Origin of the sequence: Ignatzschineria larvae DSM 13226 (assembly GCF_038500265.1) — a bacterium.
Classification (GTDB): domain Bacteria; phylum Pseudomonadota; class Gammaproteobacteria; order Cardiobacteriales; family Wohlfahrtiimonadaceae; genus Ignatzschineria; species Ignatzschineria larvae.
The window spans coordinates 2,281,200-2,338,870 of the sequence record NZ_CP150637.1 but is presented as its reverse complement, the minus strand read 5'-3'; the positions used below and the strand labels follow the sequence as shown (position 1 = coordinate 2,338,870).

General features: G+C 42.5%; 48 protein-coding genes, 1 tRNA gene and 3 riboswitches (2 of these 52 cut by a window edge). Of the genes, 22 read left to right on the top strand and 27 right to left on the bottom strand.

Annotated features, from left to right (window positions below):
• On the top strand, positions 1–110 hold the 3' portion of the coding sequence (locus tag WMO13_RS09665) for a DMT family transporter (RefSeq protein WP_051396335.1). It extends 247 nt beyond the left edge of the window; only the last 110 of its 357 coding nucleotides appear in the window; its start codon lies beyond the left edge, outside the window; it ends in the stop codon at positions 108–110.
• Positions 107–466 (top strand): DMT family transporter, encoded by a 360-nt coding sequence (locus tag WMO13_RS09660; RefSeq protein ID WP_051396334.1) that lies wholly within the window; start codon positions 107–109, stop codon positions 464–466. Before WMO13_RS09665 ends, WMO13_RS09660 begins: the two co-directional genes overlap by 4 nt.
• Positions 467–588: 122 nt before the next feature.
• Here the strand turns inward: WMO13_RS09660 and WMO13_RS09655 are convergent, their stop codons facing one another.
• The 8 genes from WMO13_RS09655 to WMO13_RS09620 all read right to left on the bottom strand — a co-directional run bounded on the left by WMO13_RS09655 (position 589) and on the right by WMO13_RS09620 (position 11,304).
• Positions 589–2,316, bottom strand: coding sequence for a thiamine pyrophosphate-dependent enzyme (locus WMO13_RS09655; protein ID WP_026879564.1), 1,728 nt, complete (start codon positions 2,314–2,316; stop codon positions 589–591).
• 346 nt (positions 2,317–2,662) lie between these two features.
• Complete coding sequence (locus tag WMO13_RS09650) at positions 2,663–4,390, bottom strand: thiamine pyrophosphate-dependent enzyme (protein WP_026879563.1); 1,728 nt, start codon at positions 4,388–4,390, stop codon at positions 2,663–2,665.
• Positions 4,391–4,820: 430 nt separating this feature from the next.
• Entirely contained in the window at positions 4,821–5,543 is a 723-nt protein-coding gene (gene queE / locus WMO13_RS09645; RefSeq protein ID WP_026879562.1) for a 7-carboxy-7-deazaguanine synthase QueE, read from the bottom strand.
• Entirely contained in the window at positions 5,540–5,965 is a 426-nt protein-coding gene (locus WMO13_RS09640; RefSeq protein WP_026879561.1) for a 6-pyruvoyl trahydropterin synthase family protein, read from the bottom strand. Before WMO13_RS09640 ends, queE begins: the two co-directional genes overlap by 4 nt.
• Before the next feature lies 1 nt (position 5,966).
• The gene (gene queC / locus WMO13_RS09635) at positions 5,967–6,620 is read right to left on the bottom strand and encodes a 7-cyano-7-deazaguanine synthase QueC (RefSeq protein WP_026879560.1); all 654 of its coding nucleotides are present in this window, start codon (positions 6,618–6,620) and stop codon (positions 5,967–5,969) included.
• A gap of 4 nt (positions 6,621–6,624) precedes the next feature.
• A riboswitch (PreQ1 riboswitch) is annotated at positions 6,625–6,669 on the bottom strand.
• Positions 6,670–6,875: 206 nt separating this feature from the next.
• Positions 6,876–8,366 (bottom strand): AbgT family transporter, encoded by a 1,491-nt coding sequence (locus tag WMO13_RS09630; protein WP_026879559.1) that lies wholly within the window; start codon positions 8,364–8,366, stop codon positions 6,876–6,878.
• Positions 8,367–8,715: 349 nt separating this feature from the next.
• Positions 8,716–9,900 carry an amidohydrolase gene (locus tag WMO13_RS09625; RefSeq protein WP_026879558.1) on the bottom strand — a complete coding sequence of 395 codons (1,185 nt, stop codon included), beginning with the start codon at positions 9,898–9,900 and terminating at the stop codon, positions 8,716–8,718.
• 138 nt (positions 9,901–10,038) lie between these two features.
• Positions 10,039–11,304 (bottom strand): M20 family metallo-hydrolase, encoded by a 1,266-nt coding sequence (locus tag WMO13_RS09620; RefSeq protein WP_026879557.1) that lies wholly within the window; start codon positions 11,302–11,304, stop codon positions 10,039–10,041.
• Between the two features lie 497 nt (positions 11,305–11,801).
• On the opposite strand from WMO13_RS09620, the gene clpB reads away from it, so the two are divergent.
• From clpB to WMO13_RS09605, 3 genes are all read left to right on the top strand, one after another.
• A complete protein-coding gene (gene clpB / locus WMO13_RS09615; RefSeq protein WP_034856209.1) occupies positions 11,802–14,417 on the top strand; it encodes an ATP-dependent chaperone ClpB in 2,616 nt (871 codons plus the stop codon).
• A gap of 261 nt (positions 14,418–14,678) precedes the next feature.
• Positions 14,679–15,137, top strand: a complete 459-nt coding sequence (locus WMO13_RS09610; RefSeq protein WP_051396333.1) for an OsmC family protein — start codon at positions 14,679–14,681, stop codon at positions 15,135–15,137.
• Positions 15,138–15,290: 153 nt separating this feature from the next.
• Positions 15,291–16,736, top strand: coding sequence for an alanine/glycine:cation symporter family protein (locus WMO13_RS09605; RefSeq protein WP_051396332.1), 1,446 nt, complete (start codon positions 15,291–15,293; stop codon positions 16,734–16,736).
• 228 nt (positions 16,737–16,964) lie between these two features.
• Here WMO13_RS09605 and WMO13_RS09600 read toward each other — a convergent pair whose 3' ends face one another.
• The 3 genes from WMO13_RS09600 to WMO13_RS09590 form a co-directional block, all read right to left on the bottom strand.
• A complete protein-coding gene (locus WMO13_RS09600; RefSeq protein WP_026879555.1) occupies positions 16,965–17,819 on the bottom strand; it encodes a CvfB family protein in 855 nt (284 codons plus the stop codon).
• Positions 17,820–17,929: 110 nt separating this feature from the next.
• Positions 17,930–18,586: an HAD family hydrolase gene (locus WMO13_RS09595; RefSeq protein ID WP_026879554.1), complete on the bottom strand. Its 657-nt coding sequence runs from the start codon at positions 18,584–18,586 to the stop codon at positions 17,930–17,932.
• Positions 18,587–18,691: 105 nt separating this feature from the next.
• Entirely contained in the window at positions 18,692–19,975 is a 1,284-nt protein-coding gene (locus WMO13_RS09590; RefSeq protein ID WP_026879553.1) for an NAD(P)/FAD-dependent oxidoreductase, read from the bottom strand.
• Positions 19,976–20,380: 405 nt separating this feature from the next.
• Between WMO13_RS09590 and WMO13_RS09585 the strand changes: the two genes are divergently transcribed.
• The 6 genes from WMO13_RS09585 (at position 20,381) to WMO13_RS09560 (ending at position 27,438) form a co-directional block, all read left to right on the top strand.
• Positions 20,381–21,163, top strand: a complete 783-nt coding sequence (locus tag WMO13_RS09585; RefSeq protein ID WP_034856206.1) for a TSUP family transporter — start codon at positions 20,381–20,383, stop codon at positions 21,161–21,163.
• Between the two features lie 365 nt (positions 21,164–21,528).
• Complete coding sequence (locus tag WMO13_RS09580) at positions 21,529–23,091, top strand: ABC transporter substrate-binding protein (RefSeq protein ID WP_416224375.1); 1,563 nt, start codon at positions 21,529–21,531, stop codon at positions 23,089–23,091.
• Positions 23,092–23,287: 196 nt separating this feature from the next.
• A complete protein-coding gene (dppB, locus tag WMO13_RS09575; RefSeq protein ID WP_026879550.1) occupies positions 23,288–24,304 on the top strand; it encodes a dipeptide ABC transporter permease DppB in 1,017 nt (338 codons plus the stop codon).
• A gap of 57 nt (positions 24,305–24,361) precedes the next feature.
• Positions 24,362–25,276, top strand: coding sequence for a dipeptide ABC transporter permease DppC (dppC, locus tag WMO13_RS09570; protein WP_026879549.1), 915 nt, complete (start codon positions 24,362–24,364; stop codon positions 25,274–25,276).
• Between the two features lie 10 nt (positions 25,277–25,286).
• Entirely contained in the window at positions 25,287–26,309 is a 1,023-nt protein-coding gene (gene dppD / locus WMO13_RS09565) for a dipeptide ABC transporter ATP-binding protein (RefSeq protein ID WP_026879548.1), read from the top strand.
• A gap of 28 nt (positions 26,310–26,337) precedes the next feature.
• Positions 26,338–27,438 (top strand): peptide ABC transporter ATP-binding protein, encoded by a 1,101-nt coding sequence (locus WMO13_RS09560; RefSeq protein ID WP_084331547.1) that lies wholly within the window; start codon positions 26,338–26,340, stop codon positions 27,436–27,438.
• 726 nt (positions 27,439–28,164) lie between these two features.
• Here the strand turns inward: WMO13_RS09560 and WMO13_RS09555 are convergent.
• From WMO13_RS09555 to WMO13_RS09540, 4 genes are all read right to left on the bottom strand, one after another.
• Positions 28,165–28,896 carry an amino acid ABC transporter ATP-binding protein gene (locus WMO13_RS09555; protein WP_026879546.1) on the bottom strand — a complete coding sequence of 244 codons (732 nt, stop codon included), beginning with the start codon at positions 28,894–28,896 and terminating at the stop codon, positions 28,165–28,167.
• A complete protein-coding gene (locus WMO13_RS09550; protein ID WP_051396330.1) occupies positions 28,893–29,585 on the bottom strand; it encodes an ABC transporter permease subunit in 693 nt (230 codons plus the stop codon). The genes WMO13_RS09555 and WMO13_RS09550 overlap by 4 nt, the downstream gene beginning before the upstream one ends.
• A gap of 1 nt (position 29,586) precedes the next feature.
• On the bottom strand, positions 29,587–30,315 hold the full coding sequence (locus WMO13_RS09545; protein ID WP_034856204.1) for an amino acid ABC transporter permease: 729 nt from the start codon (positions 30,313–30,315) through the stop codon (positions 29,587–29,589).
• Between the two features lie 299 nt (positions 30,316–30,614).
• Complete coding sequence (locus tag WMO13_RS09540; protein ID WP_026879543.1) at positions 30,615–31,508, bottom strand: glutamate/aspartate ABC transporter substrate-binding protein; 894 nt, start codon at positions 31,506–31,508, stop codon at positions 30,615–30,617.
• Between the two features lie 358 nt (positions 31,509–31,866).
• Here WMO13_RS09540 and rbsK point away from each other — a divergent pair, with 358 nt between their 5' ends.
• Positions 31,867–32,814 (top strand): ribokinase, encoded by a 948-nt coding sequence (gene rbsK / locus WMO13_RS09535; RefSeq protein ID WP_026879542.1) that lies wholly within the window; start codon positions 31,867–31,869, stop codon positions 32,812–32,814.
• 351 nt (positions 32,815–33,165) lie between these two features.
• Positions 33,166–33,284, top strand: a riboswitch (SAM riboswitch).
• 336 nt (positions 33,285–33,620) lie between these two features.
• The gene (metE, locus tag WMO13_RS09530) at positions 33,621–35,930 is read left to right on the top strand and encodes a 5-methyltetrahydropteroyltriglutamate--homocysteine S-methyltransferase (protein ID WP_026879540.1); all 2,310 of its coding nucleotides are present in this window, start codon (positions 33,621–33,623) and stop codon (positions 35,928–35,930) included.
• 194 nt (positions 35,931–36,124) lie between these two features.
• Here the strand turns inward: metE and nfo are convergent, their stop codons facing one another.
• From nfo to hemN, 4 genes are all read right to left on the bottom strand, one after another.
• Complete coding sequence (nfo, locus tag WMO13_RS09525; protein ID WP_026879539.1) at positions 36,125–36,973, bottom strand: deoxyribonuclease IV; 849 nt, start codon at positions 36,971–36,973, stop codon at positions 36,125–36,127.
• A 229-nt stretch (positions 36,974–37,202) separates the two neighbouring features.
• Positions 37,203–38,900 carry a cation acetate symporter gene (locus tag WMO13_RS09520; protein ID WP_026879538.1) on the bottom strand — a complete coding sequence of 566 codons (1,698 nt, stop codon included), beginning with the start codon at positions 38,898–38,900 and terminating at the stop codon, positions 37,203–37,205.
• A 79-nt stretch (positions 38,901–38,979) separates the two neighbouring features.
• Complete coding sequence (locus WMO13_RS09515; RefSeq protein WP_034856201.1) at positions 38,980–39,339, bottom strand: DUF485 domain-containing protein; 360 nt, start codon at positions 39,337–39,339, stop codon at positions 38,980–38,982.
• A 427-nt stretch (positions 39,340–39,766) separates the two neighbouring features.
• Positions 39,767–41,143 carry an oxygen-independent coproporphyrinogen III oxidase gene (gene hemN, locus WMO13_RS09510; protein WP_026879536.1) on the bottom strand — a complete coding sequence of 459 codons (1,377 nt, stop codon included), beginning with the start codon at positions 41,141–41,143 and terminating at the stop codon, positions 39,767–39,769.
• Positions 41,144–41,397: 254 nt separating this feature from the next.
• On the opposite strand from hemN, the gene pyk reads away from it, so the two are divergent.
• The 4 genes from pyk to WMO13_RS09490 all read left to right on the top strand — a co-directional run bounded on the left by pyk (position 41,398) and on the right by WMO13_RS09490 (position 44,676).
• Positions 41,398–42,828 (top strand): pyruvate kinase, encoded by a 1,431-nt coding sequence (gene pyk / locus WMO13_RS09505; protein ID WP_026879535.1) that lies wholly within the window; start codon positions 41,398–41,400, stop codon positions 42,826–42,828.
• Positions 42,829–42,915: 87 nt separating this feature from the next.
• Positions 42,916–43,005: transfer RNA gene (locus WMO13_RS09500), tRNA-Ser, on the top strand.
• Positions 43,006–43,174: 169 nt separating this feature from the next.
• Positions 43,175–44,089: a protein-methionine-sulfoxide reductase catalytic subunit MsrP gene (msrP, locus tag WMO13_RS09495; RefSeq protein WP_026879534.1), complete on the top strand. Its 915-nt coding sequence runs from the start codon at positions 43,175–43,177 to the stop codon at positions 44,087–44,089.
• Positions 44,089–44,676 carry a sulfite oxidase heme-binding subunit YedZ gene (locus WMO13_RS09490; RefSeq protein WP_026879533.1) on the top strand — a complete coding sequence of 196 codons (588 nt, stop codon included), beginning with the start codon at positions 44,089–44,091 and terminating at the stop codon, positions 44,674–44,676. The genes msrP and WMO13_RS09490 overlap by 1 nt, the downstream gene beginning before the upstream one ends.
• Positions 44,677–44,890: 214 nt before the next feature.
• On the opposite strand, the gene WMO13_RS09485 is transcribed toward WMO13_RS09490, so the two are convergent.
• On the bottom strand, positions 44,891–45,154 hold the full coding sequence (locus WMO13_RS09485) for a hypothetical protein (protein ID WP_026879532.1): 264 nt from the start codon (positions 45,152–45,154) through the stop codon (positions 44,891–44,893).
• A gap of 400 nt (positions 45,155–45,554) precedes the next feature.
• On the opposite strand from WMO13_RS09485, the gene WMO13_RS09480 reads away from it, so the two are divergent.
• Together WMO13_RS09480 and WMO13_RS09475 are read left to right on the top strand one after the other, a co-directional pair.
• The gene (locus WMO13_RS09480) at positions 45,555–45,716 is read left to right on the top strand and encodes a hypothetical protein (RefSeq protein WP_342386848.1); all 162 of its coding nucleotides are present in this window, start codon (positions 45,555–45,557) and stop codon (positions 45,714–45,716) included.
• Between the two features lie 384 nt (positions 45,717–46,100).
• Entirely contained in the window at positions 46,101–46,343 is a 243-nt protein-coding gene (locus tag WMO13_RS09475; RefSeq protein WP_342386847.1) for a hypothetical protein, read from the top strand.
• Between the two features lie 395 nt (positions 46,344–46,738).
• Here the strand turns inward: WMO13_RS09475 and WMO13_RS09470 are convergent, their stop codons facing one another.
• Both WMO13_RS09470 and WMO13_RS09465 read right to left on the bottom strand, forming a co-directional pair.
• Positions 46,739–47,902 carry a glutathionylspermidine synthase family protein gene (locus WMO13_RS09470; RefSeq protein WP_026879531.1) on the bottom strand — a complete coding sequence of 388 codons (1,164 nt, stop codon included), beginning with the start codon at positions 47,900–47,902 and terminating at the stop codon, positions 46,739–46,741.
• Between the two features lie 3 nt (positions 47,903–47,905).
• Positions 47,906–48,598: a DUF1190 domain-containing protein gene (locus WMO13_RS09465; protein ID WP_026879530.1), complete on the bottom strand. Its 693-nt coding sequence runs from the start codon at positions 48,596–48,598 to the stop codon at positions 47,906–47,908.
• A 323-nt stretch (positions 48,599–48,921) separates the two neighbouring features.
• Here WMO13_RS09465 and trhA point away from each other — a divergent pair, with 323 nt between their 5' ends.
• Complete coding sequence (gene trhA, locus WMO13_RS09460) at positions 48,922–49,548, top strand: PAQR family membrane homeostasis protein TrhA (RefSeq protein WP_026879529.1); 627 nt, start codon at positions 48,922–48,924, stop codon at positions 49,546–49,548.
• Between the two features lie 70 nt (positions 49,549–49,618).
• Here trhA and WMO13_RS09455 read toward each other — a convergent pair whose 3' ends face one another.
• The 4 genes from WMO13_RS09455 to WMO13_RS09440 all read right to left on the bottom strand — a co-directional run bounded on the left by WMO13_RS09455 (position 49,619) and on the right by WMO13_RS09440 (position 54,346).
• Complete coding sequence (locus tag WMO13_RS09455; protein WP_026879528.1) at positions 49,619–50,944, bottom strand: NAD(P)/FAD-dependent oxidoreductase; 1,326 nt, start codon at positions 50,942–50,944, stop codon at positions 49,619–49,621.
• A gap of 77 nt (positions 50,945–51,021) precedes the next feature.
• On the bottom strand, positions 51,022–51,876 hold the full coding sequence (locus WMO13_RS09450) for a MetQ/NlpA family ABC transporter substrate-binding protein (protein ID WP_051396329.1): 855 nt from the start codon (positions 51,874–51,876) through the stop codon (positions 51,022–51,024).
• A 115-nt stretch (positions 51,877–51,991) separates the two neighbouring features.
• A complete protein-coding gene (locus tag WMO13_RS09445) occupies positions 51,992–53,062 on the bottom strand; it encodes an isopenicillin N synthase family dioxygenase (protein ID WP_084331540.1) in 1,071 nt (356 codons plus the stop codon).
• A gap of 402 nt (positions 53,063–53,464) precedes the next feature.
• The gene (locus WMO13_RS09440) at positions 53,465–54,346 is read right to left on the bottom strand and encodes a MetQ/NlpA family ABC transporter substrate-binding protein (RefSeq protein ID WP_051396328.1); all 882 of its coding nucleotides are present in this window, start codon (positions 54,344–54,346) and stop codon (positions 53,465–53,467) included.
• Between the two features lie 366 nt (positions 54,347–54,712).
• On the opposite strand from WMO13_RS09440, the gene WMO13_RS09435 reads away from it, so the two are divergent.
• The gene (locus WMO13_RS09435) at positions 54,713–55,876 is read left to right on the top strand and encodes an alpha-hydroxy acid oxidase (protein WP_026879526.1); all 1,164 of its coding nucleotides are present in this window, start codon (positions 54,713–54,715) and stop codon (positions 55,874–55,876) included.
• 90 nt (positions 55,877–55,966) lie between these two features.
• Here the strand turns inward: WMO13_RS09435 and metF are convergent, their stop codons facing one another.
• Entirely contained in the window at positions 55,967–56,848 is an 882-nt protein-coding gene (metF, locus tag WMO13_RS09430) for a methylenetetrahydrofolate reductase (protein ID WP_026879525.1), read from the bottom strand.
• Between the two features lie 119 nt (positions 56,849–56,967).
• A riboswitch (SAM riboswitch) is annotated at positions 56,968–57,083 on the bottom strand.
• Between the two features lie 414 nt (positions 57,084–57,497).
• Between metF and WMO13_RS09425 the strand changes: the two genes are divergently transcribed.
• Positions 57,498–57,671 carry the start of a hypothetical protein gene (locus WMO13_RS09425; protein WP_051396327.1) on the top strand. The gene runs 324 nt beyond the window's last position, so the window shows 174 of its 498 coding nt (coding positions 1–174); the start codon lies at positions 57,498–57,500; its stop codon lies beyond the right edge, outside the window.

Here is a 57,671-nt window from a genome sequence, read left to right as displayed (position 1 = left end):
TCTCCGGGCTCAAAATTGCAGCCTTTATTCTAATAAGCCTTGGTGTGATTGGTTTAACTTTTGAACCTCAATCACGTCATACCGGGAAGAAAGAGGGTGAGAAAGCATGAGTACAGTCATCCATTTTATCGACAGTATTAATGTTTGGGTACTGCTGATTTTTGCGATCTTTTGTAGTGCTTTTGCTACAACGAGCCTTAAATTTTTAGGCAGCGGGGCATCTAAATTGACTTTGGCGGGCGTAGTAATCGGTTATGCGCTCTTTCTGTTTCTCATTACATTAGTGATGCGCCGTATTGATATGAGTATTGGCTATGCTGTATGGGCTGGGCTTTCGACCGTCTTAATGACGATTTCAGGCACGATCTTTTTCAAAGAACATCTCACTGTGCAGAAGGTCATCAGCTTAACATTAGTGGTCGTCGGCGTTGTCTTACTCAACTTGGCCGATATGTCGATGACTTAATGGTTATAAGATCAGGTGATTGTTAAATCTTGTATTTGTATTCTTCCAAACAGCCATAAGAAAAGCCCAGATATATCTGGGCTTTTGTCTGTATCTATTTCTGCTAATGAGGCTGTAAGTTATTATTTTTTAACAAAATTATCCTCTAATAGATCGATAAAATCCTCTCCTTGCCCTTCTAAAATAGCTTTGGTGCCATAAAGTGCCATATGCTCGTAATTTTCTACTGTGGCATGCGGTGGAAAGATTAACTCTAATCGACTGCTATGGACATCTAAAAGTGCAGGCCCTTCGTGCGCTAAGAATGCTTGCACGGTTGTCTCTAATGTATGAGGATCAGTAGCACTAAAGCCCTTAAGACCGATAGCCTCAGCCATTTTAGCAAAGTCGGGATTTTGTAGTTCCGTATAGTGATTGACTAATCCTTCTGCTTTCATCTCAAGCTCCACAAAATCGAGCGTACCATTATTTAAAATGACAATTTTAAGAGGGAGTTTTTCCTGAACAATAGTCAACAGATCACCCATCAGCATTGTTAACCCACCATCACCACAGAGGGCAATGACTTGTCGATGAGGATAGGCTTTTTGTAATCCAATCGCTTGTGGCATCGCATTTGCCATCGTGCCATGTTTAAGTGAGATCAGTGTCCGGCGTGTCCCTTCAATCGCAAAATGGCGCAGTAACCAGACGGTTGCTGAACCGCCATCTGCCGTTGCTAGGGCATCTTTATCGGCATATTGACTGATAAGTGATGTTAAATATTGCGGGTGAATTAAGCCATCGTCGCCGGCGATAACCTTCTTATTGAGATGATCTTTTGTTTTTTGATAGAGTGTTTGATACGTTTTGAGGAAATGATCTTCGGTTTTAGCCGTCAATTGAGGAAGTAGGGCGGTGATAGTTTCACGAATATGACCTATTACACCTAAGGTGATTGGGAAGCGCAGACCAAGCTTATCAGGATCGATATCCACTTGAATAATTTTGGCATTCTTAGGATAAAATTGCGACCACGCAAAATCAGCTCCTAAAATTAGAAGTAGATCGCAATGCTCGATCATTTCATAACCAGAGCGTATTCCCATCATGCCGGTCATTCCCACATTGTAAGGATTATCCCCCTCCACAAAATCTTTCGCACGAGAGGTATGGGCAATAGGCGCTTTGAGTTTTTCGGCAAGGGCTAGGAGTTCAGGTTTCGCATCAGCACAGCCTGCGCCGGCATAAATGCCGATATTTTGATATTGATTGAGTAGCTCGGCAATCTTTGCAATTTCTCGATCTTGCGGTCGAATGAGCGGTTGTTCTGGAATATAGAGTTGGGATACTAACTGATCTTCTACTTCTGCTGCACTGATATCTGAGGGGAGAATAACCACTGCTAATCCCCGTTTACTGAGTGCTGCATGACAAGCTCGAGTCACAATGGCTTTAGCATCGCCCGGATGAGTGACCATTTCACAAAATACCGAACAGCCTTTGTAGATTGGTGCATAATCCACTTCTTGTGGGAAATTAGTGCCAAGGACATGAGTGGGGAGTTGGCTAGCAATTAATACAACAGGTGCACCATTGCGGTGACTTTCATAAAGGCCATTGATAAAGTGTAAGCTACCAGGGCCACAAGAGCCTGCACAAGCGGTTAAACGGTCACTAATTAGCGCTTCTGCGCCGGCAGCAAATCCGCCTGCTTCTTCATGACGCATATGCACCCATTCAATGTCGGTATGAAAGCGCATCGCATTAGTGACTTCATTGAGGGTATCTCCGACAACTCCATAACAACGTTTTACACCAAAATTTTCTAAGGTTTCCACGACAATCTGGGCGACTTTTTTGTGAGACATATCAGTATCCTCTTGTTGATAAGGATCTTCATCACCCGTCTTCCTGACGTATACTTCATCCTTGAGGGATTTTAATGGGATGAACAATCCGAGATAAAAGAGACCCCAATGGGCAAAGATTCTTCTCTGATCTAATGCATCACCGGGGGTCGTTCATTGATGAAAAATTATAGTAATATCGGTTCAAAATAAGCTTATCCAAATGCCGGCACATCAACTGATCGAGGCGAGAAAACTGTTCTATCCGGCATCTTGCAAGTGTTGTTTAGCATGGTTTGATGTGCTTTTAAAACCCTATACTAGCTACTTAAAACTATTTTTCCTAAACCAAATTCATTATATTTGATTATTTGTTGATGAAGTTGTCTTTGAGCATATCCATGAAAGTATGACCTTCACCTCCTAAGATGGCTTTAGTGCCATAGAGTGCCATATTTTCGAAGTTACTAAATTCAGGGTGCGGTGGCCAGATCAGTTCTAAACGATTGACATAGACATCTAAGATCGCAGGGCCATCAAAGGCTAAGAAGTTTTTCACCGTCTCTTCTAAGGTATGAGAATCTTTTGCTGAGAAACCTTTAATGCCGACAGATTCTGCAACTTTAGCAAAATCAGGATTTTGGAGATCGGTATAGCTATTAACAATCCCTTCTGCTTTCATCTCAAGTTCGACAAAGTCGAGCGTACTATTATTGAGAATCACCACTTTAAGAGGAATTTTTTCTTGTACAAGTGTTAAGAGATCACCCATTAACATCGCAAAACCACCATCGCCGGAGAGAGAGATTACTTGACGTGTTGGATAAGCTTTCTGAAGACCAATCGCCTGAGACATTGCATTGGCCATGGTGCCATGTTTCATTGAGAGCAGTGTCCGGCGTTTGCCATTTGTATGAAAATGACGTAAAGACCAAGCCATTGCTGATCCCGTATCTGCGGTTAACAGCGCATCTTCATCGGCATATTGACTGAGTAGCTCTGTGAGATATTGCGGATGAATCAGATCATGGTCGTGAGCGATAGCTTTCTCATTGAGTTTCTCCATTGCTTTTTTGTGCATCTCGGTATAGGTATGGAGAAATTCTGTTGATTCTCGCTGATGTAGATAAGGGAGCAGGGCATTGATGGTCTCTTTGACATTACCAATCACCCCTAATTCGATTGCATGACGAAGGCCGAGTTTTTTAGGATCGATATCCACTTGAATAATTTTGGCATGCTTTGGATAAAATTGAGACCAAGCAAAATCTGCGCCGAGGATTAAGAGCGTATCGCAATGCATTAGCATCTCATAGCCCGATTTAACGCCCAACATTCCGGTCATACCCACATTGTAAGGATTATCCCACTCAACAAAATCTTTCGCGCGAGAGGTATGCGCCATGGGGGCATTGAGCTTCTCACACAGTGCTAATACTTCATCTCTTGCATCTTCACAACCTGCGCCGGCATAAATCCCGATTTTACCATCGGCATTGAGAAGTGCTGCCATTGCTTGAATTTCATCATCTTGCGGACGAACCAGAGGATTCTTAGGTTGATACTGTTGTAAGACAGGCGCATCTTCTACTTCTGTTGCACTGATATCGGAAGGAAGAATGACAACCGCAACGCCTTTCTTTGTAATTGCCGCTTGGCAAGCACTCATTAAGATTCGTTTGGCTTCATGCGCGTTGGTGACGGTTTCACAGAAGACAGAGCATGTTTTATAGATAGGTGTGTAATCTACTTCTTGTGGGAAATTGGTGCCAAGGACATTAGTCGGTAATTGGCTAGCGATAAGCACAACAGGGGAACCGTTACGATGACTCTCAAAAAGGCCATTAATAAAATGCAAACTACCAGGACCACAAGAGCCCGCACAGGCAGTAAGATTCTTGGTCATAAATGCTTCTGCGCCGGCCGCAAAACCACCAGCTTCTTCATGACGCATATGTACCCACTCAATTTTGCTATGGTAGCGCATTGCATCGGTTACTTCATTAAGGGTATCACCGACGACCCCATAGCAACGTTTCACCCCAAAGTTTTCTAATGTTTCTACCACTATTCGGGCAACTTTTTTCTTAGCCATTGTCTACTCCCATAATTTTAGTCAAATGATAAGATGTCATCATCTTAAACAGATTCTATTATAGGGGAATCACTTATTTTTATAAATAATAATCATTTAATATAAATAAATTAATCAGTATAAAACAGTATAAATAAATATAAAACAATCAACATAAACCTATATATTTATTAATATATGCTAACTATATATGAGGATATATCATATGGTTTTTACGGATTCAATAATAAGTGTGCTCGACTACAAATCAAAAAGATGATGGCAAGCTAGATTAGATCTACAACCTATCCTACCATCACCTAATCTATTGTTATAATTTATTTTATTAATGATAGGTTTATTTTTTAGGGAATCCTTACTAAAAGAGTGAGAGTTTATCTCTAAAGCTTGATCATGAGGTGCTAATGTTCAAACTCGCAATGTTGACGTTCTAAACGCCACGACGATTGCCCCAGAGCAACGCATGCAGCTGTGGTAAGACTCGAACATTTTTGAGGGCGGTGGATTGCATCACTTTATCGACTAGTTGCCGATACCTTTGGAGTAGATAGTGAGCTATCGCCGCTTCATCATGATCCTCTAATCGATCATTTCCTACTTGTAGATAGAGGGGAATATCCGGATAAAGCTGGTAGATCTCTTCGGCATAGCGTAAATCCTCATCATTAAAAATGACGACTTTAAGGGAGATATTCCGTCCTTTTAATCGCTGAATAATTTGAGTTAATAACGGGAAATCGGTGATCATTTCACTTGAAGGGGGTTTAGGGGAGAGAGTGACCTCATCGATCTCTAAGAGTGCTTCATTCCAATGAGATCCTTGGGTTTCAATCGCAACTTTAAAACCCGCTTGATGGAGTAAGTGCACCAATTGATCTAATCCCTTAAAGAGCGCAGGATTACCGCCACTAATGGTAATATGATCTACACGATTGTGTTGTAAATGATCTTGTTGCAATGCAATGAGTGCTGTCAGAATCTCTTCACTATTCATTAAGGTAGGTTTAACAGATCCATCCCAAGTGAATTTCGAATCGCACCAAACACATTGATAGTCGCAGGCAGCAAAACGGACAAAGCAAGTTTTGCGCCCAATGACCATTCCCTCACCTTGAACCGTTGGGCCAAAAATCTCTAATACCGGGAAGTTCATATAAAATCCTCCGCTTTGGGTCGATAGCAGACATAACTTGTCGGTGTTTCGCGTACTAATACTTGGAGGCAACGGGGCTGGTGGGGAAGGGTATTCAGATGATCTTGTATTCGTCGCCAAATGGCTTCGGTGACCACTTCAGTGGAAGGTGGGCGCGTACTAAAATCCTCATGGTGATTGAGTAGTGTGTGATCATAGGGGGCATGAACCAGCTTTTTAATCAGCTGAAAATTCACTAAAAAACCACACTCATCTAGCGTATCTCCGACAATTGTGATATTGACAAAATAGGTATGGCCATGAACTTGTTGGCAGATGCCGGCGGATGGATCGGGAATATGGTGGGCGGCTGCAAAATGAAGATCCTTATTCATCTCATAACGAAAAGGATGGGCAGGCGTTGGGTAGAATTGCTGTAACATCTTATTCCCCCTTTTCTGCTAAATATGCTTCTAATCCTTTTTGCCGTAAAATACAGGCCGGGCAAACACCGCAACCAGAAGCAGGAATCCCTTCATAGCAGGTCAGTGTTTTTTGTTGAATATAATCAAATGCGCCTAATTGATCAGAGAGTGCCCATACCTCTTTTTTATCTAACCACATTAACGGCGTATGAATTTGAAAATCGGCCTCCATTGCCAAATTTAATGTGACATTGAGGGATTTTACAAAGTTATCTCTGCAATCAGGATAACCACTGAAATCGGTTTGACTGACACCCACAATAATATGTTGAGCTTCTCTCTGATAAGCCACCATTGCCGCAATAGAGAAGAAGAGATGATTACGGCCGGGAACAAAAGTTGAAGGTAATTCTCCCGCTTTCTGTTCGATGTTGACCTGATTGCTGGTTAAAGCATTTTGCGTGAGTTTAGAGAAGAGATCGAGTTGGAAAGGAAGCCATTCTACGCCAAGCTCTTTGGCAATCGCTTTAGCATGTTGCACCTCTTGCTGATGGCGTTGTCCGTAATCGAACGTTAAAGCAATAACTTCTTGGAATCTCTCTTTTGCCCAGAAAAGGCAAGTAGTGCTATCTTGACCGCCGCTAAATACGACGATTGCTCGCTGCTGTTTCACATGAATCTCCTTAGTTTTTTATAGAGGGTTGCGCTAGAACCTCTTCAATAGCGTCGCAAAAGTATAGCAAACTTTAAAAAAGAAGCTAAAGGGAAATAGAATTTTTTATAAATAAATTTTTACAAATGACATTTATATTTACGAATATGCTAATTTAATAATCAATATATCATTTGGTTTTGTAATAAAAAACCTCGGAAAATTCCGAGGTTCTATCAATTGATTAGATCTTATATCAAATAGGTTATCCGATGACTACATCGGCCCTAAGGGTAATCCTAATGCGTAATAACCTAAGAAGAGTGCACCCCAAGTGGTGACGAGAATAATCGAGTAGGGGAACATAATCGATAGGAATGTGCCAAATTTGACTCTGCTGTTGTATTGAGCGATAAGCGCTAGCACCATCGGGAGGTAGGGGTTTGTTGGGGAGATGACATTGGTCGTGGAATCACCAATTCGATAGGCCATCTGAATGGCATCAGGCTCAATGCCTAAGAGCATCAATAGAGGTACAAAGATCGGTGCCATCATCGCCCATTGTGCTGATCCACTGAAGACTACAAGATTGACTAAGCCTGACAGAATAATGAGCGCTCCTAACATCACGATGGAGGGTAATTCTACACTTGAAAGGAAATCAGCACCGGATACCGCAAGCCAAAGTGAGAGATTTGTCCAGTTAAACCAACCGATAAACTGGGCAATAAAGAAGACTAATACGATATAACCCCCTACATTTTTAAGAGCATTCGTCATTAATCTTGGCAGATCATCAAAGCTTTGAATTGTGCCAGCTAAAACACCAAAGACGATTGAGCAGCTGATAAAGAAAGTCATAATAATCGGAATCATGCCACTTAAGAATGGAGAGGGCACTAATCCCCCTGAAGGACCACGCAGTGGGGAATTTTCGGGATAGATCGTAATGACTAAGAGCGCAATAAAGAGTAGCGCAAAGAGCCCTGTATATTTAAGCGCCCGGCGATCTCGATCGGAAACGGCATATTTTTGACTCTCATCAGAGGCTTTTGCCCCAAAATCTTCCTCTACGGGAAAGCGGGGTTCAATCAGCTTTTCCGTAATCCAAGAGCTCATGATGGTGAGAAATGGCACTGAAAGAAGCATAAAATACCAGTTTGCCGCCGGTGTAATTTCAGCCCCATTAATCGTTGCGGAAGCCTCATTGGTAACGCCAGAGAGTAATACATCCGTCCCGGCAATAAAGATATTGGCTGTAAAACCCGCTGCAACCGCCACAAAGCCGGCACAGATTCCTACAACCGGATTGCGTTTTGTTGCGGCAAAAATAATACCGGCAAGGGGAGGCACTAACACAAAGGCGGCATCAGAGGCTAAGTTACCCACAATGCCCACTAAAAAGATAGAAGCTGTTACAAACCGACGAGGCGCATTGAGGAGTAATGTTTTAATAGCAACATCAGCTAGCTTAACCTCTTGGACTAAACCGACTGCGATCATCATACAGAGTACAAGTCCTAAGGGTTTGAAGTTAATGAAGTTTGTGACTGTTGATTGAAGAATATAGACTAATCCTTCGCCACTAATGAGATTGCGAATAGGCACTGTTTCATGTGAAACAGGATGGGTAATATTGAGTCCTGAACCGCTCATAATCGCTGATATTACTGCAATAATCAGGCAGAAAATCATAAAGAGATAGAGTGGATTTGGAATTTTATTTCCGATGGTTTCAATATAATCGAACCAACTTTTTTTCTGCATAAGAAGCCTCCAACCCAGTAAACCGGGCGTTATTGATCTATAAGTATTAAAGCGCTCGCCCTATATTGGGTAGCATGAAGGTTTAATTATGGATTCTATGAATCCTGATTTTCACGGATTATAATCGTCAAATGCGATAAGATCTTGCGTGAATAGTTATCAATAAAATTGATAATTTGTTTAATGAGTTATTTTTGTTTATTGTTTTAGCCGTTCGCAGGCAGAGAAAAATACCGGCAGATGATACAGATAATGAAAGATCATTACTGCATCATCTCGCAGGCATCTATGGAGAACCGTTGAAAATAATAGAATCGATTTCAGATAGTAGTGAGATCGATCTTAAGGGTTAAATGGCTTGTTGGTACGAGCGAACAACCTCAACTAGAAAGGAAGCACCTAAGGGAATAATCGCATCATTAAAATCATAATGACTGTTATGTAATCCCACAGAATGTCCTTCTGCTTGATCACCATTGCCGATAAAGAGGTAACATCCCGGTACTTCCTGTAGGAAGAAAGCAAAATCCTCGCTCGTCATCTGTTCAGTAATATCCAATACAACATGTTCAGGGCCAACCAGTTCAGTCGCAACCGCAATTGCTCGAGCTGCTTCTGCTTCAGTATTGACAGTTACCGGATGACTTACTGGGCCAAGTTTAATGCTTGCTTCCATACCAAAGGCGGCCCCCATATTTTCTACCAATGCGGTTAATTTTGCGAGAATATCCGCGCGAACCGCTTCATTGTGGGTGCGGATTGTCCCCGCCATTTTTGCTGTACCGGCAATTGCATTGGTGGTTTCCCCGACATGGAGTTGGGTAATGGCAACAACAATCGGAGAGAGTGGATCAATGGTTCTTGCCACTAATCCCTGAACCCCCTGATAAATATGGGTCGCCACTAAAAGAGGATCTTGGGTATGATGGGGTTGTGCCGCGTGGCCACTTTTTCCCTTAATATCGATAAAGATACGATCAGAGCTTGCCATAATACTGCCGGGTTTAATCGCAAAACTACCTGCTGGTAGGCTTGGCCAATTGTGCATGGCGTAGACTGCTTCTACGGGGTATTTTTGTAATACTTGCTCTTTTAGAACGAGTGTTTCCGCACCGCCTCGTCCCTCCTCTGCGGGTTGGAAAAAGAGCACTGCTGTGCCAGCAAAATCGCGATAGCTTGCTAAATATTTTGCAGCCATTAAGAGCATAGTGGTATGCCCATCATGTCCACAAGCATGCATAGTACCTTGATGTTGAGATCGATGATCAAAGGTATTCTCTTCGGTGACCGGTAGTGCATCGATATCGGCGCGTAAACCGATCATCGGGCCCGGTAAATTCCCTTTAATGGTGGCAACAACGGCGGTTTTAGCAAAGCTTAGATCGATAGAATCGACACCATAACGCGTTAAGAGATCGTTGATGGTCTTTTGAGTTTGTTGTTCTTCAAAGCCGAGCTCTGGATGTTGGTGAATTGAACGTCTAATTTCTTGAGCTTCAGATTGCCAAGATTGCAAGACTTCCAAGCTTTTCATGTTTCTCTCCGTATTTTCCGATGGTTTGTCACAAAATTTATCGACATTTAAAGGCCAAAATCCAGATCTAACGTATTAAGAATCTTGACAATTGATAAATTTTGTTTTCTTTTTTGTAATTATTGTTATGAGTACAACCTACAACTTCTTTTCATTCAGTGCAAGTTTTATTGTTAGTTGTAGTAGTAATTCAATGCCACACAGAATATCTTTCTCGTGGCTTGCCTCTTTGGGGTTATGGCTAATGCCGGCAATACTGGGGATAAAGAGCATTGCTGTTTTTGCAATGGATGCCATAAAGGCAGCATCGTGTCCTGCGCCACTGGCCATTTTCAGGTAGGGAATGTTAGCTGATTGTGCAATTGTTTCACTTAGTGCAAGTAATGAAGTATCCATTAGAACCGGAGATGTATCCGTTGTTATTTCCCAATGATAGGGGAAATGAAGCTGCTCTAAGTAGGCTTGTAATTGTGTTTTAAAGTGCGTGAAAAATTGTGGTTTTGTCGAGCGTGTATCAACCATTAAAGTGGTACTACCGGGCACAACATTCATGGCATTTGGATGATTTTCAATCATTCCACAAGTTGCTACAAATGATTCTTCCTGCATAGAGGCCTCTATTGAAAGTTGATTCGTAATTTCATGGATGGCTACAATCGTTTTAGCTGCAGCTACGAGTGTATCTTGCCGCATATTCATTGGTGTTGTCCCGGCATGATTGCTGATCCCCTTAAATTGAATTTTTAGCCGTTCTATGCCTACGATATGCGTCACTAGACCAATTTTTTTGTGAGTCTTTTCTAATACAGGGCCTTGTTCTATATGTAACTCTAAAAAATAATTATCGAGATTTGCAGAAGGTGTTTTCAGTAACTGGTCAGGATCTCCACCCACACGTTGAATGGCATCTGCTAATATTTCTCCTGTTTTCGGGTGTTTTAACGCAAGATGCTCAGCAGATAATTGACCCGATAAACCGCGACTACCGATACAGGATATTCCCCAATCGCTCGTCTCTTCCGCTAGGAAATCAATAAGCTCAATACTACAGTTTGGAGTGATCTTTTTTTCTACGAAGTAACGTAAGATGGTAAGCCCTGCAATTACACCTAATATACCATCTAAGATGCCACCATTTGGAACTGTATCGCTATGAGAACCGATATAGATGGTTGTCTCAGTTTCACCCTGTAAACGAGCCCTTAAATTTCCAGCATTATCGATAAAAGGTTTTAATCCAAGTTGCTTAAGTTGCGCAATCAGATAAGCACGGCCTTCTTGATACTTTTCCGTAAAAGCTCTGCGGGTAAAAGGTTTATCAGGTTCGGTAATCGCTTTTAAGGATTCGATATCTTTCAAAGCTTGTTGTTGTAAAGATGAGGGTAAGAATATACATTCATACATGGTTATTTCTCCTTTAGGTGGGATGTTTCACGGGAAACATTGAATACTCCTTTGGCCGATATTGAGAATAATTAATTTCATGACCAATATGTATAGAGGTATCCAATATAAAGATATGTAGAGATATCTATACCTTAAATATTTCGTATTTGTCTAAAAATAAGCAATATTACAGCGGGAATAACATTTGTTGAGTCTTAAAGATAGTTGAGTCTTAAAGATAGGCTATATGTGTATTATAATGTTTATTAATTATATAAAAATATTGCAAATAAATTAAGCTTACCAAAAAAGGCACTTGTCAAAAAAATGATAGTGTTAATACCATAAATTTTGTCTTTTTTTGTCAAAATTTCTTGAAAAGTGAAAGATGATCCCCATTTTGTGATACGTAAGGGGAATAATCTAATAACTTAAGAAAGTGTGTAGGATAAGAATAGAGTATTAGGTTCCAACAATCCCCAGCTACGATCAATAAACTTATAGGGAGATTTTGGATGAACCAAGATAAATTTACACAAGCATTTTTAAATGCTTTAAGCGGCGCACAAACATTAGCGCTGACCAATGATAATCAATATATTGAACCAGAACATATTTTAAGCACGATGATTAATCAACGTGAAGGTTCAATTTTGCCACTTTTCCGGCAATGTCGCGCGAATATTGCGCTTCTAAACCAGAAAGTGAATGAAGAGATTGAAAAGTTCCCGAAAATTTCGGGCAGTAATGATATTCATATTAGCCAAAATTTACAGCGCGTTTTAGTGGCCTCTGAAAAAGAGATGCATAAACGGGGCGATGGCTATCTCTCATCTGAAGTATTTGTATTAGGTGTGTTAGATGAGAATAAGAAATTAGCCGAGATTCTTAGAGAGTGCGGCGTCAATAAAGAGGTTTTAAATCGTGCAATTGATGCGATTCGCGGAGGTGAGAGCGTGCAAGATCCCAATGCAGAAGAGAAACGGGAAGCATTGAATAAATATACAGTGGATTTAACCGAGCGTGCAGAGCTTGGTAAACTCGATCCTGTCATCGGACGTGATGATGAGATTCGTCGTGCGATTCAAGTATTATCTCGCCGTACCAAAAATAACCCTGTATTAATCGGGGAGCCTGGAGTGGGTAAAACTGCGATCGTGGAAGGGCTTGCCCAACGTATCGTCAATGGCGAAGTGCCGGAAGGATTGAAAGGAAAACGTGTTTTATCATTAGATTTAGGTGCGTTAATTGCCGGTGCTAAATTCCGTGGTGAATTTGAAGAGCGCTTAAAAGCGGTTTTAAATGAACTTGAGAAAGCCGATGGTCAAGTGATTCTCTTTATCGATGAGATTCATATGATGGTCGGAGCGGGTAAAACAGATGGCGCGATGGATGCCGGTAACTTACTCAAACCTGCCCTCTCTCGTGGTGAACTGCACTGTATCGGGGCAACTACACTGAATGAATATCGTGAATATATCGAGAAAGATGCAGCGCTTGAGCGCCGTTTCCAACAAGTATTAGTAGAAGAACCCACTGTGGAAGATACCATTGCGATTCTTCGAGGATTGAAAGAGCGTTATGAGATTCATCACGGGGTTGAGATTACTGACCCGGCGATTGTTGCGGCCGCAACCCTTTCTCATCGTTATATTACCGATCGACAATTGCCAGATAAAGCGATTGACCTCATTGATGAAGCGGGAAGCCAAATTCGGATGGAGATCGACTCTAAACCCGAGGCGATGGATAAACTTGATCGCCGGATTATTCAGCTCAAAATTGAGCGGGAAGCGATTAAGAAAGAGACGGATGATGCTTCTAAGAAACGTCTTGAAACCTTAGAAACTGAGCTCTCTAAATTGGAGAAGGAGTATGCCGACCTTGAAGAGGTTTGGAAAATTGAGAAGAGCTTAATGCAAGGGGCAACCTCTCTGAAAGAGGATCTCGATCAAGCGCGTATTGAGCTTGAAGCTGCGAAACGTAGTGGCGATCTTGCGAAGATGAGTGAGCTTCAATATGGCCGTATTCCTGAGCTTGAGCGTCAATTGAAAGAGTCACAAGCCGCAGAAAATCACGAAGAGCGGGAACATAAACTTGTTCGTACTAAAGTGACAGCGAATGAGATTGCCGATGTGGTCTCTAAATGGACCGGTATCCCTGTAAGTCGAATGATGGAAGGAGAACGGGAAAAACTGCTTCGAATGGAAGAGGTTCTCGGTGAAAATGTCATTGGTCAGAAAGAGGCTATTACAGCAGTCTCTGATGCGGTACGTCGTTCTCGTGCGGGATTATCAGATCCTAATCGTCCGATCGGTTCCTTCCTCTTCTTAGGTCCAACGGGTGTTGGTAAAACAGAATTGACGAAAACATTGGCCACATTCCTCTTTGATGATGAGAATGCAATGCTTCGTTTAGATATGTCTGAGTTTATGGAGAAACACTCGGTCGCGCGCTTAATTGGTGCGCCTCCAGGATATGTGGGGTATGAAGAGGGCGGTTACTTAACAGAAGCGGTGCGCCGTCGTCCTTACTCTGTCATTCTACTCGATGAGGTGGAGAAAGCGCATCCTGATGTCTTTAATATCTTATTGCAGGTATTAGATGATGGCCGCTTAACCGATGGTCAAGGTCGGACGGTGGATTTCAAAAATACCGTCATTATTATGACCTCGAATTTAGGTTCACACTTGATCCAAGAGCAAGCAAGTCGTTTAAGTGATTTGAGTGAAAAAGATCAATATCTTGCAATGCGCGAATCAGTGATGGATGTGGTCGGTCAACACTTCCGCCCAGAGTTTATCAACCGTATTGATGATATTGTTGTCTTCCACCCATTAGGAAAAGAGCATATCCGCGCGATTGCTAAATTACAGGTGAATCGTGTTGTTAAACGTTTGCTTGAGCACGATGTGATCTTAACGGTGACCGCGGAAGGCCTCGATAAATTGGGCGAAATTGGTTACGATCCTGTCTTTGGCGCGCGTCCACTCAAACGTGCAATCCAAACCCATCTTGAAAACCCACTTGCAAAAGCATTCTTACGTGGGGAATTCAAAGGGGGCGATACCGTGATCATTGATGGTGATCTGAATATGGATATTATCGATGCCGAAGTCATTGTTGAGTAATTGATATAAACGAATATTATAGAGTATTGATTCACGATTGATTAATGACAATTAGCCTTGCCTATCAAATGATAGGCAAGGTTTTTTGTTTACGATAAGTATCGGCAATAACATAGCATTTATGAAAAAAACCGATCATAATAGTGAATAAAATTCTAGTTTCAGATAAAAATTGAGAAGCTTCTAGGACTCGTTGTATTCAATGCATTATTCATAATGTTCATAACGCAAGGGGAGAGAAGTGAGCGATGGAGAATAACAATGATGAGACGAAAAAGAGCGGGTGTTTACCGCGCTAGATCTGTAATGCAGCAGGGTTGTCAAGTAGAGGTTACCGCTAGAGACCATACTATTATCGCTGATGAACCGGCGCCGATGGGGAAAGATAGCGGGATGATGCCGATTGAGTTATTACTTGCTGCTTTAAGTAGCTGTAAAACGATTGTCTTACAAGAAACGGCTAAAAATTTACAGATTCCTTTAAGTCATCTATCGGTTGAAGTAGAGGGCGATTTTGATCCTGCCGGTTTTATGGGCGATCCGACTGTTCCGATAGGCTTTAGTGCGCTTCGTACTCTCTATCATATTGAAAGCCCGGCGACATCTGAGGATATCGATACCTTGATTGCCTATGTGGAGAGCCATTGCCCGGTTGCCGCAACGCTCATAAATACACCTGAATCTACAATTGAAGTAGATTATCGCTGTACGGCAATTTAGATTAATCAATAGTGAGATCAATAGATTAATATTATTTATATAGATTTTCTGCAATTATCCTCTCTATGAAATTTATCTTGAATATATTTTACATATATTTATTTATGATATGAGAATAAATGGTAAAGTGCTCGTGAGAGCCGTGGAGGTCTGATGGATGTTGTAAAGGGCATGCTATATAGTGCAAATGATCTACTATGGTCTTATCCTCTTGTACTTCTTTTAATTCTTGTTGGCGTCTACTTTTCGATTAAAACTGCATTTTTACAATTTCGGTGTTTTAAAGAGATGTGGCGTTTATTGAAGGAGTATCCTCGTAACGGTCAAGGAATTTCCTCTTTTCAATCCTTTAGTTTAAGTTTAGCGAGCCGTATTGGTTCGAGTAATATATTAGGTGTTGCCTTAGCGATTAGCATTGGTGGCCCCGGCGCTGTTTTTTGGATGTGGTGTGTGGCTTTTTTGGGGATGGCGACTTCATTTGCGGAGAATACGTTAGGACAACTCTATAAGGTAAAAGATGGGGATCTCTATCGCGGTGGAACTGCTTACTACATTGAAAAAGCGCTTGGTTGGCATAATTATGCTGCTGTTTTCGCACTCCTTCTTATTACGAGTTTCGGTGTACTTTTTACGCTTGTTCAATCAAATATTATTGCGCAATCGTTCAGTATGGTTTATTCCCTTGATGAAGAGTGGGTTGTCGCTTTTTTAGTTGGGATAATTGGTGTAATTATTGTTGGGGGACTGCGTCGTATTGTGCATGTCACTGAGATTTTAGTGCCATTTATGTTACTCATTTATCTAGGCGTTACAGGTTATATTATGTTGCGTAATATTACCTTATTGCCGGATATTTTATCGTTAATCGTCAATAATGCTTTAGGCTTCAGAGAGCTATTAGGTGGCGGTATGGGGATTGCCCTTGTTCAAGGAACGCGCCGAGGCATCTTCTCTAATGAGGCTGGTACAGGCTCTATTTCCAGTGCTGGTGCAAGTGCTAATGTTTCTCATCCAGTGAAGCAAGGCTTTATTCAGAGTCTTGGTGTCTTTGTGGATACTATGGTAGTGAGTACATGTACTGCTTTTATTATTTTAATTTCAGGATTATATGGACATGGCGTGCCGAATGGCATTCTACTCACACAAGCCTCAATGGCGATTCATATTGGTAGCCTAGCTCCTTATTTAGTCTCTATTTCCCTCTTTCTATTTTCTTTCACCTCGGTCATTAGTAATTACTACTATGGAGAGAGTAATCTACGCTTTTTAAGTGATAAGCACGTTGCATTACAAGGATATCGAGTGCTCTTTCTTGCAATGATTGTGATAGGGCCTTTCATTGAGGCTAGTTTTGTTTGGGAGAGTATTGATTTTATGATCGGAGTGATGATGTTGCTAAATGCGATTGTATTGCTACGATTAAGCCCTACGGTGATGATTCTCTTTAAAGATTATGTACTACAACGAAAAGCGGGGCTTGATCCTGTATTCTACGCGGATGATTTCCCTACGATTACCGGTACCGAATGTTGGCAAAATGAAATACCGGAGAATATCGATGAAGTAGATGATCCTTATTTTAAAGCAATGCCTCAGTAAGAGGCTCAAAGTCTTTCAGCGATAAGTTCATTACCCAATAAAAGTAGATTCGTGGCGGGAGGGAATGTTTGCAAAGCCAGACAAATCCCGCGCCCGCAGATGAGCGATGATCAATCTCTCGGTATGAAGAAATGCCACAACTGCCGGCGCGAGGTCGAGGGAAGAGCGGGATATTTCGCCCCGGCGATGCGAGAAACTGTCTTAATGATTTTAAGTAAAAGCGGATGGTTAAATCTTCTTAATCACTTCGTGATCAGACACCAAAATTTTCCGATCTTTAAAGAGCGCGCCTAATGCTTTTTTAAAGGCTGATTTGCTGACACCAAATGCTTTATGGATCTCTTCAGGGCTACTTTTATCACCTAAAGGCATCTTACCGCGATATTCGCTCAATTTCCGCAAAATAGCTTCTTCTAAGGTCTCTCTCGCCTCTGCTGTTTTGATGATCGGGCGTTGAATTACATCGAGCTTATCATCTTCCCGGACAAATTTAATAAAGCCCGGCACTTCATCGCCAATCTCAAGATCGCCAATGACATCATTATGGTAGATTAAGCCCCAATGTGCGTGATCCACAATCACTTTCACACCGAGATCGGTTTTTTCTGCCACGATTAAGGAGACTTCGTGACCTTCTTGATACATATGCTGTTTTTGATCGAGGAATTTCTCGATTTTCATACTTGCGGTAATACGTTCAGAGATAGGATCAATATAGGTATAAACCAGGGCAAAGTCACCGGCGTGAAGTGTCCCGATCTCTTCGCTAAAGGGCATCATCAGATCTTTCGGTAAACCCCAATCAAAGAAGATCCCATAATCATTAATCTCTACCACTTGCAGATCGGCAAATTTTCCCACTTCCGTATAAGGGCGGGTTGTGGTGGCGATAAAATTGTTTTTATGATCGAGATAGACAAAGACATCAAGCCATTTCCCGACTTGATGCGGTTGATTGTGGGGAATCTCTTTGGTGGGAAGTAAAACATCCCCCTCGAGGATCAATCCCATTTTGTTTTTTTCAATAATGGTCAGACGATTCATCTGTCCCAATTTGGGTTCATTGTCGTGATAGTAAGACATACGGCCTTTAAATGTAGATAGAGAACAACAAGTTTGGCACTTAGATGTGCCGAACAATCTCTCTATTATAAGCACTTCCCACAAAAGCGATAGGATAATTCTATGATCGTTTACTTCTCAATCTCAATAATCGGCCAATGACGAGCTTTGGCAATGGCCTCAAGCTCGGCATCTGGCTGAATAATATAGGGGAATTCTACTGCTTCTAAGAGGGCAATATCATTAATAGAATCGGTATAGAAGTAGCAATCTTCAAAAAATGCCGCATCCGATTGACGATGCTCTTGAAAGAGAGTTAATTTTCCGCCTTGATAAGGGGAGGTGCCGATGACATTAGTAGTATAAAATCCATTATTTTCCGCCACTGCAACCCCGAAACTTGTATCAATATTAAAGCATTGCTTGGCAATGGCGCGTACAAGAAATTGAGGAGAAGAGGAGATAATGATCACTTCTCGATGTTGCTGATGTTGCCGGACACACGCTAACATCTGCGGGATAATAATTGGCGTGATCTGCGCTTCAATATAACGCTTGAGAAGCTGATCAATCTCGGTAATAGGCAGATGAATCACCGGCGTTAATGAGAGTTTGATGTAATCTTCCACTTTAAGTTTTTTCTGCCGATAATGATCCATTAGTTCCGCTTCCCTTTTATAAAAGGCCGGTAAATCTTCGACAAAACCTTGCTCTGCAATCCAATGACACCAACGAGTGGAGGAATCCCCATTAATGAGTGTTAAATCAAGGTCAAATATTGCGGTCATGTAATGGTTCCTTTTGTCATAGTGAATTTCATCATATATCAATATGATACAGGTTAATTGACTATTTAACATTGAGTTATAGTAGCAACCTATTCTCTTTTTTAGTTATCTTTCCAAAATCCCATTCACAGCACAGACCGCTGAAGCCCACGCCCATTGGAAGTTATAACCGCCGAGCCAACCGACGACATCGACGACTTCCCCGATAAAGTAGAGATTTAGGCAACGTTGACTCTCCATCGTTTTGGGATTGAGTTCTTTGGTATTGATGCCGCCTCTTGTGGCTTCTGCTGTCTTATGGCCGTCGGTACCACAAGGGGTAATAGTCCAATGATTGAGGTTAGTTGCGAGTCGTTGCAAGATTTTATTAGGAATCTCAGGGAGCGGCGTGGTTTGATACTCTGCCAATGCAGGACGATTGAGCCAAAATTGAATGAGACGCTTGGGCATTGCCGGAATGAGTTCGGTCAGTGCCCGCTCAAGCTGATATTTGACTTTGGGTTTGAGGGCAATGAGCGCTGATTCTAAATCGACTTCAGGGGCGAAGTTGAGTGTAATGGGTTGACCGGGTTGCCAATAACTCGAGATCTGTAAAATCGCAGGTCCTGATAAGCCTTTATGACGAAAGAGTAGATCTTCTTGGAATGTAATCGTTTTTTTACCTTTCTGATCTTTTGCGGTTGAGACACTGACCGGTAGGGAAATACCCGCAAGTGTTACAAAATTGTCCTGTTCCCAAAAATCAAAATGAAGCGGTACTAATGCCGGACGAGGCGGGATAATAGAGTGGCCAAAGGATTGGGCGATCTTATAACCAAAATCTGTTGCGCCAATTTTCGGAATGGCTAAGCCGCCGGTAGCGATTATGAGATAATCTGCGGTAAAAATCCCCTCTGTTGTACTGACTTCGAAATACGCTCTATGTGAGGTTTGATCCTCTGTTGTGATGCTGTGAATGGCGTGAACTTTGCAAGGATAGCGCAGATCTACGTTCCCTTTACGGCACTCAGCGAGGAGCATTGCTACAATATCTTTAGAAGATGCCTTTTGTTCACGATCACAAAAGAGCTGTCCTCGATGCTTTTCGGTATAAGGAATCTGATACTGTTCGACTAAGGCGATAAAGTCTTGCGCGGTAAAATTCGATAAGGCGTAACGGACAAATTTGGGATTCTCTGAAACATAGTAGTTTGAGGCATCAAAACCATCGATATGAGTATTGGTAAAGTTACAAAATCCCCCGCCGGCAATTCGGATTTTCTCACCAATTTTGGGCGCTGAATCAAGCAATAGAACAGAATGACCTGCTTGCCCTAAGCGACTTGCCGCCATTAAACCTGCGGCTCCTGCGCCAATAATAATGGTTTGAAAATGATGTGCCGTTGTCATAATTATCCTAGTGGCCTGTGGAGTGTATGTTGTAAAGTTAATCTATCAAATCGCTTTATAGGATCGACTAATCAGATCCGTTTGATTGCAACGCTATTTGAATCCTATTTCAAGGTGATCGAAACGAGGGGCATTATAACCTATTAAGGAATCACAATATTGTAAATCCCTATTAAGGGTCGTGAGAAAGCGAATGACGGAATCTCTGATACTTTTATATCAAGGCATCGAGAGAGATTGGATAGGCGGGTTGTAAATTTCCGGACTATCTGCCGGGAGGTTTGCTACACTGATTTCGATGAAGTGGGATCGTGGTTTGTGATAACAATCAATAATAAATTATGAATCATAAACAATATAAAAAATAGGACTACTTGAGAATAGGACTACAAAAGGAGAGATAGGATGTCAGGGGAGATTATTGCCATATTAGTGTTGGTCGCGGTGGTTGCCGGGTTTATCGATGCGATTGCCGGCGGTGGCGGATTGATTACGCTACCGGCACTACTGCTGTCAGGACTTACACCGGTACAAGCGCTTGCCACGAATAAATTACAATCCTCAGCCGGCTCTTTTTCGGCCACGGTGGCCTTTTTTCGTAAGGGGTTGATCAAATGGCATTTCTCGAAATGGGTCTTCTTTATGGCTTTTGCCGGCGGTACGATTGGTGCGCTATTAGCCACGAAATTGCCGGCGACTTTTCTGCAGGTGATTGTCCCGATTCTTCTACTCTGCGTTGCGATCTACTTTCTGCTTTCTCCCTCATTAGATGGGAAAGAGAAGCGAGCGAAGATCTCACGTACGTTATTCCTTCTCACTTTTGTCCCCTTGATCGGCTTTTATGATGGAATCTTCGGCCCAGGCACAGGCTCATTTTTTATGGTGGCATTTGTGCTGATGCTCGGCTCTACGTTAGTGAATGCCATTGCCGAAACCAAATTGGCCAATTTTGCCTCTAATATTGGCTCACTCTTTATCTTTGCTTTTTCCGGAGAGATGCAGATTCTACTTGGTTTATTAATGGCTTGCGGTGCTTTTATCGGCGCACAACTCGGCGCGCGGTTTGCGGTGAAATATGGTGGGCGCGTGATTCGGCCGTTACTGATCGTAATGAGTGTCGCAATGGCGCTTAAATTACTCTTAGAACCGACCAATCCTCTCTCGCAGTGGTTGTTACAGTTTTTCTAATGCCGTATCTGTTCGCATTTAACTGATGGATAAAGCTTGAAGAAAGGGGAATCCTTTCGTGAATATCTGCGATTAAAGTATTATCTTATTAATACAATATTCCATAAAATCACATTCGATGGCTTGCATTTTAAATAAAATCAAGGTAATGATAAAAGGGTACAGAGGAATTGATTTTCTCAATATCTTTTCGCTGAACGTCAACGATACATTGTACTCTACCTCGCAAGAAACAGCAGAGTGATCATAATAATAAAGGGTGTTGCCGGTAGAGATTTACTTATCAGATAGGAGGAATTATGAAGGATTGCTTCATAGGATCAAGGCTTATTGCGCCTTTTAAACGGGCACTGTCAGCAGTGGCAATGATCGGTGCATTAACCGTTACAGGTGCGCAAGCAGCGACTTTAGTCTACTGTTCAGAGGCTTCGCCCGAGACATTTAACCCGCAGCTCTCATCTACCGGTACGACTTTTGATGCAAGTGGTATTCCACTTTATAATCGTTTAACAGAATTTAAACTGGGGACTACGGAATTTGAGCCGAGTTTAGCAGAATCGTGGGATGTGAGTGAGGATGGGAAAGAGTTTACCTTTCATCTTCGTAAAGGGGTGAAGTTCCATAGTAATAAGAGTTTTAAACCCACTCGTGATTTTAATGCCGATGATGTGGTCTTTACCTTTGAGCGGCAGATGAATCCAGATCATCCTTACCATAATGTATCGAGTCGCCAATTTGAGTATTTTGAAGCGATGGGTTTCCCGGATCTGATCGATTCGGTGGAGAAGATCGATGATTATACGGTTAAAATCAATCTCACTCGTCCTGAATCGCCATTTTTAGCGAACTTAGCGATGGCCTTTGCCTCGATCTTATCGGCGGAATATGGCGAGCAATTATTGGCACAAGGGAAACCTGAAGAAATTGATCTTAAACCGATCGGCACCGGTCCTTTCCAATTTAGAACCTATGAGCAAGATTCTCGGATTCTCTATACTAAGTTTAAAGATTACTTTGGTGAGCCGGCGAAGCTCGATCGTTTGATCTTCTCAATTACCCCTGATGCAGCGGTGCGTTATGCGAAGCTGCAAAAAGGGGAATGTCAGGTGATGCCTTATCCCAATCTTGCGGACCTTGAGCGGATGCGACAAGATGAAGCGATTGATGTGAAAGAGCTCACAGGGCTAAATATTGGTTATATGGCCTTTAATATGGATAAACCGCCTTTAGATAAGCTAGAAGTGCGTCAAGCGCTCAGTATGGCGGTGAATAAGGGCGATATTATCGAGGCGATCTTCCAAGGCAATGCCGAAGAAGCGAAAAACTTCATTCCGCCAACAATGTGGGGCTATAACGATCAGATCGAAAATGATACGTACGATATTGAAGGGGCAAAAGCACTCTTAGAGAAAGCCGGTCTTCCTGATGGTTTTGAGTTAACCCTTTGGGCAATGCCGGTTCAACGGCCTTATAACCCTAATGCCCGCCGGATGGCCGAGATGATTCAGGCGGATTGGGCGAAAATTGGGGTGAAAGCGAATATCGTGACTTATGAATGGGGCGAGTATTTGACCCGTATTCGTAATGGTGAGCATGACGCGGTCTTAATGGGCTGGACGGGCGATAATGGGGATCCTGATAACTTCTTCTCATTCCTTTTAAGCTGTGATGCGGTGAAATCGGGTTCGAACTATTCCCGTTGGTGTAATCCTGAGTTTGACGCGATTTTAACAGAGGCGCGATCAACTACAGATCACGACCGTCGTGTGGAGCTCTACCTACAAGCGCAAGAGATCTTAAAAGCAGATCAGCCGGTTCTCAATATTGCGCACTCAACCGTCTATATGCCTGTGCGTAAAGAGGTGGTGAATTACATTATCGATCCTCTGGGTACGCATAATTTTAATCAAGTAGATGTTGAAGATTAAGGTTAATGATGAAGGCTAAAGATTAAGGCATTAGGTCATTCGTAACTTTATCGGTTACGGTGTAGTCATAATGTAGTGTAGTGTCATCAACAGGAGCGCCGGGGAATCTGGCGCTTCTTGTTGTTCGCTTACCCGGTTTGATCTTTTGCTATTTTTCTCAATATATTCCCAATATATTCAATAGGGTAATGCTCTTATGGTTCAATTCTTTTTTCGACGTTTAGGGATGATTATTCCTACCTTTATTGGTATCACGCTCTTAACGTTTCTCTTTATTCATCTCATTCCTGGTGATCCGATCTTAATTCTCGCCGGTGAGCGCGGGATTACCCCTGAGAAATATGCCGAGCTTCGGGCGCAATTTGGCTATGATCAACCTTTTATTGTGCAATATTGGGATTATCTCAAGGGCGTATTACAAGGGGATCTGGGCAATTCTTTGGTTACGCAGCGCCCGGTTTGGAGCGAGTTTTTGCCAAGATTCAAGGCAACATTAGAGCTTGGCATTTGTGCAATGATCTTTGCGGTGGTTGTGGGTGTTCCTACAGGAGTCATTGCCGCAGTGAAGCGGGGTTCGATCTTTGATCATACGGCGGTCGGGCTCTCCTTAACCGGTTATTCAATGCCGATCTTCTGGTGGGGAATGATGCTCATTATGTTGGTATCGGTTAATCTCGATTTAACGCCGGTATCAGGACGCATTAGCGATATGGTCTTCTTAGATGATAGCGAACCGCTGACCGGATTTATGCTGATCGATACCTGTTTTTATGGGGAAGAAGGCGATTTTTGGGATGCGATTCATCATCTGATTCTGCCGGCGATTGTCTTAGGCACCATTCCTCTTGCGGTGATTGTTCGGATGACGCGCTCTTCAATGTTAGAAGTGTTGAGTGAAGATTATATTCTGACTGCAAGAGCGAAAGGTTTAGGGCGCGCGCGCATTATTTTAATTCACGCTTTAAGAAATGCCTTAATTCCGGTGATTACGGTGATTGGCTTACAAGTGGGGACGATGTTAGGGGGCGCAATCTTAACGGAGACGATCTTCTCTTGGCCTGGTGTAGGGCGTTGGCTCATTGAAGCGCTACAACGGCGGGATTACCCGGTCGTACAAAGTGGTGTACTTTTAGTGGCCTCATTGATTATTATCGTCAACTTTTTAGTGGATCTGCTCTATGGTTTTGTAGATCCCCGTATTCGACATAAATAGGAGCGACAGATGACACATCATAATCGAGACTTAAATGTCCTATTAGAAGATGGGGAGATGCGGTTAGAGGAGAATCGACCGGTAGATCCTGAGCTTCTACTCTTAAAGGCCCCGCAAGGCGCTTTTGCCCAATTTTGGCGCTATTTTAGTAAAAATCGGGGTGCCGTTGCAGGTTTGATCTTTATTCTATTCATTATTATCGTTGCACTTGCTGCACAGTGGATTGCCCCCCATTCGCCGGCAGAACAATTTCGAGGGCATCTCTTAATGCCACCGGTTTGGATGGAGGGCGGTTCGTGGCAATTTATCCTCGGCACTGATGATGTGGGCCGAGATATCTTAAGTCGGCTAATTTATGGCGCGCGGCTATCGCTTCTCGTGGGCGTTGTCGTCGTGATTGTATCCTTAATTTTAGGGATAACCCTTGGGCTATTAGCAGGCTATTTTGGCGGTATTTTAGAGAGCATTATTATGCGCGTTGTGGATATTATGTTAGCGCTCCCTAGTCTTCTGCTTGCGTTAGTGTTAGTGGCGATCTTTGGGCCCTCTATTGTCAATGCCTCTATTGCGCTTGCTTTTGTGGCGTTACCTCACTATGTACGCTTAACCCGGGCAACGGTGATGAGTGAGATGGAGAAAGATTATGTGGTGGCCTCAAAAGTCGCCGGAGCACGCCATACTCGGCAGATGTTTATCAATATTTTGCCCAACTGTTTAGCGCCTTTAATTGTGCAGGCCACATTAGGGTTTTCCAATGCGATTTTGGATATGGCTGCATTAGGATTCTTAGGGATGGGCGCACAACCACCGACACCGGAGTGGGGCACGATGCTCTCAGATGTCTTGCAATATACTCAATCTGCTTGGTGGGTTGTGGCATTTCCGGGCATTGCGATTTTATTAACGGTATTAGCATTTAACCTGATGGGCGATGGTCTGCGGGATGCGCTTGATCCGAAGCTAAAGGTTTAAGGGGGAGAGAATGACACTATTAAGCGTAGACCAACTGACAGTGGAGTTTGGTGAAAAAGGGGATCGTTTCCGCGCGGTAGATCAGATCAGCTACTCTGTTGATGCCGGTGAAGTGGTCGGTATTGTTGGGGAATCGGGCTCGGGTAAATCGGTGAGCTCTTTAGCGATTATGGGCTTGATTGATTTCCCGGGAACGGTGACGGCAGAAGCACTTCATTTTAATGATATTGATCTGCAAACCTTATCTCACAAAGCGCGCCGGAAGATTTTAGGGGCGGATGTGGCGATGATTTTCCAAGATCCGATGACGGCATTGAATCCTGCATTTACGGTGGGTTATCAGATTATGGAGACCTTAAAGGTGCATCAAGGCGGCAGTCGCCGAGCACGTAAAGCGCGGGCGATTGAGCTGCTCACAGAAGTCGGGATTCCCGATGCCAAGAATCGATTGTCGCTCTATCCTCATCAGTTATCAGGGGGAATGAGTCAGCGGGTGATGATTGCCATGGCGATTGCTTGCCGGCCGAAATTACTCATTGCCGATGAGCCGACAACGGCACTTGATGTCACGATTCAAGGGCAGATTATGAATCTGTTATTGAAGTTACAACAAGAGCAGAATATGGCGCTACTGCTGATTACCCACGATTTAGCGTTAGTGGCGGAAGCGGCGGATAAAATTGTCGTAATGTATGCCGGGCAAGTGGTGGAAATAGCTAAAGCGGATGCGATTTTTGCACATCCACTACATCCTTATACCGAAGCCTTGTTGAAGTCATTGCCAGAATTTTCACAGGGGAAATCCCGCTTAGAATCGTTGCCGGGTGTGGTGCCGGGGAAATATGATCGCCCAAGTGGTTGTCTACTCAATCCTCGCTGTCCTTATCGTCAGCCCCTTTGTATGGCAAAAGAGCCTGCCTTAGTGGCAGTAGAGGATCATTGGGTGAAATGCCATTTTCCATTAATCACAAAAAGAGAGATGCCGGTTCAAAAAGACGATACGGCAAAGGGTGAGGAGGTGAATTATGTATAGAGAACATCAAGCAGATGCCACATTACAGATGGTAGGCGAAGCGCCAAAAACCATTGTAACCGAACCCTTAGAAGCGACGACAGAAACGGCGGCAGATTCAGCAGAGACGCCTAAAGGAGGTCATAGCGACATTCAAGCCTTATTAGTGGCGGAAGATTTAACGAAATATTACACCGTTAATCGTGGGCTCTTTCGGGGAAAGGGGAGCGTTAAGGCGCTCAATGGGATCTCGTTTACCTTAGAAAAAGGACGAACATTAGCGGTTGTAGGAGAATCAGGCTGTGGTAAATCCACTTTGGCCAAAGTCTTAACGATGATCGAAACGCCAACCGGTGGTGCGCTTTTATACAAAGGGGAATCGCTATTGGCGCGATCAGCGGAAGTGGAATCGATTCGCCGGCAGAAGATTCAGATTATTTTCCAAAATCCGTATGGTTCACTCAATCCTCGAAAGAAGATTGGTAAAATTCTTGAAGAGCCGTTACTGATTAATACTGATCTCTCGGCAGATGAGCGCAAATCACGAGTCTTAGCGATGATGGAAAAGGTGGGGCTTCGTACGGAATTTTATGATCGCTATCCCCATATGTTCTCAGGGGGGCAGCGGCAAAGGATTGCTATTGCGCGAGGATTAATGCTCAATCCTGATATTGTAATAGCCGATGAGCCAGTCTCAGCGCTCGATGTCTCGGTGCAAGCGCAGGTTCTTAATCTGATGATGGATCTGCAAGCAGAGCTTGGGCTTTCGTATCTCTTTATCTCGCACGACTTATCGGTGGTGGAACATATTGCCGATGATGTGATGGTAATGTATCTCGGCAAGACGGTAGAAAAAGCGAGTAATGAGGCAATTTTCCGCTATCCACTTCATCCTTATACTCAAGCGCTCTTATCAGTGACACCGCGCTTAAATAGCGAGAATAAGCGGGAGAAGATTACATTACAAGGGGAGTTGCCAAGTCCATTGAACCCGCCAGAGGGCTGCGCTTTTAATACCCGTTGTCCGTTTGTGATGACAAAATGCCGGCAAGCACAACCGGCGTTGAAGCGATATCTTGATCCCGATGGACATCCTCACGAAGTGGCGTGTTTTAAACTAGATGATCTATCTGAAGCGCAAGCAAATTAACGCGAACAATTAGGATGATTCAATGAGAATTATTGAATGAGCCTGATCACTTCAATGTTGTAGTGTGAATGTACACTATAGTAATATCGGTTCAAAAGAAGCTTATTAAAATGCCGGCGCATCGGCTGATTGAGGCAAGGAAGCTGTTCTATCCTGCATCTTGCAAGTGTTGGTGAGCCAGGTTTTATCTTCTTTTAAAACCCCACAATAGCTGTTTAAAAGCCATTTTTCTTAAACCAAATTTACTATATTTTGTAAGACAAAAAGAAAAGGTGTCACAGCGGACAGTTGTGACACCTTAATACTGTTATCTAGTCAAAGGTATGGAGACATGAAAAGATAACGTGATAAAAGAAATTCTAATTTTAATTTGTTGTCGACATTATAGACTGAAAGAGGCGTGATTTTAAGGATAAACTGATCTTTTTTGTAGATTTTTTGTAGTATGTTTTTGAAAATGCACATTCTTATCGAGTTAACAACCTTTTACTAAAAAGGTTGTTTGGCAAAAAAGGGATAATTTTTCCGAAATTATTTAGAAAACTGCACTAATTCATTGAAATGGTATGTAAATATCTTATAAAAAAGACTATTATTTATAATGGGATCGATACAAAACTAGAATGGAATCAATCCTCAAATAAGCGAATCATGCCTATCTGAGGATTGAGCTGTCACGACAGAGGATAGATCGTAGCTGATGAATTATAAAATGCTACAGATCATCTACTGATCATGAAAGATATTTTTCAAGAAGTTTTGCGCGCGAGTGCTCGGCGTACCATTGAAGAAAGCCTCTTTAGAGAGATCGTCATAGATCTCACCGCTATCGATAAAGATTACCCGACCGGCCACGCGTTTGGCAAAACCCATTTCATGGGTTACACACATCATCGTCATCCCCTCTTGTGCAAGTTCTGTCATCACATTTAAGACTTCATGCACCATTTCAGGATCAAGCGCCGAGGTGGGCTCATCAAAGAGCATCACTTTCGGATCCATCGCTAAGGCGCGGGCAATGGCTACCCGTTGCTGCTGCCCACCGGAGAGCTGCGTAGGGTATTTACCAAGATGGGCTTTTAAACCAACGCGATCTAATAGCGCAAGGGCTTTACTATGCGCTTCCTCTTTAGATCGTTTAAGTACCTTCATTTGGGCGAGCATTAAATTCTGCTCAATCGTCATATTCGGAAAGAGCTCAAAGTGTTGAAACACCATCCCTACTTCCGCGCGGACTTGATTGATATTGACCTTAGGATTAGCCAAAGAGTGACCATTGATAATGATATCCCCTTGCTGAAAAGGCTCAAGCCCATTAGCGCACTGAATTAAGGTGGATTTCCCTGAACCGGAGGGACCGCAGACCACAACCACTTCTTTTTCGGCAATTTGAGTTGAGCAGTTTTTCAAGACCTGAAATTGACCATAAAATTTACTGACATTTTGATAAGTGATCATGCGATTTGTCTCCTTTTTTGCAAATAGTGCACAAGACGAGAAAGGGTGAAACAGATAATAAAGTAGGTAAAACCGGCAAAGAGAATCATCTCCATTTTGGCATTATTGTTGTAGCCGATAATATCCGTTGTTCTAAAGAAGTCATTCAGGCTCATAATGTACACAAGCGAGGTATCTTGAAAGAGGATAATCGCTTGCGTCAAAAGAAGCGGGACCATATTGCGAAGCGCTTGAGGGAGAATTACATAATAGATGGCTTGCGCCCGATTCATTCCTAAGGCGAGAGAGGCGCTCATCTGCTGTTTGCGTACGCTCTTGAAGCCGGCGCGGATAATCTCAGAATAGTAAGCCGCTTCAAAGAGAGAAAAGGCAATAACCGCCCACATTAAGCGAACGCTACTACTATTGCCTAAGCCAAAATATTGTTGAACCGTCGGACCGATCGCAAGATAAAACCACATTAACACCATAATGAGCGGGATCGAGCGAAAGAGATTCACATAGGCGGTGGCCAAAAAAGCAATCGGGCGCGGAGCATAGAGCCGAAGAACGGCAAGAATAATTCCCCAAACCATTCCGACTAAAATCGCGATCACCGTGATCTGTAAACTCACCCCTAAGCCTTGGAGTAGAAAATCGCTATTTTCCTGAAGGATATGCCATAAACTGCTAAAAGAGAAATTCCCCATATTAAGCCTCCTTAGCGGTGGGTAGCGCGGTCCATCGTTCAATGATTTTCATAATAAACATTAAGGCCACATTGATGATGATATAAGCGATGGTCACGAGGATAAAAGATTCATAGGCTTTAGCCGTATAATCATTAATTTGTGCAGCTTGCCGAGTGAGCTCTGCAAGACCAATCGTTTGTAGCACCGAAGAGTTTTTGAAGATGTTAAGGAGCTCAGAAGTCATCGGTGGCAGAATAATCCGTAATGCTTGCGGTAAGATGACATAGCGATAGGCTTGTAATGTAGTCATCCCGGTGGCAAGGGCTGCACGTAGTTGCCCTTTGGCGAGGGACTCGATACTTGAGCGCACCTGTTCAGCGACTCGTGCAGAGGTAAAGAGCCCAAGGCAGAGAATTCCGGCAGTCATAATTTGGACAATGGGATCTTGCATTTTGATCCATTGACTAAAGGGTTCCGGCATCAAATTCGGCCAAACGTAGTACCAGAAGAAGAGTTGGACGATAAGCGGCACATTACGCAGACATTCCACATAGGTTGCGCCGAGAAAACGGAGGGTTTTACTAGGAAGCGTGCGCATTGTTCCGACAATAATACCGAGCACAAGGGCGACAATCCAGCTACTACTTGCGGAGATGATTGTCCACTTTGCACCTTCTAGCAACCAATCAAGATAGGTTTCATTTATAACCGCTTCTTGAGAGAGCATTGAAAAATCTAAACCAAACATAGAAAACCTTTTTATTGTTTACACAATGTGCTTACACCATAAAATAATTGTGAAATCATAGAGATAAACTGATTATTTGAGTATTTGAGCCAAATAGAGATACGGAATAGACACATAAGATAGACGCGAACTAACCACTGAGAGAGTCTAGGTGATTCTCTCAGTAGTCTTTCTACTTTTGATGATTTGCGCCCTATATCGTCTTAATGATCAGCGCACTGACAAATTACGATCGGCGATCATCGTGATTATCGTGAGATCAGCGCTTCTTATGGACAATATTCCCTATGGCGATTGATTTACTCATAAGGTTTATCAGTAGGCGCTGCAAAAAGCGCTTTCATACTCTCAGAGAGCGGGAATTCAAGGTTCACATTACTCGGTGGAATTGGCTGTGTAAACCAGCGGTTATAGATTTTTTCTAGCTCGCCACTCGTCGCTAATTCGGCAATCACTTCATCAGCAAGGGCTTTAAATTGCGGGTCATCTTTGCGCATCATACAGGCATAAGCCTCTTGCCCTTGTGATTCCCCTGTTACAACCCAACGATCAGGTTGTGGGGATTTCGCCCGTTCACCATAAAGTAGTGAATCATCCATCACAAAAGCGACACCTCGATTATCGGCAAGCATCATAAATGCATCGCCATGATCTTTCGCCGCTTGAATTCGAATATTAGCGCCTTTTTCCGCATTCATATTACGAAGTACACGTTCAGAAGTGGTTCCTGCTGTAGTAATGACCACTTTATCTTTTAGGTCATCAAAACTATGAATGCCTGATTTGGCATCGGTAATCATCCGAATATTGATAATAAAGATGGTATTTGTAAATCCGGCCTCTTGTGCCCGAGCGGTATTATGGGTTGTGGAACCGCACTCAAGATCGATCGTGCCATTTTTCATTAAAGGGATACGATTTTGTGAGGTGATCGGTACCAATTTTACATCGATTTTTTTCCCTAATTTCTTCTCAATCCCTTCAACGATTTTGAGGCTGATTTCGTGGGAATAACCGATCACATTTTGTTGATTATCATAGTATGAATAGGGAATGGAGGACTCTCGATGTCCTAAAGTGATGGAACCTGAATCATTCACTTTTTTGAGAGTACCGGTGAGTTCTTCGCCATTTGAGAGCGCAGGGAAAACGAGCAGGCTGCTAAGCGCAAGCCCAAGAAGGGTCTTTTTCATTGTATCTATCCTCTGATGGTTTACGGCTACTATTGTGTGAAGCCGCGATTTTTAATATTTTGTTGTTATTGTTGTAATCGATCTTGTGGGATCGAGATTACAGGTTGCCGATTTATGCGGTAGCGCTACAGAATATATTGCCACACTTTCGAGTTGTATTATTGTTAGACAACCTATCTTTAGATATAAACTAGCTATATTTAAAAAGCAATGAAATAGAATAATTATTTTTTTAAATCAAAAACCTATTGTTAGTTTAAAATCCGTTAGAATGGGGTAAAAGTAATGCGTGTATGCGAAATAATACAGGGTAAAATAACTCTCAATTGAATGTTGCAATGCGGATAGGATAGAGCTTATGAAGAAAAAATTAGTCGTATTAGGTAGTAGTAATGTGGATTATATTTTAAAAGTTCCCCATTTTTTAGCGCCAGGAGAAACCCTTGCCGGCGATCATTACCAAGTGGCACTGGGGGGTAAAGGGGCCAACCAAGCAGTAGCGGCAGGTCGAGCAGGTGCGAATATTCACTTTATCTCTGCTGTCGGAGATGATGAGATGGGGACAGCTGCCATTGCCCAATTTGCCAAAGATCAGATTCAAACTGAATTTATTAAAGCGATCCCGAATGAAAAAACCGGCGTTGCTATGATTTTTGTGAATCAAGAGGGGGAGAATATGATCGGCATTTATGCCGGCGCTAATGCCCATGTGAATGTGGATTTTATCACCCCTTTAATGCCACAAATTACTGAGAGTGATGCGCTCTTAATGCAGTTAGAAACCCCGATTGAAGCGCTTGAGTTAGCCGCGCAAAAAGCAAAGGAAAAAGGCGTGTTAACGGTGCTCAATCCAGCACCTGCAAAAACCCTTTCAGATCAATTTTTAGCCAATATTGATCTAATTACGCCGAATGAAACCGAAGCTAAAATTTTGACGGGGATCGAAGTCATTGATGATGCGAGTGCCGATAATGCAGCGCGTATTTTGCATCAAAAAGGGATTGAAACCGTCATCATTACTTTAGGGAAACGGGGCGCTTGGGTGAGCCGCAACGATCGAGATGCACAGAGAATTACAGGGGAATTAGTGCCGGGATTTAAGGTAAAAGCGATTGATACTATTGCTGCCGGCGATACCTTTAATGGCGTATTAGTCACTGCACTTTTAGAGGGGGAAACGCTCGAAAAAGCAGTCGTGATGGGGCATGCGGCAGCGGCTTTAGCAGTGATGAAAGAGGGGGCTCAACCCGCTATTCCTTGGCGTACTGAGATTGATGATTTTCTGAAAGAGATGAGTAAAAATTAATCAGATTTCAGATTTCAGATAAAGAGGCTTTATCTAGCAGTCTTCATTAAGAAGACTGCTGTACTATGATTAGAGAGCACCTCTAAGGAGAGATTATGAGTAAAATGGGATGATCATTTTGCTTTTTTATCTGCTTCTCGAGGCGCTCTTTTCAATGGGCTATTACCGATCTCTTTTTGGATCGCTTCTCTCTTATTGATGAAATATTTTTCAAAAATTTTTATAAAAGTAATCTTAGGATTATCAATAGCTAGAGAGCACTATCCTGATTAAAAATGGATAAGCCTTTACAAAAATGTTTGCTTTTTGCAAAAGGCTGTGATTATTATAACGAACGCAAACGAAATGCGTACTTTATCAAGAGTGGTGGAGGGACAGGCCCTGTGAAACCCGGCAACCTGGATACGAAAAAGGTATCTAAGGTGCTAACTCCTACAGTAAAACCGAAAGGATTTACTGAGAGATAAAAGCGATTGGATTCTAACCAACACTGCTTGATAAGACAAAAGTGTTGGTTTTTTTATGCCAGCTCAATTGTCAAAAGCTCAAATCCCCTTAGGTCAATCGAGGATTCCAATAAGAATCCAATAAGATTCAAATGAGACCAACGGAGAGTTTGAGGGAAATGAACAATGATGAATGAGAATTTCAGAGAGAAGATCTTATAGAGAATATCTCATAGAGAAAATCTTATAGAGAAAATCTTATAGAAAGCCTTTCATATTGAACACTTCCTAAATATTTTAAGAAATTATTGTAATTATTTTCAATTGATAAGCACTCACTGGATAGAAAAGGAGACAATCATGGCTGTCGCACACATTTTAGGATTCCCTCGTATTGGCGCAAAACGTGAATTAAAATTTGCATTAGAGAAGTATTGGCGCGGGGATATTTCCCAAGAGGCCCTATTAGACGTGGCTCGTACGGTTGAGGAAGCTGCTTGGCAAGCACAACAAGGACTCGATCTATTAACTGTTGGCGATTTTACTTTCTACGATCATATTTTAGATACTTCAAGCCTTCTAGGAGTCATCCCGCCGAGATTTAATCACCCTCAAGGGGAAGAAGTGAGCCTTGATACCTATTTCCGAGTAGCACGGGGTAGGGCGCCCACCGGCGAAGATGCGCCTGCCTCAGAGATGACAAAGTGGTTTGATACCAACTATCACTATATCGTGCCGGAAATCACTAGGAATCAAACCTTTACCCTCTCTTCTCAAAAGCTCTTTGATACCGTAAAGCGGGCGAAAGCGTATGTGGCGCAAAATGCCAATGACAACAATGAGCCTCAAGCGGTCAAAGCGGTATTAGTGGGCCCATTAACGTGGCTTAAACTGAGTGCTATTAAAGGAGAGACTTTCTCTAAACTTACTTTAGTACCGGCCTTAATCGAGGCTTATCGTGCGATTTTAGTGAAACTTGCCGAGAGCGGGGCGGATTGGATTCAGATCGATGAGCCGATTTTAGCCTTAGATCTCTCTGATGAATGGCGAGCGGCATTTACTACCGTTTATGAGGCTTTAGCTGCGGTGAGTGATCGCTTGATTCTCACAACCTATTTTGATGAAATTGGTGATAATCTTAATACGGTCAAAACATTGCCGGTAGCAGGGTTACATATTGATGCGGTACGAGGGGATCTTGATTCGGTAGCATCTGCCTGGCCGAGTGATAAAATTTTGTCAGTGGGATTGGTGGATGGTCGTAATATTTGGGCGAATGATCTAGCGAAAAGCTTAACGATTTTAGAACCCCTTGCTAAACAGTGGGGTGATCAATTGTGGGTGGGCTCCTCTTCTTCTCTTCTGCATGTGCCGGTCGATCTCAATGCCGAGGAGAAACTCGATGCGGAAATTCGCAGTTGGCTAGCATTTGGTATTCAGAAAATTACCGAAATTGAAGTATTGACCCAAGGGTTAAATCAAGGAAGAGAAGCTGTGAGCGATGCTCTAGCGAAAGCAAGTGCTATTCAAGTTTCACGTGAAACGTCCACTCGAATTCACAATAGTGCTGTTGCCAAACGAATTGCCGACATTCGCCCAGAAGATGCTAAGCGCAATGATCCTTTTACGGTGCGCGCAGCGCTACAAGCAGCTAAATTCCAATTACCTCTTTTCCCAACAACGACAATCGGTTCATTCCCACAAACAGGGGATATTCGTCAAACTCGATTACAGTACCGTTTAGGGGGAATTAGTGAGGCAGAATATAAAACGGCGATTCAAGCACAGATTCAATATGCTATTGAAGAGCAAGAGAAGCTCGGTCTAGATGTTTTAGTGCATGGTGAAGCTGAGCGGAATGACATGGTGGAGTATTTTGGTGAGAACTTAGATGGCTTTGCCTTTACTCAATTTGGTTGGGTACAGAGTTATGGTTCTCGCTGCGTCAAACCCCCGATTATTTATGGGGATGTTGCTCGTCCGAAAGCGATTACTGTTGAGTGGATTCAATATGCACAGAGTTTAACAAATCTTCCGGTAAAAGGAATGCTTACAGGTCCCGTTACCATTCTTTCGTGGTCCTTCCCGCGGGATGATGAGTCCGATGAGACAACTGCTTATCAAATTGCTTTAGCCTTGCGTGATGAGGTACAAGATTTAGAAGCAGCCGGCGTACATATTATTCAGATCGATGAGCCGGCGATTCGAGAGCTATTACCGCTTCGTAAAGCACGACAAGCGGCCTATCTTGAGTGGGCAGAGCGTGCCTTTAGATTGAGTAGTTCCGGCGTTGCGTCCACCACACAGATTCATACTCACATGTGTTATTCCAACTTCAATGAGATTATTCACTCGATTGCCAATCTCGATGCCGATGTGATTACGATTGAAACGTCCCGCTCTCACATGAAACTGCTCGATGTTTTCAGGGAGTTCCAATATCCAAATGATATCGGCCCTGGGGTTTATGATATTCACTCCCCGCGAATTCCCACGACGCAAGAGATCGAAACCTTGATCGAACGGGCGACGGAATATCTGCCGAAAGAGCGGATTTGGATCAACCCTGATTGCGGTCTTAAAACTCGAGGATGGGATGAAGTACGCGAGGCATTGAATCACCTTGTCGCTGCGACTAAATCGCTACGTCAAAAGTATCAAGCAGAGTAATATCATTGCTTTTATGGTTGTCATTATTAGTGACAATGAATCATTATATTGAATCAGCCTCATTGTGTGACTTATCCCTATCTATTGTTTATCACTAAACAGGATAGGGATTTTTTTGTCTATGCTGATTACAAGCGACAGGTCGGCATTTGGATCAGTCTATTTTGAACTGATCTTGCTTTTATTATTTCAAACTATTTTGCTTCTAAAGAGCGTAGCCATGCGATCTCATCTTTCCAAATTTCCGGCTCAATGGTTTCGAGAATTAATGGCATATTGCGAAAACGATCATCTTGCATAATATAGCGGAACGGTGTTTCACCAATCTCCCCTTTGCCTAAACTATGGTGCCGATCCACACGACTAGCGAAAGCCCCTTTAGAGTCATTGAGATGGAGCGCTCGAAGATAATCAAACCCAACAACTTTATCAAAAGTTTCAAAAGTTTGATCGCAGCCCTCTTCAGTTCGAAGCTCATAGCCAGCCGCAAAGGCGTGGCAAGTATCGATACAAACGCCCACACGACTCTTATCTTCTACATCTTCGATGATGCGCGCAAGGTGTTCAAAATCAAAACCTAAGTTTGAACCTTGTCCGGCGGTATTTTCAATCACGGCGGTCACGCCTTTTGTCTGATCTAATACCATATTAATGGATTCCGCAATGGTAGCTAAGCAATCATTCACCGGCATCTTATTGAGGTGGCTACCGGGATGGAAATTGATGAGTTCAATGCCGAGCTGTTCACAGCGTTGAAACTCATCTAACAGTGCATTACGAGATTTCGCTAATTGTTCAGGATCGTGGTGACCAGGATTAATCAGGTAACTCGCATGGGGCAAAATATGTTTCGGTGAGTATTGATAGACTTGTAAAAAGCGTTGATAGCTCTCAATATCTGCTTTTTTAAGCGGTGGTCCTTCCCAGCGACGATTATTCTTGGTGAAGAGAGCAAAAGCATTCGCGCCAATCTCATGGGCATTTTTCACACTATTTTGTACACCACCTGCGGCGCTCACATGCGCACCGATATAATATGTCATCATTGATCCCTTATTTTGTTCATTATTAGGATCTATTGTACTCAATTTGGCAAAAAAATCCTTTTTAAAGGATTGATCACGACTATTAATGCTGTAAAAAGAGAGACGATTCATTGAAGCCGGTTCAATCATATAAAGAAGGATCGCTTCTTATGAAACGATCCTTTTAGCTATTTTTTGTTTATGGTGAGTAATCTACCATTAATCATTCTACTGAATATTTAAAGCATCATGATTTGTTAGACTCTGTCTTATTAAAATCAGGGTGATTGACTTGACGATATTGTTGAATCGCCTCGGCAATCCCTTCACCGCCCACTTGCGAACGAACATATTGACCTGAGAAGAGCGCTTGTTCTGCTTTTGCCTCTTCAGATTTATCGGTTAATGAGAAGATCATCGTCACGATAAAGGCAATCGGAATCGAGAAAAGTGCCGGGTTGTTATACGGTAGAATACCCTCACCATTACCTAAGACTTTCCCCCATACTTCAGGGCCAAGGATAATCATAATCACTGCAGAAACTAAACCTGCCGCACCTCCAATGACAGCGCCCCGTGTGGAGAGCTTTTTCCAATACATCGAGAGGAAGAGTAGTGGGAAGTTCGCCGATGCACCGATAGAGAACGCAAGCCCTACGACAAAGGCGACGTTTTGATTTTCAAACATCATCCCTAGCAGAATCGCAATGACGCCCAATGCAATCGTTGTATAACGGGAGATTTTCAGCTCCGTTTGCATGTTCGGTTTCCCTTTCATGATCACATTGGCATAGATATCATGACTAATCGCAGAAGCCCCCGAGAGTGTTAAGCCGGCAACAACGGCTACGAGTGTGGCAAAGGTCACCGCTGACATAAATCCTAAGAAGAGATTACCACCGACTGCGTGAGCAAGATGGATCGCCGCCATATTATTCCCGCCAATGAGGGATTCTCCGCTCATATACTCCGGTACACCCATCACATAGACAATAGCACCAAAGCCGATAATAAACATCAAGAGATAGAAGTAGCCAATAAAACTTGTGGCATAGAGTACAGATTTACGCGCTTCTTTGGCATCTTTAACGGTGAAGAATCGCATAAGAATATGGGGCAACCCAGCCGTTCCAAACATTAAACCAACGCCGAGAGATATCGCATCAATGGGATTTGGGAATTGTAATCCTGGCTTCATAATATCAATGCCTTTTGGGCTCTTCGCAATGGCATTACTAAAGAGCGTTTCGAGGCTAAAGCCAGACCAATAGAGCACAACGACAGACATTAATGTTGCGCCAAAGAGAATCAAGACTGCTTTAATCATCTGCACCCAAGTGGTCGCTAACATTCCACCAAAGAGCACGTAAAGGACCATTAAAACCCCTACGATCATTACCGCTAAACCATAGTTAAGGCCAAAGAGTAACTCAATGAGTTTCCCCGCACCCACCATCTGCGCAATGAGATAGAGCAGTACAATTGCCATTGTGGAGAACGCCGCTAAAATTCGAATAGGGCGCTGTTTTAAACGGTAAGCAGTCACATCGGCAAAGGTAAAACGGCCGAGGTTCCGGAAACGTTCCGCCATTAGGAAGAGAATCACAGGCCAGCCAATAAAGAAGCCGAAAGAGTAGATTAACCCATCATAACCCGAGGTGAAGACCATCGCCGAGATACCCAGGAATGAGGCAGAGGAGAGATAATCTCCGGCAATCGCTAAACCATTTTGAAAGCCAGATAAACCGCCACCTGCAGTATAGAAATCAGAGGCTGACTTCGTTTTATTCGCCGCCCAGAAGGTGATATAGAGGGTTGCTAAAACAAAGACGAAGAACATCGCAATCGCCGTCCAATTCTTTCCTCCGGATGCATGTTGGGCAAAAGCAGTAGAGAGCAGCGGTGAGCTGATAATGAGTCCGGCAACGAGTGTTCCAAAGCGCATTCTATGCCTCTCTTGATTTTGCTTTACGGGTAGAGAGTGTGAGGATGCACTATTTAGGTATTGACTATTTGAGCGTCTATTATTTAAGCGTTTCATTCGCGGCCTCCTCAAGTAGCGCTTCATTCATAGGGTCGAAGACACGATTCGTTTTTTGAATGTAGTAAGCGGTTAAGAGAATGGTCCAGATAATCAGAAAGAATCCGGCGATAATTCCCCAAGTTGTAACACCTCCCTCTACAATCGGTTTGGCCACAAGATCAGGTGCAAAGGCTACTGCGAGCATGAGCAGAATATAAAATCCGAGCGTAAGCGCGAGAAGCGTTAAGCTAAAGAACTGTTTCTTTTTGACAATTTCATAAAATCGAGGGGATTGACCGACCGCGGTAATCATCTCATCATAATCGCGCTCTGCGCGTTCCTCCGTAAGATGTGTGGACATCTTGACCTCCTTTGTTGTTATAAAAAATAGGGTAGGGACTTAAATATCGTTATTATTTTTCTTATACGTTATTTTTCTTATACATTATTTTTATATTATTTTATTTGTTCGCTAGATGAACGTTTGTTCTTATAATGTAATAATTTAAAACTATCATAGCTATTTTTTTATAGCAATAGAGAGCGGGTCTCTTTGTGATAAAAAGAAGTCGTAGATGGTCATTTAATTGCTTGAAATTAATTGGAAATATGATCTTAATCGGGGGTTATTGATTCGATTGTCGATCTAATGAACATGGGCTCGGAAGAGATCAAAGGCATAAAAAAAGCGCTCAAAGAGGATTTCCAATGAGCGCTTTGTATCGGTTTTTATAGAAGTTGATTAATCAAAAACACGATATTGTATAGATTTGTTGCGAATAATATTATTAGATAACGCGAGAGAAGCGATTATCATTTTTTTGCAGATAAGCATCGAAGACCATGCCGATATTACGAATTAAAAGGCGACCGGCATCTTGTACATAATACTTATCTTTATCCACAATGATTAAGCCATCATCTTGCATCGCTTCAAGCTCTGGAAGATCCGCTTTAAAATATTCCCGCGCATCGATATTGAAATCTCGGCTCACTTGATCAAGATCGAGTTTGAGATTACACATAATTTCTGTAATCACATGCCGGCGAATCACATCATCGCGCGTGAGTTTAACACCGCGCATAATAGCGAGTTGGCCACTATCGATCCGCTCTTCATATTGCGGCATCGTTTTGGCATTTTGTGAGTAGATATCCCCAATTTGCGAGATTGAAGAGACGCCCATTCCTACAACATCACAATCCGCATGCGTACTATAGCCTTGGAAATTCCGGTAGAGTAGACCCTCTTGCTGTGCAATCGCAAGTTGATCTGTGGGTTTTGCAAAGTGATCCATCCCAATATAGACATAGCCGGCATCCGTTAGACGCTCAATCACCAATTTAAGGATTAAGAGCTTCTCTTGTGGCGATGGCATATCTGCGGCATTCATCTGCTTTTGTGTTTTAAAGAGATGGGGCATATGCGCATAGTTGAAGACGGAGAGACGATCAGGTGAGAGCGCGATAATATCATCAAGGGTACGATCAAAGGTCTCAACAGTTTGGAAGGGTAATCCATAGATCAGATCGATAGAGATGGAGTTAAAGCCACATTCTCGCGCTGCCGTTAAGGTTTCGATCGTGATCTCTTTCGGTTGAATACGATTGACCGCTAATTGCACTTTATCATCGAAATCTTGCACGCCCATACTGAGGCGATTAAAACCGATAGAGCGAAGGAAACGAACCGTATCGGCATTCGCTTCCCGAGGATCAACCTCAATAGAGACTTCCGCCTCATCATTCGGCAGTAGATTAAACTCTTCGCGGGTTTTATCCATTAAGGCACGCATCTCATCATGAGAGAGGAATGTCGGTGTCCCACCGCCCCAATGTAATTGTTTTGCCGGCGCGCGGTTACTAAAGAGTGCTCCTTGCATCTCCATCTCTTTGAAGAGACGTTCAAGATAAGGTTCAGAGCGTTTACGATTTTTGGTGATAATTTTGTTACAACCGCAGTAGAAACAGATCGTAGCGCAGAAAGGAATATGAAAATAGAGAGACAGCGGATTAAGCCTTTCATTAGAGGCTTTCGCCGCTTCGATATACTCTTTGTTGCCAAATTCGTCGGTAAATTGCACTGCCGTAGGATAGGAAGTGTAGCGAGGGCCTGCTTTATCGTATTTCGCGATGAGGGCTTCATTAAATATTTTATTTGTCATATTACCTATATACTCTAATGATAAGCTTCTGCTCGAAGGGGGACGAATGATCTTTGTTAACATCATAGGCTAACAAAGGACATTCAAAGTGTTTTATCATAATTTATTTGATCAATTATAACGGAAACAAGGATATTGTGACGGTTTTATCCTGATTTGTTAAGCTAAGAATATAAATTAGCGCTATACTTTAAACTTATATGATCTTTCAATAGCTGATTGAAATTTTTTTAGAGCAACAGAGGAGATACAAGATGCGTCGTACTAAAATTGTAGCAACATTAGGTCCTGCAACTGATAGACCCGGAGTTTTAGAGGGGATCATCAAAGCTGGCGTGAATATCGTCCGTCTAAACTTCTCTCATGGAGAGCATTCAGAGCATGAAGCACGGGCCGCCGCAGTGAGAGAGGTTGCTAATAAGCTAGGTGTTAGAGTGGGGATTCTCTCTGATCTGCAAGGTCCTAAAATTCGTATCGAAAACTTTATCGATGGAAAAGTAGAATTAGAAGAGGGACAAACTTTTGTTCTCGATAGTAATCTTGATGAAGATGCCGGCACTAAAGAGCGCGTTGGCATTGCCTATAAAGAGCTTGTAAATGATGTGAAAATTGGCGATATCCTGCTGCTTGATGATGGGAATATCGTGGTTGAGGTGACCGGGGTCACTGAAACTGAAATTCAAACTAAAGTGATTACCGCAGGCCCATTATCTAACCGTAAAGGTCTTAATCTTAAAGGGGGCGGTTTATCGGCCGCGGCTTTAACGGATAAAGATAAAGAAGATCTGATCTGTGCTGCTAACTTTAATACCGATTTTATCGCCGTCTCTTTCCCTAAAACCGCTGCTGATATTGAAGAAGCGCGTGAGCTTCTCGTCAAAGCCGGTTCAAATGCCGGGATTGTGGCGAAAATTGAGCGTACAGAAGCATTGGATAATATCGATGAAATTATCGAAGCCTCAGATGCGATTATGATTGCCCGTGGCGATCTTGGCGTTGAGATTGGCGATGCAAAATTGGTGGGCGTACAAAAACGCTTTATTAAACGGGCGCGTCAACTTGATAAAGCGGTTATTACTGCAACACAGATGATGGAATCAATGATCGAACATCAATCACCAACTCGTGCGGAAGTGATGGATGTGGCGAACTCAGTATTAGATGGCACCGATGCCGTAATGCTTTCAGCAGAAACAGCAGTGGGTAAATATCCTGAAAAAACGGTTCAGGCAATGTCAGCAATCTGTCAAGGTGCTGAGAGTGAAATTGATTATTCGGATGAGGGGTATTCACTTCGCGAGGAGCCTTTCAAATTCGAGCGGACTGATGAAGCGATTGCAATGTCATCGATTGTGCTTGCAAACCACTTTGATATTAAAGCAGTAGCTTGCTTAACAGAAACAGGGACGACAGCGCTCTTAATGAGCCGTGTGACCTCACAATTGCCAATTTATGGGATTACCCGTAATGAAGCAACTTGCGGTCGCCTGACAATCTGCCAAGGTGTGCAGCCAATTCTTTACGATTTTAAACCATCACCTGATGATGAGATTGTCCGTCAAGTAGTGAAGGTGTTAAAAGATCACGATGCTGTGGAAACCGGCGACCGTATTCTCGTAACCTTTGGTTCATTTAACTTCCAACAAGGTGGTACCAACTGCCTTAGAATCGTAACAATTGACTAAAATTGACTAAATTGCGATCAAAGTAAGAAAATAGCGAAAAAAGAGTTGCAGACAAGGATTTTTTCTCTATAATAACACTTCTTACATGGAGGCGTGGCCGAGTGGTTGAAGGCACCGGTCTTGAAAACCGGCAACGGGTTAAACCGTTCGTGAGTTCGAATCCCACCGCCTCCGCCATATTAGTGAGATAAAGCCCTGTTTTTACAGGGCTTTTTTCTTGCCTGGAATTTAGAGTGGTATAGAGTGGTATCTATTTGGGCATCCTTAAGAATAAAAGATAGATATAGGTCATATATCCGAGTATAATTTTTACACAATAATATAAATTACTTAATGAGAGAGTTGCATGAAATTTCAAACAGGCTTAAAAGAAAAAGATGTAACTAGCGAAGAGATATTTAAAGATCGCCGAAATATTTTAAAAGGGCTTGGATTTGTCGGGGCATCTCTTCTACTCTCACAAGTTCCAGTGAAAGCTGAATCATTATCGGATGAGCTTACACCGGAAAATAAAATTACAGGGTATAATAATTTTTACGAATTTGGCTGGGATAAATCAGATCCTGCGAGATATCAAAATCGCTTTAAATCAGACCCTTGGCAAGTTGTGATCGATGGAGAGGTTAATGCGCCGATAACACTTGACCTAGATGATCTTAATAAAATTGCACAAGAAGAGCGCATTTATCGTTTTCGTTGTGTAGAAGCGTGGTCGATGGTGATTCCTTGGTTAGGTTTCCCTTTAAGTGCGTTGTTGAAATTAGCCGATCCCACGAGCGAAGCGCGTTATGTGGCCTTTGAAACACTTTATGATCCGGCACAATTCCCAAATCAAGGGGGCGGCTCTTTTGGTGGCTTTAGCTTTCCTTATGTTGAAGGTTTGACGATCGAGGAAGCGATGCATCCATTAACGTTTATGAGTATGGGGCTCTATGGGAAAAAACTGCTCCCTCAAAATGGCGCACCTTTAAGATTAGTGGTGCCCTGGAAATATGGATTTAAGAGCATTAAGTCTATTGTTAAGATTACATTAACTAAGCATCAACCGAGAACAACTTGGAATATGAGTGCACCTCATGAGTATGGTTTTTATGCGAATGTGAATCCCAATGTTAGTCATCCAAGATGGTCTCAAGCAAGTGAGAGAATTATTGGAACAGAGGGGCTATTTGGTGCAAAGCGGCGTAATACAGAATTATTTAATGGGTATTCTGAGGTTGCGAGCTTATATACAGGGATGGATCTTAAAAAGAATTACTGATGAATCGGCTGCTTATTTTAAAAATCGCTTGCTGGATAGGTGTTATTCTCCCCTTACTTTGGCTGATTTTTAAACTTTTAAATGGGGCGTTAAGCGCGGATCCCGCGAAAGATATTCAACATTTTACGGGGCAAATTGCATTAAGAGTGCTCTTGATCACCTTAATCTTGTCTCCCTTAGTCTATCTTTTTAAATGGAGTTTATTCAATCGAGTAAAGCGATTATTGGGGCTGGCTTCATTCTTTTGGGCCTGCGCTCATGTGATGAGTTATTTTGTCTTTGAGTTGAGCTTAGATCTCACCCTCTTTATTAGCGAAATCCTCGAGCGGCGCTACTTGCAAATTGGTGCAATTGCATGGCTTGGACTCTTCATTCTTGCGATGACCTCTTTCAAAGCGGCGATGAGGCGTTTAAAAAAGTATTGGAAACGTATCCATAATATGGTCTATCTTATTGCTGCTCTAATCATCATTCATTATTACCTCTCTTTAAAACTCAAGCAGGTAGAGCCTCTGATTTATGGTTTTATACTGCTATTATTATGGGGTTATCATATCTATCGAAAAGTGAAAAAACAGCAACGCTAGATGCTTTACAGCCGTTGGGTTTGATGCTCTCGGCGACTCTATATAATATAGTAAATCTGGTTTAAGAAAAATGGCTTTTAAACAACACTTGCATGATGCCGGATAGAACGGTTTCCTTGCCTCTATCAACTGATGCGCCGGTATTTTAATAAGCTTATTTTGAACCGATCTCACTATATAACATCAAACTATGCTCACACTCAAGATACCAAACCTACCGGCCCACGATCGATAAAGGAACGAGATCATTCGCTCCGGCGATGAGATTAATTTTCTTAGTGATTCTGAATAAAGCAGACTCACGGCGGGAGGGAATGTTTGCAAGTCCAGAGTAACCGCGCGCCCGCAAGTGAGCGATTCTTAATCTCTCGGCAATGGATTGATCCCGGCATTTAAGATGCCAAACCTGCCGGCGCGGGATTACCGGAAGAACGGGATCATTCGTTCCGGCGATGCGGTTAATCTTCTTATGAAACATCTATAACCATAAAGATAGCACCCACTTTTGAGATGTGGGAAAACTTTTAGAAATTTTTTATTCTCATTAAAAGTTCATCCCCGGCGGGAGGGAATGTTTGCAAGTCCAGAGTAACCGCGCGCCCGCGTGAGAGTGATTCTCAATCTCTCAGCAATGAATCAGATCCCGGCACTTAACTTCTCAAACAACTTCCCAGCATTCAAGAGATTCCCCGGCGCGAAAGCACCTCAACTGCCGGCGCGGGATTGATGAAAGAACGAGATCATTCGCTCCGGCGAGGCGGTAAATCTTCTTATGAAACATCTATAACCATAAAGATAGCACCCACTTTTGAGATGTGGGAAAACTTTTAGAAATTTTTTATTCTCATTAAAAGCTCATTCCCGGCGGGAGGGAATGCTTGCAAGTCCAGAGCAACCGAGCGCCCGCTGATGAGCGATTCTCAATCTCTCGGCAATGGATTGATCCCGGCATTCAAGAGATTCCTGGGCGCGAAAGCACCACAATTGCCGGCGCGAGATTGATGGAAGAACGAGGTCATTCGCTCCGGCGATGCGGTTAATCTTCTTATGGAACATTTATAACCATAAAGATAGCACCCACTTTTGAGATGTGGGAAAAAGATTAGAAATTTTTTCCATCCTAATCAAAGTCGATGACGGCGGGAGGGAATGTTTGCAAGTCCAGAGCAACCGAGCGCCCGCGTGAGAGTGATTCTCAATCTCTCGGCAATGAACCAGATCCCGACACTTAACTTCTCAAACAATTATCCAGCCTTCAAGATACTTCACAGCGCGAAAGCGCCTCAACTGCCGGCGCGGGATTGCTAAAAGAACAAGATCATTCGCTCCGGCGATGGGGCAAATCCTCTTATGAAACATCTATAACCATAAAGATAGTAGCCACTTTTGAGATGTGGGAAAACTTTTAGAAATTTTTTATTCTAATGAAAACCGATGCACGGCGGGAGGGAATAATCGCGCAACCAGAGCAACCGAGCGCCCGCGCGAGAGTGATTCTCAATCTCTCGGCAATGAACCAGATCCCGACACTTAACTTCTCAAACAACTTCCCGGCATTCAAGATATTTCACAGCGCGAAAGCGCCAGAACTGCCGGCGCGGGATTGCCGGAAGAACAAGGTCATTCTCTCCGGCGAGGCGGTTAATCCTCTTATGAAACATCTATAACCATAAAGATAGCACCCACTTTTGAGATGTGGGAAAACTTTTAGAAATTTTTTATTCTCATTAAAAGCTCATTCCCGGCGGGAGGGAATAATCGCGCAACCAGAGCAACCGAGCGCCCGCGTGAGAGTGATTCTCAATCTCTCGGCAATGAACCAGATCCCGGCACTTAACTTCTCAAACAATTATCCAGCCTTCAAGATACTTCCCGACACTTAACTTCTCAAACAACTTCCCGGCATTCAAGATATTTCACAGCGCGAAAGCGCCAGAACTGCCGGCGCGGGATTGCCGGAAGAACAAGATCATTCGCCCCGGCGGTGTAACGGATCTTCCTGTTATCTTCAATTAATTTAAAGCCTAGAGCCCTATTAATTCTATTCCAACCATTCTACTTCCTAACTCAAAATCACGTGAGGATAGAAGCGGGAAAGATCTTGCGTAATGCGGGAATGATCTTCGCGAACGGAGAGCCCACAAGCGCTATCGCCGACAATCCAGCTACCGAGTACCACGTGGCTCCCATCGAACACCGGCAGTTTCACATATTCTTGGATAATAGAGCCTTCTACGCCATAAGGGCCATCAGCACTTTCAAGGATTTCACCATTTTCTACAATCTCTACATTCGCCCCTTCTCGTGAGAAGAGGGGTTTTTTCACATAGTTCGTTAAGGTTTTAGCCTTAGGATCATTCGCAAAATAGGCCGGCAATAGATAATGGTGATTCGGGAACATCTCCCATAATAGTGGCAATAAGGCTTTATTCGACAAAATCGCTTTCCACGCAGGTTCAAGCCACAGGGTGCGATTCATATCGAGATAATTCGCAAAATCTTCCCCAAGCATAAATTCCCAAGGATAGAGTTTGAAGATCGCTTGAATCACTTCATCTTGAAGATCGGTATATTCAAGTTCGCTATTAATGCCAATCTCTTCGATATAGAGAAATTCTGTCTCAAGGCCTGCTTCAATCGCGCAATCCTTCAGATATTCAACGGTTCCACGATCCTCTTCCGAATCTTCGCAGCAGCTAAAGAAGAGCTTTGTTACATTATGGTAAGCCCGTAAATCGCCAAAGCGGGAGATCAGTTTTTCTTGAATGCTATTAAACTGATCCGCAACCATCGGCAGTTTTTTCGCTTCAATCTGATCTTCTAGCCAGAGCCATTGAAAAAAAGCGCTCTCATAGAGTGATGTTGGGGTATCCGCATTATATTCCAACATTTTGAGATTGCCGGCGCCATCGTAGGCAAAATCAAATCGGCCATAGAGTGACGGTGCGCCTTGTTCCCAAGATTCGCGAATATAGCGCCAGCTTTGTGGGGGAATTTGAAATTGCTCTAACAACCGCTCACTTTTCACAACACGATCAACGGCAGCCAGTGCCATTTGATGTAACTCTTCTGTGGCCTCTTCAATCAGTTCGATCTCTTTAAGACCAAATTGATAGTAATAATCTTCGCACCAATAGCGCTCACCATACATCGTATGAAAATTAAAACCATACTCTTCGGCTTGCGCTTGCCAATGTGGGCGCTCTTCAATCGCAACGCGTTTCATCGATTAACCACCTGAAGAGAAGCTACGGCGACTATTGCTAGAAGCACTTGAGGATCTGCTATTTGTCGTCGATTTTGCTGAAGAAGCTGCCATATTCTGTTTAGACACCATCTGCCCAAATCCACCTCGGCGCAGGGTTTGTCCAGGTTTACCCGGTTTAAGGTCATTTTGATTAACCTTCACTTTACTGCCCGGCGTGACATTACCGAAGTTTTTACCGCTTGCATCATAAAGATTACCTTTACCAGCGCCTGCTTGTGGTGCATAGAGCGGTTTGTGGGCTCCAAAGCCACTCATCATTCGACCAAAGAGGAACCCCGCCATTAATGGCATCCAGATACTACCGCTTGATTGTTGTGCAGTGGCATTTTCAGGATTGACCGGTGCAATTTGGCAGTTATTTTCACCAAATTCCGCAACGCAATCCTCTCTTGAGGTAAAACGAGGCGCGGTTTCTAAAGCTTCCTGTTGTGCTTTTGCAAAAGTGGTTTCACATAGTGCCTTATCATCAGGATTGTAGCGCACGCACTCTTCAACATTGCGATACATTGACACTTCTTCGGTTTGCGCATCGCTATTATTACAGGCTGCCACAATAAAGGCCGTAGCGACGATTGCCGCTAAAGGCTTTAAGCGCAATGATTTGGGCTTTTTACGAAATTTATCAAGATTAATAGTGGTCGTACGTTTACGCATTCTAGAACTCCATGATCAATAGGTTTGATTTACCATATAATGTATCACCTGATTATACAAGATTTGCCAGTATTGAGGCTGAATTTCAGCGGAAAATATTGAAATAAACAAATATGTTAAATCAAAAAATCGATGGATAATTAAATGAGTAATGGGGCAGTCAAGAGAAAAAGAATTTGAAAATTGAGTCATCCACTACAATCAATAAGATTCTAATAGGTAAAAGTGATATTGGATGATTGGCAATCTTAGCGATCTTATTTGAAATACCCAATCTTTTGATTGAATGATAATATTGAGTTGTAACAAGCTCATAGGAGGCGATGATGCTACAAAAAGGGGAGCGTTTTAATACTTATACCCATCTTTTCGGGACGCTATTAGCGATCGGAGGGATGGTATTTTTAATTGTCTATTCGAGTCTATATGATGATGCTTGGAAAATTGTCAGTGCCTCGATTTATGGTTCAGCTTTAGTATTACTCTATCTGACTTCGACAATCTATCATCTCTTAAATCAAGGGCGGGCAAAGGCGATATTTCAAGTATTAGATCATTGTGCGATCTACCTATTGATTGCGGCGAGTTATACCCCTTATACCCTAGTAACCTTACGCGGTCCTTGGGGTTGGTCGCTCTTTGGTGTCTCTTGGGGGCTCTGTGCGATTGGGATACTCCAAGAGATTTGGATTGGCCGGCGCACGCAGATTTTATCGATGATTATCTATCTTGTGATGGGTTGGCTCATTGTGATTGCCGCCAAACCGCTTTCAATCGAACTCTCTAATGCCGGTATTTTTTGGTTAATACTCGGTGGGATTATCTATACATTAGGTGTGATCTTCTTTCTTCTTGATGAACGAATGAAGCATGCCCATGGCATTTGGCATCTTTTTGTCCTTGGCGGTAGTATCTGTCAATACTTTAGTATTCTGTTTTATGTACATTAAAAGGATGTTTAATGGGAATATTTCTTGACTCCCTCTGATCTTAAAGGGAGTAGTTCGAATGAATGAGATGTTAAACATCTCCTTTTGCTGCATTCGTGTCATGAGGAATTCGATATTTTGTGACAACTGAACGAATGGGGCCGCGAGGAATCCAGTTTGGTTTAGAGCTTTTGAGAATAAAGCGAAGATTTTCACTATCAATTCCTAAAATGTAATCGGCCATGTAATAGCCAAGGTAGGTACCTTTTACGACGCCAGAACCATTACAACCTGCAATGACAAATACATTTTTTCGTGGGGATTCAAATTGTGGGTTTTGATTACGCGTGAGAGAAATTAGTCCGCCCCATGTGTATTGAAAATTCATCTCTTTTAGAAATGGGAATCGGGCTACAAATGACTGGTTGTGTATTTGCCAGGCAGTTTCTCGATGTGGTCCACTTGCTTGCAACGAAGGGCAATAATCGAAGCTGTTACGAATAAAGATGCGCCGGTCATGGGTGAGTCGAACGGTTGTTCCAGCATAATGCGCGGGTGTCGTGCCCCAAGGTTTTATACCATTAAAGTACTCATGATAAATGGTGTCAGAAAGTGGCGCGGTTAAGCTTGCATACGTAAAAACAGGTAATGTTTTATTGCCGGCAATACCAAAGGCATTGAGGTAACCATTTGTTGTTAAGACAACTTTTGAGGTGTGAATTTGTCCGCCAACAAAATGGACTTTTTGAGTTTTTTCGGCGAAATCAATACCAACAACAGGGCTGTTTTCAAAGAGAGTAATTGATTCGGGTAAGGCTTGGCTTACACCTCGGATCAGTGTGGCTGGATTTGCTAAAACATTGCCTTTTGTATAGACAGAAGCCCGGTAGTAATCTGTGCCAAATCGTTGGGTAAGGGCATCGCCTTCTACCCATTCGTACTCAATATTTGCTTTTTCAAGCGATTGCACGAAATTTTGAAGTTCTTTAACGCTATTTTCTTCTCGTGCAGAGAGGTATTTACCCGCATCATCCCACGTAGGGATATTCAATTGATCTTTGTAAAATCGTAAACGATCAAGTGCAAATTGGCTTAATTGAGTTGATTGCTCGACTTCATCAATAGAAAATTTATTAAAATCAAAATGGTGAGGAATATCGGAGAGAAAACCTGCATTTCTCCCTGACGTCCCTTGCCCAATTCTTAGAGCATCGACTAATGCTATTGAGAGTGAAGGGTCGATCTCTGCTAAGCGTATGGCAGTTGAGATACCAGTAAACCCAGCTCCGATAATAACAATATCGAATTGATAATTGCCTTTGAGTGGCTCGGATAAGATTATGTGACGATTGGTGGTGGTTTCAAACCAACCATTTTCTCCATCTAATGAGGGCGTTTTGTAGATCTTTTTCTTCATAAATAATAACGATTAAAGTATATACGTGAGAGAGATTAATACTTGTAGAAGCATTAATCTCTCAGAGAAATGATAAATTATTTGGGGTCTTCTTCCCATGATAAGGGAAGATTGTAGCCAGGGAAACGTTCTGCAGTAAATGTTTTAAATTCAGTAGAGTTAAGAGTCTCTTCGAGAACCTTTGCCCACTTTGTACCTCTATTTTTCTCATTGATTACCACCCAGTTTACAAAATACTTACTCGGTTCAATGAAAAGGGCTTGGGTAAAGGGGATGCCCGCTTCGTGGGCAAAATTACCATTAATGATAGCGAAATCAACATCTTGTCGAACTCTTGGGATTTGTGCCGCATCCACTTCTTTAATATTAAGATGATAGGGATTTTCAAGAATATCTGTTTTACGGAGCGCAAACCGATCAGCATCTTTACGGAGTTTGATCCAGCCTAAAGCCTCTAATATCCATAAACCACGAGAATAGTTTGTAACATTCGAAGGAATAGCAATAGTGGCACCGCTATGAATATCCGTTAAGGCTTTCGATTTTCCTGCATAAATACCGTAAGGTGCCGTAGGAACTTGTACCAAGGTGTAAAGATTGCCGCTATTATTGGCGTTATATTCATCCATATAAGGTTTGTGTTGGAAAATATTAAAATCCAACGCGCCTTCATCAACACTGATGTTGGGAATCACAATATCGTTGATTTCTGTTAGATCAAGTCGATAGCCCATCTCCTTCATTGCTGGAATTAAAAATTCGCGAACAAGATCGCCGAAGTCTCCAGAGGAAGTACCTACTTTTAACTCGGTTTTCTCCTCATCTTCATTGAGGGCTGAAGTGGACTGTGCATGCACAGGTGTTATAAAAAAAGTGGAAATGGTCATTAGTACAATGAGTAGGTAATAAGCTGTTTTTTTTAAAGTAATCATAATATTAATCTCTTTAACTATATGAAGTGCTGCGTAAATCATAAATTTATTTATTGTATTGCTAAAATAGGCCCAATAATTGGGGGTTGAAATCAAAAAATATTGCTGTTTTATATTAAATCTCTTCAATACGAATATCTTGATAGAAATGTTTTGCAACATCAGGATGCGAGCGTAAACGACCTTTCAGAAAGTTCTTGCCGACTTCAGTAAAGAGCGGATTTTTTGGGTCTTGCGTGACAGAGAAAGCCTTTCCTTGCAGCGCTTCGGGCAAGGTCACTAGCGGAACGGTGGCATCGAGTTGCGAGGTGAGGAAGTAAGCAATGGAGAAGCGTGATCGACCCACCGGTGTAGGGGCCACTCGATGTAGTGTCGCTTTGAGATAGCCTTGTGTGGCGACTTCTAATAGCTCGCCAATATTGACCACAAAAGTACCCTCAATGGGCTCTGCTACGATCCATTCATCGCGATAAAGGACTTCTAAGCCGGCCGTTTCATCTTGCTGCACAAAGGTAATAAAATCCGAATCCTTGTGAGCGCCGACGCCCTGAATACCGCCAACACCGGGATAATGAATCACTTTACTCATCGCTGAAGGCTGATGAGCATAGGTTCCGGCGAAGAAATCCTCTGGTTGCCCTAAAGCCAGTGCAAAAGCAGAGAGCATTGATTTAGCCAATTCTGTCTGTTCTGCTTGCAATTGTTCAAAAACCGCCTTAAAGCGAGGAAGACTTTCTGGCCATTGATTTGGGCCTTGAAGGCGTAACCAAGGTTGATTTGCTGGAATTTTTTCAAGAGGAATAGCCTCATATTCGGCCATAAAATCAAACTGCTCTCGGCTATCGGGTTGTTCCCGCGTAATCTCATCGTGTAGGCAAGTATAACCTCTAAAATGAGGAGAATAGATCATCTGAATGGCGCGTTTCTCTTCAATGGGCAATTGAAAGAATGCTTTACCGAGTGCTTGCGCCTCTTTAATGAGATCTTGAGAGATACCATGATTTTTAAGGTAGAAAAATCCAATTTCATGCGCGGTATAGCGTAACTCATCAATAAAACGTTGTTTGGCTTCGCCACCCGCTTGGAATAGAGAAAAGTCGAGAATAGGCAGCGTAAAATCCGCGGTCGTTGTTGCAGTCGCTGTTGCAGTTATTGTAGCGGTTGATTGAGCGGGAATCTGTGACATATAGGGCTCCTTCGGTAAATATCCTTTCAAATCTGAGATAGATTCTGATGGATTTGAACATCCATAAACCGATTGAGCATCTAAGAGGGAGAGTTTTTCTCTGTTTTTGGAGAGAAAATAAACGCTTTAGCTGTTGTGCCCGCAAGCTGTGATCAAATCGGCAATCTATCGGTAAAATATTACTACATACATACGTTATATCTATTTATCACGATGTATAACAATACATATATGTATATGTTATTTTTATGTATCAGGTCAACTCTTAATGGCGAATTTGAGTGTAAACAATTGTAAAAGGTCATAATTTTATGCAATAAAAAAAGCCAAGCGGTTAGACTTGACTTCTTGTGAATGGTGATGCGCTTTAGGATTTCAATAGGCACATCTTTGAAAGGAATTTTACCGCTTTGGGTTCTTCTCCCAACTTGAAGGATAGAGAAATCCTGGGAATTTCTCATAACTATAGGCTTTAAATTCCGCAGAATCGGCAATTTTCTGCATCAACTTAACCCAAGGTTTCTCACGATTCTCTTGGTTGATTACGATCCAATTGATGAAGTCACGACCAGGCTCTTGATAGAGCATCTCTGAAAGGGGAATTTTCGCATCATACGCATAGGTGCCGGTAATGATCCGATAATCATAAATACGCTCTCTAGAGGCAATGCTAGAGACGGGAACTTTTTTAATTTCAATATGATAAGGATTATTGATAATATCTTTGATATCGGCAGAATAAGGATCTACAAGATCCGTGCGCAATTGAATCCAGCCAAGATTTTCTAACATCCGTAAACCACGTGCAAAATCGATCGGTCCAGAAGGAATGGCAATCGTTGCACCTTGTTTTATATCGGTTAAGCGCTTTAATCTACCGGGATAGAGTCCATAGGGTACAGTCGGCACCTGTGCTAAAGGATAGAGAATACTATCTTGTTCCTCATTGAATTTTTCCATGCTAAGTTTATGTTGCACAATATTGAAATCGAGCGTTTTCTGCTCAACGCTGACATTGGCAATTCCTACATCAAGTACCGTTGTGAGATCGAGGCGATACGTAGGATCTTCCTGCGCTTCAAACGTCGGAATAAAGATGTCGCGCGTCATATCAGCTAAATTGCCCGGCGATGTACCGATCTTAAACCAGGTTTTCTCCTCATCTTCTGCTTTTTGTTGATGTGTACGGGTATCTGCTGCATAAACCTGTGTTGTAAAAAGTAAAGCAGTTGTGATGACTAAAATCGAACGTAATAGTCGAGGAGATCTTTGAGCATTCGACATAGGATAATCCCTTATAATTTTTGTGAAATATTGCTCAAATTATACGCTTTAGGCGGATTCTAGCAAGTATCTTTGAATAGTTAAACAATTGAAAGAGATAAATTAAAAAGTTTTGAAGAAGATTTGCAGAGGGTGATTGTCTTTATACAATTTTTGATGACTAGTTACAGTATCCTCTTTAAATCTAACATTGAATACAAGAGGCCTTATTCAAGTATAGAATGATTGTCATGCGCATTATTCCGAAGTATAGTAAAAATCTGTGAATTCTTTACGAATAGTAATATGTTTATTTATTCAAAGGATTATTTAAAGCATCATTTAAAGCATTATTTCGATTTATCAATTCATTAGAGCTAGTAGATTATGACAACCATTACCAATATTGAAGATTTACGAATTTTAGCTAAACGCTGTGTACCGAAGATGTTCTACGACTATGTCGATTCGGGATCTTGGACAGAATCGACTTATCGTTCAAATGAATCGGATTTTCAAAAGATCAAGTTAGTGCAGAAAGTGGCACGCAATATGGAAAATCGTAACCTGAAACGAGAAATGCTCGGCATTGAGATGTCGATGCCATTATCCATTGCGCCCACCGGTTTAGTGGGAATGGTGCACCCTGATGGAGAGATTTTAGCAGCGCGTGCGGCGGCGGAATTTGGCATTCGCTATACTTTATCAACTATGAGTATTGCTTCTCTAGAAGATATTAAGCGAGAAGTGAATAAACCTTTCTGGTTTCAGCTCTATGTGATGCGGGATCGTAAATTTATGCGTAGCCTCATTGAACGCGCTAAAGAAGCAGGCTGTGATGCATTAGTGATTACCCTTGATCTACAGATGATTGGTCAGCGCCATAAAGATATTAAAAATGGTCTCTCAGTTCCGCCGAAGCCCACTTTGCGTAACTGGATTAATCTACTCACCAAACAGCGTTGGTGCTGGAGTATGCTTAAAACAAAACGCCGGCAGTTTGGCAATATCGTGGGTTATGTAGATGGTATTGATGATCCAAGCTCGCTCTCTTCGTGGACATCTCAACAATTTGACCCGTCTCTTAATTGGGATGATATTGCTTGGATCAAAGAAGCGTGGGGCGGGAAAATTATCCTTAAAGGGATTTTAGATGCAGAAGATGCCAAATTAGCCAATAGTGTCGGCGCTGATGCGATTGTTGTCAGTAATCACGGTGGCCGTCAGCTCGATGGCGCGCTCTCATCTATTGCTGTATTGCCTTCTATTGTGGAAGCGCTTAAAGGTACATCGACAGAGGTCTTTATCGATAGCGGTATTCGTTCAGGTCAAGACTTGCTCAAAGCGGTGGCCTTAGGGGCAAAAGGTGGGATGATTGGCCGTGCGTATCTCTACGGCTTAGGCGCTATGGGGCAAGAAGGCGTGACGAAAGCATTAGAACTTATGCGCAATGAATTGGATGTCAGTATGGCCTTTTGTGGTGAAACAGATGTGAATAATGTGGGCCGCCATATCTTGGTGCCCTCTACGATTCCGGATCCTTTTAAATAGGTCAAGGCGCTGTAATCGCTCATCTGCGGGCGCGGAATTTGTCTGGTTTTATGACCATTCTATCTGCGCCGGCAAGTATGTAATCTGTTTTTAGGCTTGCGGTCTTAAGCCGAGCGTATGGCAAATGGCATAAGTGAGCTCTGATCGGTTTAGGGTATAGAAATGGAAATCTTTAATGCCCTCATTACGTAAGACTCGAACCATATCGATAGCGATACTTGCGCCTACTAAGTTGCGGGTTTCAGGATCTTGCTCTAATCCCTCATAGCGTTTATGAAGCCACGACGGGATTTTGACATTTAAAGGACCTGCGAATTTCACTAAGGATTCATAGTTCGATACCGGTAAAATGCCCGGAACAATTTCTGCTTCAATGCCGACAGCGACACAACGATCCCGGAAGCGTAAAAAGGCATCAATATCAAAGAAAAACTGACTAATAGCGAGATTGGCGCCGGCATCAATTTTGCGTTTTAGGTGTAGAAGGTCCGCTTGCGCATTTTTAGCATCAGGATGCACTTCAGGGTACGCTGCGACCGAGATATCAAAGTCGTGACGTTTTTTGAGCAGTGAAACAAGGTGATCTGCATAAATGCCGGGATTATCCGCACCTTTCGGTAGATCGCCACGAAGCGCTAAAATTTGCCGAATCCCCAAGTCCCAATAGTTATCGGCAATCTCATTGAGTTCCTCTTTTGATGTATCAATACAGGTGAGATGCGGCACTGCTGTGAGATCCGTTTGGGTCACAATATCTTGAATCACTTTATGAGTACGATCCCGAGTGGAGGCATTAGCACCGTAAGTCACTGATACAAATTGTGGTTTAAGGACTTTAAGGCGTTCGATGGAGTTCCATAAAGTGGTGACCATCTGTTCACTATTCGGTGGGAAAAATTCAAAAGAGACATTCACATCTTTGGGTAATTCTGCCAAATTTTGGTTTAAAAGTTCTACATATTGTGCGCTCATTGCTAACCTCTTAATTTTTATCGTTGTTATTGTTGATCAAGTATCGATCTGTTTTTATGGGGTTACTGGCACAAAAAAAGCCAGCACTCTTTTCTCATCAAGTGTTGGCTTAGTAACTCAACTTATCTTTCAGTGGGAACTCGTGAAAGCTCAACCACTGAAGGAATTAGCACCTTAATTTTCATCAGGTTGCCGGGCATCATAGGGCCTTTCCCTCCACCGCTCTTGATAAGATATGATATTAACTGCGTTGTTCTATTAATATCAGACTTTGATCAATATAGAGGAAGAGAGATAGGGAATGCAAATTTTTTATTGTAAATATTATTGACCCTCTATCTGTTTTTGAATGATATAGTAAAGATGAGTGGGGAGTAATTGATAGCGATTATGGATCAATGACTTTTGTATAAGGAGCTCTCTATGAGGCTTGTAAAAGTTGAAAAATAGTGAAAAGCCCCCATTATTAGTAGTAAGACTCGTTATTGTATCCGTTGTAAATAAGTAATGGTTCAAGCTCAATTTTGAAGATTGTATCGTCAGAATTGAGAAGCAAAAGTTATCAGGAGAGTAGTTTTCAGACGATTCAATCTGAATGGCAAGACGCTAAACATTCATATTTGTCACAATTCAAATAAGGAGTAACATAATGAAAAAACAGTTATTAGGGGTAGCACTCGCGGGATTATTCCTTGCAGGCTGTCAAACGACCACCGCATTAGTGCCGGAAAAATTAGAAGCAACGCCACAATTACAAAAAGCAATCCACAACTATACTAAAGATAGCAATACAGATTATAAAGTCGCGTATGCGGATCTGAAT

Coding starts and splice junctions, on each gene's coding strand:
- WMO13_RS09605 (WP_051396332.1), top strand. CDS start 15,291: ATGGATGTTGTAAAGGGCATGCTATATAGTGCAAATGATCTACTATGG.
- pyk (WP_026879535.1), top strand. CDS start 41,398: ATGCGTCGTACTAAAATTGTAGCAACATTAGGTCCTGCAACTGATAGA.
- WMO13_RS09585 (WP_034856206.1), top strand. CDS start 20,381: ATGTCAGGGGAGATTATTGCCATATTAGTGTTGGTCGCGGTGGTTGCC.
- WMO13_RS09580 (WP_416224375.1), top strand. CDS start 21,529: ATGATCGGTGCATTAACCGTTACAGGTGCGCAAGCAGCGACTTTAGTC.
- WMO13_RS09545 (WP_034856204.1), bottom strand. CDS start 30,315: ATGTTTGGTTTAGATTTTTCAATGCTCTCTCAAGAAGCGGTTATAAAT.
- WMO13_RS09445 (WP_084331540.1), bottom strand. CDS start 53,062: ATGTCACAGATTCCCGCTCAATCAACCGCTACAATAACTGCAACAGCG.
- trhA (WP_026879529.1), top strand. CDS start 48,922: ATGATGCTACAAAAAGGGGAGCGTTTTAATACTTATACCCATCTTTTC.
- WMO13_RS09625 (WP_026879558.1), bottom strand. CDS start 9,900: ATGAAAAGCTTGGAAGTCTTGCAATCTTGGCAATCTGAAGCTCAAGAA.
- WMO13_RS09520 (WP_026879538.1), bottom strand. CDS start 38,900: ATGCGCTTTGGAACACTCGTTGCCGGACTCATTATCAGCTCACCGCTG.
- queE (WP_026879562.1), bottom strand. CDS start 5,543: ATGAACTTCCCGGTATTAGAGATTTTTGGCCCAACGGTTCAAGGTGAG.
- WMO13_RS09630 (WP_026879559.1), bottom strand. CDS start 8,366: ATGCAGAAAAAAAGTTGGTTCGATTATATTGAAACCATCGGAAATAAA.
- WMO13_RS09600 (WP_026879555.1), bottom strand. CDS start 17,819: ATGTCTTACTATCACGACAATGAACCCAAATTGGGACAGATGAATCGT.
- dppC (WP_026879549.1), top strand. CDS start 24,362: ATGCGGTTAGAGGAGAATCGACCGGTAGATCCTGAGCTTCTACTCTTA.
- WMO13_RS09610 (WP_051396333.1), top strand. CDS start 14,679: ATGATGAGACGAAAAAGAGCGGGTGTTTACCGCGCTAGATCTGTAATG.
- WMO13_RS09490 (WP_026879533.1), top strand. CDS start 44,089: ATGAATCGGCTGCTTATTTTAAAAATCGCTTGCTGGATAGGTGTTATT.
- WMO13_RS09655 (WP_026879564.1), bottom strand. CDS start 2,316: ATGTCTCACAAAAAAGTCGCCCAGATTGTCGTGGAAACCTTAGAAAAT.
- WMO13_RS09540 (WP_026879543.1), bottom strand. CDS start 31,508: ATGAAAAAGACCCTTCTTGGGCTTGCGCTTAGCAGCCTGCTCGTTTTC.
- WMO13_RS09590 (WP_026879553.1), bottom strand. CDS start 19,975: ATGACAACGGCACATCATTTTCAAACCATTATTATTGGCGCAGGAGCC.
- hemN (WP_026879536.1), bottom strand. CDS start 41,143: ATGACAAATAAAATATTTAATGAAGCCCTCATCGCGAAATACGATAAA.
- msrP (WP_026879534.1), top strand. CDS start 43,175: ATGAAATTTCAAACAGGCTTAAAAGAAAAAGATGTAACTAGCGAAGAG.
- metF (WP_026879525.1), bottom strand. CDS start 56,848: ATGAGCGCACAATATGTAGAACTTTTAAACCAAAATTTGGCAGAATTA.
- clpB (WP_034856209.1), top strand. CDS start 11,802: ATGAACCAAGATAAATTTACACAAGCATTTTTAAATGCTTTAAGCGGC.
- WMO13_RS09435 (WP_026879526.1), top strand. CDS start 54,713: ATGACAACCATTACCAATATTGAAGATTTACGAATTTTAGCTAAACGC.
- WMO13_RS09550 (WP_051396330.1), bottom strand. CDS start 29,585: ATGGGGAATTTCTCTTTTAGCAGTTTATGGCATATCCTTCAGGAAAAT.
- WMO13_RS09485 (WP_026879532.1), bottom strand. CDS start 45,154: ATGTTTCATAAGAAGATTAACCGCATCGCCGGAACGAATGATCCCGTT.
- WMO13_RS09515 (WP_034856201.1), bottom strand. CDS start 39,339: ATGTCCACACATCTTACGGAGGAACGCGCAGAGCGCGATTATGATGAG.
- metE (WP_026879540.1), top strand. CDS start 33,621: ATGGCTGTCGCACACATTTTAGGATTCCCTCGTATTGGCGCAAAACGT.
- WMO13_RS09475 (WP_342386847.1), top strand. CDS start 46,101: ATGAAAACCGATGCACGGCGGGAGGGAATAATCGCGCAACCAGAGCAA.
- WMO13_RS09650 (WP_026879563.1), bottom strand. CDS start 4,390: ATGGCTAAGAAAAAAGTTGCCCGAATAGTGGTAGAAACATTAGAAAAC.
- rbsK (WP_026879542.1), top strand. CDS start 31,867: ATGAAGAAAAAATTAGTCGTATTAGGTAGTAGTAATGTGGATTATATT.
- WMO13_RS09560 (WP_084331547.1), top strand. CDS start 26,338: ATGGTAGGCGAAGCGCCAAAAACCATTGTAACCGAACCCTTAGAAGCG.
- WMO13_RS09660 (WP_051396334.1), top strand. CDS start 107: ATGAGTACAGTCATCCATTTTATCGACAGTATTAATGTTTGGGTACTG.
- dppB (WP_026879550.1), top strand. CDS start 23,288: ATGGTTCAATTCTTTTTTCGACGTTTAGGGATGATTATTCCTACCTTT.
- WMO13_RS09450 (WP_051396329.1), bottom strand. CDS start 51,876: ATGATTACTTTAAAAAAAACAGCTTATTACCTACTCATTGTACTAATG.
- nfo (WP_026879539.1), bottom strand. CDS start 36,973: ATGACATATTATATCGGTGCGCATGTGAGCGCCGCAGGTGGTGTACAA.
- WMO13_RS09595 (WP_026879554.1), bottom strand. CDS start 18,586: ATGACCGCAATATTTGACCTTGATTTAACACTCATTAATGGGGATTCC.
- WMO13_RS09465 (WP_026879530.1), bottom strand. CDS start 48,598: ATGCGTAAACGTACGACCACTATTAATCTTGATAAATTTCGTAAAAAG.
- WMO13_RS09555 (WP_026879546.1), bottom strand. CDS start 28,896: ATGATCACTTATCAAAATGTCAGTAAATTTTATGGTCAATTTCAGGTC.
- WMO13_RS09455 (WP_026879528.1), bottom strand. CDS start 50,944: ATGAAGAAAAAGATCTACAAAACGCCCTCATTAGATGGAGAAAATGGT.
- WMO13_RS09470 (WP_026879531.1), bottom strand. CDS start 47,902: ATGAAACGCGTTGCGATTGAAGAGCGCCCACATTGGCAAGCGCAAGCC.
- WMO13_RS09440 (WP_051396328.1), bottom strand. CDS start 54,346: ATGTCGAATGCTCAAAGATCTCCTCGACTATTACGTTCGATTTTAGTC.
- WMO13_RS09620 (WP_026879557.1), bottom strand. CDS start 11,304: ATGTATGAATGTATATTCTTACCCTCATCTTTACAACAACAAGCTTTG.
- dppD (WP_026879548.1), top strand. CDS start 25,287: ATGACACTATTAAGCGTAGACCAACTGACAGTGGAGTTTGGTGAAAAA.
- WMO13_RS09640 (WP_026879561.1), bottom strand. CDS start 5,965: ATGTTACAGCAATTCTACCCAACGCCTGCCCATCCTTTTCGTTATGAG.